Consider the following 57671-nt stretch of genomic DNA (forward strand, 5'->3'; position numbering starts at 1 on the left):
GGCGTCATGATCCGGTTGACCCGGTCGGAGAGCCCCGCCCACACGCCGAGCGGGATGCCGATGAGCAGGGCCACCAGGACCGCCGACAGGGTCAGCGCCAGGGTGTCCATGCTCTCCTGCCACAGGCCCTGCAGCCCGAAGAAGGTGAAGCCGGCGACGGCCAGCAGGGCGACCCGCCAGTTGCCGACGGCCCAGGAGACGTAGCCGGTGACTCCGACGACGCCGAGCCAGCCGATCTGCGGAACCGGACGGCCGTCGGCCGGCTGGGAGATCAGCGACTGGACGAAGGTCACCAGGTTGTCGATGACCAGCCGGATCTCGTTGAAGAAGTACAGGAAGAGCGGGTTGGAGTTGCGGTTGGCGCCGATGCTGTCGTTGACGTCGTTCAGCCAGCGGTGCAGAGCGGTGAGGTCGGCGGCGGCCAGGGTCAGGGTCTGCCGGCCGCGCAGCGCGGCGAAGAGCACCAGCCAGACGACCAGGATCGCCGCCACCACCATCGGGCGGCTGACCTTCCTGCGTATCGTCGCGACCGGCACGGTCGCGTCGGCGACGGCTGCCATCACGCGCCGCCTTCCTGCCCGGCGACCACGGAGAGGATCTCCTCGTCGCCGACGATGCCCAGCAGCTTGCCGTTCTCGACGACCTTGACCGGCTTCTCGGCGGCGAGCACCGCCCGGGTCGCCTCGCGTACGACGACGTCCGGGCCCAGCTCCGGTCCGTCCAGGGCGTCGTCGGGCTCGGCGGGCCGCATGATCCAGCGCAGGGTGAGGACGTCGCCGCGCGGCACGTCCTTGACGAAGTCCCGTACGTAGTCGTCCGCCGGGGCGCCCACCAGTTCGTCACCGGTGCCGCACTGGACCATCTTGCCGTCCCGCATGATCAGGATGCGGTCGCCGAGCTTGAGGGCCTCGGAGAGGTCGTGGGTGATGAAGACCATGGTCTTGCCGACCTCGTGGTGCAGGCGGATGACCTCGCTCTGCATGTCGCGGCGGATCAGCGGGTCCAGCGCGGAGAACGGTTCGTCGAAGAAAAGGACGTCGGGGTCTCCGGCGAGGGCGCGGGCGAGGCCGACGCGCTGCTGCATACCGCCGGAGAGCTGGTCGGGGTAGGAGTTCTCGTAGCCGGCGAGGCCCACCAGTTCGACGGTCTCCATCGCGCGTTTCATGCGTTCGGCCTTGCTCATGCCCCGGATCTCCAGGCCGAACGCCACGTTGTCGACGACCTTGCGGTGCGGCAGCAGACCGAAGTGCTGGAAGACCATGGAGAACTTGCTGCGCCGCAGTTCCCGCAGCCGCCGGGCGTCGGCGTCCCGGATGTCCTCGCCCTCGAAGACGATCTCGCCGGCGGTGGGTTCGATCAGCCGGGTCAGACATCGCACCAGGGTGGACTTGCCGGACCCGGACAGGCCCATGACGACGAAGACCTCGCCGGGCGACACCTCGAAGTTGACGTCCCGGACGGCGGCGGTGCAGCCGGTGCGGTCCATCAGCTCGCGGCGGGTGAGCCCGCACAGCTCCTCGGAGCCCGGCACCTCGTCGGCCTTCGGCCCGAACACCTTCCACAGCCGGCGCACGGAGATGACCGGGGTGCCGTCCCGGGGGTCCTCGGACGTGTCGCGCGGCCGCGACACCTCGGTCTGGGCTGGGGTCATGGTGGGGACCTCTCTTCGGCGTCAGCCGCGGAACCAGTGCTGCGGCCGGGGTTGGATGTTCTGCCAGACGTGCTTGGGCTCTCGGTACTCGTCCAGGCCGGTCGGTCCCAGCTCGCGGCCCACGCCCGAGTGCCCGAAGCCACCCCATTCCGCCTGCGGCACATAGGGGTGGTAGTCGTTGATCCACACGGTGCCGTGGCGCAGCCTGCGGGCGACCCGCTGGGCCTTGCCCGCGTCCTGCGTCCAGACGGCCCCGGCGAGGCCGTACTCCGTGTCGTTGGCGATGCGGACGGCGTCGTCCTCGTCCCGGAAGCGCTCGACGGTGAGCACGGGTCCGAAGGACTCCTCGTGCACCACGCGCATGTCCTGCCGGCACTCGTCGAGGACGGTGGGCGGGTAGTAGAAGCCGTTCGCCAGCGCGGGGTCGTCGGGGCGGGTGCCGCCGCAGCGCAGTACGGCGCCCTCGGCGATCCCCGCCTCGACGTACGCCTCGACCTTCTCGCGGTGCTGTGCGGAGATCAGTGCCCCGGTGTCGGCGTCGGGGTCGAAGGGGCCGCCGAGGCGGATGAGCCGGGCGCGGTGGACGACCTCGTCGACGAAGGCGTCGTGGATCGAGTCCTCGACGATCAGCCGGGCGCCGGCCGAGCAGACCTGCCCGGAGTGCAGGAAGACGGCGGTGAGCGCGAAGTCGACCGCGGTGTCGAAGTCCGCGTCGGCGAAGACCACGTTGGGGTTCTTGCCGCCCAGCTCCAGCGCGACCTTCTTCACGGTCGCCGCGGCGGTGGCCATGATCCGCTTGCCGGTCTCCAGGCCGCCGGTGAAGGACACCATGTCGACGGCGGGGTCCTCGGAGAGCGCGGCACCGGCCTCGGGTCCGGCGCCGAGGACGAGGTTGCCGGCACCCGGCGGGAGTCCGGCCTCCTCCAGCGCCTTCAGCAGCAGGATCGAGGTGGAGGGGGTGAGCTCGCTGGGCTTCAGGACGAACGTGTTGCCCGCGACCAGGGCGGGCGCGACCTTCCAGCTGGCCTGCAGCAGCGGGTAGTTCCACGGGGTGATCAGGCCGCACACGCCGACCGGCTCGTAGACGACACGGCTGACGGCGTCCTCACGTCCGGTGTCGATCACCCGGCCGGCGTCGGTGCCGGCGATGCCGCCGTAGTGGCGGAGGCAGGAGACGACGTCGGCGATGTCGTACTCGCTCTCCACCAGGCGCTTGCCGGTGTCCAGGGACTCGGCCCGGGCGAACTCCTTGGCGTCGCGCTCGATGATGTCGGCGGTGCGCAGCAGCAGCGCGCCGCGCTCACGCTCGGGGGTGTGCGGCCAGGGGCCCTCGTCGAACGCGCGCCGGGCCGCGCCGATCGCCGCCTCGGTGTCGGGGCGGGTCGCCTCCGATACCGTCGCGACGAGTGTGCCGTCCGCCGGACAGCGGATCTCGCGGTGGCCGCCGGCCACCGCGGCGCGCCATTTCCCATCCACATACAGATCTGCCACGGCCGCGCCCTTCGAGCCCGAATTCGTTGCGCATTGTGCATTGGATTGCTTTTGGTGGAACACCCTGACCGAATGTACTGACAGCCGTCAAGGGCTCCGCGTATCCCGATTCGGCCGCGAAAGCGGCGCCCCCTCGGGCGGGTCAGCCGCCCAGCCGGTCCAGCAGCGCACGGCGCCACCGCTCCGTCTCGGCAACCTGGTTGAAGGTGAACAGATGGAGGCCCGCCACGCCCGCCGAAGGCGCGGTGAACGCCTCTGCGCCGCGGGCGAGCAGCCGCTCCGGGTCGTATCCGCCGGGTGTGGCGAAGCGCAGGAACCAGGAGGCGTGCCTGGTGAGGAAGCGGGTCGACTCCCCCACTCCGATCTTCGTCGCCATGGACAGCAGCTTGGCCCGCTGGACGGGCCCGGCGACACCTATGTATACGGGCAGGGTGACGTCACGGCGCCGGATGCGGGTGAGCCAGTCGCCGAGCACGCGTGTGTCGAAGCAGAGGTTGCTGACGATGTAGGTGGCGTGCGCCCGCTTGTCCCACATCGCCTGGATGGTGAGGTCGTCGTGGATGAGGGGATGACTCTCCGGGTAGCCGGTGATCCCTGTCTCCGCGAAGGGTCTGCCCAGTTCGGTCAGCCGGCGCAGCACCGGCAGCGCTCCCTCGTAGGTCCCGGCGGGCGGATCGGCGTCGCCCGCCGGGACGAAGAGGTCGTCGACGCCCGTCGCGCGCAGCCGCTCCGTGACGTCCTTCAGGTGGGTGTCGTCGCGGAGCAGGCGTGCGGGCACGTGCGGGACGACGCGGTAGCCGTGCGCCGTGAGCCGCTCGGTGAGGGCGAGGGTCGGTTCCAGGCCCTTGACCGGCGACGCCGTGACCGTGACCACGACGTCGCGGGGCACATGGGCGAGGACCTTCTCCTCGGTCGCCCGCGCCGGCAGCACCTCGTAGCGGACGCGGGCGAGCAGCGCCCGCAGCGCCTCTGCGGCCATGGTCTACCCGGCCTGCTTCTGGGCGTCGCGGTGCCGGTAGTACACGGCCTCCGACGGCGGCAGCGGCTCTTTCCCGAGGATGAGGTCGGCCGCCTTCTCGGCGATCATCATCACCGGGGCATAGATGTTGCCGTTGGTGACGTACGGCATCACCGAGGCGTCCACCACCCGCAGGCCCTCCACGCCGTGCACCCGCATGCTCGTCGGGTCGACGACGGACATCTCGTCCGTGCCCATCTTGCAGGTGCAGGACGGGTGGAGGGCGGTCTCGCCGTCCTTGGCCACCCAGGCGAGGATCTCCTCGTCCGTCGCCACGGACGGGCCGGGTGAGATCTCCCCGTCGTTGTAGGGGGCGAGCCCGGGCTGGTTGAGGAGGTTGCGGGCGACTCTGATCGCCTCGACCCACTCGCGCCGGTCCTGCTCGGTGGAGAGGTAGTTGAAGCGCAGGGCCGGGTGTTCGCGGGGGTCCTTGCTCCTGATCTTCACCGAGCCCAGGGCGTCGGAGTACATGGGGCCGACGTGGACCTGGTAGCCGTGGCCGCCGGCGGGTACCGAGCCGTCGTAGCGGACCGCGATGGGCAGGAAGTGGAACATCAGGTTGGGGTAGTCGACGTCGTCGTTGCTGCGGGCGAAGCCGCCGGCCTCGAAGTGGTTGGTCGCCGCCGGGCCCTTGCGGAAGAGCCACTGCAGGCCGATGAAGGGGGCCCGCCACTTCGCCAGGTACGGCTGCATGGAGACGGGCTGCTTGCAGGCGTACTGGATGTACACCTCCAGGTGGTCCTGGAGGTTCTCGCCGACGCCCGGCAGGTCGTGGACGACGTCGATGCCGAGGGCGGCCAGCTCCTCGGCGTTGCCGACGCCGGAGAGCTGGAGCAGCTGCGGGGAGTTGATCGCGCCGCCGCAGAGGATGACCTCCTTGGCGCGGACCTCCTGGAGGGCGCCCTTGCCGCGCCGGTACTCGACGCCGACGGCCTTCTTGCCCTCGAAGAGGACGCGGGTGACGAGGGCGCGGGTCTTCACGGTGAGGTTGGGGCGCTTCCGGGCGGGCTTGAGGTACGCCTTGGACGCCGACAGGCGCCGGCCGCGGTGGACGTTGCGGTCGAACTTGGCGAAGCCCTCCTGCCGGTAGCCGTTGACGTCGTCGGTGGGCGCGTAGCCCGCCTCCTCGGTGGCCTGGAGGAAGGCGGAGAAGAGCGGGTTGGCGGCCGGGCCGCGCTCCAGTACGAGGGGGCCGTCGTGGCCGCGGAACTCGTCGTCCGGGTCGGCGGCCAGGCAGTTCTCCATCCGGCGGAAGTACGGCAGGCAGTGCGCGTAGTCCCAGGTGGCCATGCCCGGATCGGCGGCCCAGCGCTCGTAGTCGAGGGGGTTGCCGCGCTGGAAGATCATGCCGTTGATGCTGCTGGAGCCGCCGAGCACCTTGCCGCGGGCGTGGTAGATGCGGCGGCCGCCCATGTGGGGCTCGGGCTCGGACTCGTACTTCCAGTCGTAGAAGCGGCTGCCTATGGGGTAGGTCAGCGCCGCCGGCATGTGGATGAACACGTCCCAGGGATAGTCGGGGCGGCCTGCCTCCAGGACGAGCACCCGGTTGCCGGGGTCGGCCGAGAGCCGGTTCGCCAGTGCGCTGCCGGCCGAGCCGCCGCCGACGATGACGAAGTCGTACTGCAAGGGAGCCATGGTGCCTCGTCTCGCTCGCGCCGTCGATTGCGCGGAATGCTAGTACGGGTATCGCTATACGCACTAGGTTGCGAACCACGCAACTTGTAAGATCTTTGTTCACATCGCGTTACTTGGAGGGTGTTGTTTACTGCGCGTATAGTTTCGCTATGAGCAACTTCAGTCCGGATACCGAAACGAACGGCTCATCTTCTGGTGGCGTGCAGTCCGTCGACCGCGCCATCAGCGTCCTGGAGATCCTGGCCCAGCGCGGCGAGGCGGGGGTGAGCGAGGTGGCCGCCGAGATCGATGTTCACAAGTCGACCGCGTTCCGGCTGCTCGGCGCCCTGGAGGCGCGCGGTCTCGTGGAGCAGTCGGGCGAGCGGGGCAAGTACTCGCTCGGCTTCGGCATCGTACGCCTGGCCGGGGCCGTTACGGGACGCATCGACGTCACCCAGCAGGGCCGGGCGGTGTGCGAGCGGCTGGCCGACGAGATCGGCGAGACGGTCAACATCGCGGTGATGCAGGAGCACTACGCGATCAACCTCTACCAGGTGCGCGGCACCGCCGCGGTCACCGCGCACAACTGGGTCGGCCAGCTGACCCCGCTGCACGCCACCTCCAGCGGCAAGATCATGCTGGCCCACGTGCCCGCCCAGGAGCGCGCCGCGCTGATCGCGGAGGGCGGCCTGAAGAAGCTGACCCCGCACACCATCTCCGCGAAGGCGAAGCTGGAGAAGAACCTCGCCGAGGCCCGGGAGCGCGGTTACGCCTGGACGCTGGAGGAGCTGGAGATCGGGCTGCACGCCATGGCCGCGCCGATCCGGGACCGGGACGGCGTGGTCATCGCCGCGATCAGCGCCTCCGGGCCCTCCTACCGGTTCACCGAGGAGCGCATGCACGAGCTGGCCCCGGTGCTGGTCAAGGGCGCGGAGGAGATCAGCCACCGCATGGGGTACCTGGGCTGAGCGCTGTCCAGGACGACCGCCGCTGAGCGCTCCGCGGGAGGTGCCGTGATGCGCTGTCGATCGTCTGCGGCGCCGTCGTGGCTGGTCGCGCCCACGCGGCGGAGCCGCAGATTGATACAGCCCCGCGCCCCTTCAGGGCGCGGCCGAACCGCACCGGACTTCACCGAAGCCGCACCGCGGGCGGTCACTCCGGCTGCCGGGTCCCGAGCCGCTCGTGGACCCAGTCGTGGAAGGCGCCGATGTGGTGCTCGCTGGGCACCAGCACGCCGCCCTTGGCGTACAGCCGTGAGCTCATGCCGGGCTGCGTGCGCTCGCAGGCCTCGAAGTCCTGGCGGTTGACCCGGTCGAAGAGCTCCACGGACCGGCTGACGTCCTTGCCGCTCTCCACGACGTGCGGGAGGTAGAGCCAGTCGCACTCGACGATCGTGCGGTCGACGGCCACCGGGTACATCCGGTGGAATATCACATGGTCCGGCACCAGGTTGATGAACACCTGCGGCTTGACGGTGATCGCGTAGTACCGCCGGTCCTGGTCCGCCGAGACCCCGGGAATCCGGTCGAGCCCCTCGGAGCCGTCGACGGTGAAGCCCTGGACGTCCGCGCCGAACTCGGCGCCGTGGCCCACGTAGTACTGCGCCGCGTAGCCGTCGGCGAACTCGGGCAGCACCTCGGTGAGTTCGGGGTGGATGGTGGCGCAGTGGTAGCACTCCATGAAGTTCTCGATGATGAGCTTCCAGTTCGCCTTGACGTCGTAGACGATCCGCCTGCCGACGGTGAGGTCCTCGACGCCGTAGCGCTCGATCGACTCGACGTCGCCCAGCCGCTCGACCGCCGCCCCGATCACGTCCTCCTCGAAGGACGGCGGGTTCTCCGCGAGGCACACCCACACGTAGCCGAGCCATTCCCGGACGGCCACGTTCACCAGGCCGTACTCGGTGCGGCCGACGTCGGGCATCTTGGTGAGGTTGGGCGCGGCGACCAGCTTGCCGTCGAGGCCGTAGGTCCAGGCGTGGTACGGGCACTGGAAGGCGCGTGCGACCTCGCCGGTCTCCTCGGTGCAGAGCTTGGCGCCGCGGTGCCGGCAGACGTTGAAGTAGGCGCGGATCGAACCGTCCCGGGCCCGGGTGACGAGGATGCTCTCGCGGCCCACGTCGACGGTGCGGAACGCGCCGGGCTTCGGCAGGTCCGCGGCGCGGGCCACGCAGAACCACATCGTCTCGAAGATGCGCTCCTGCTCCTGGGCGAAGATCCCGGGATCGGTGTAGGCGGAGCCGGGGAGAGTGGCGATCAGGCTGTCCGGCAGGCTGGTCGAGGTCACGGTGCACTCCTCGGAGAACGTCGTGGATCGGTGGGGTGGTGCGTGCGCCGGGTCAGGACGCGGCGGTGCCGAACTGCTTGCGGGCGCGGGTGAACAGCCGCGGCTGGTTCATCCCGAGCACGGCGACCTGCCGGCCCTCCCGCCGGTACACGGCGAGAAAACTGCGGTCGTCGGTCGAGCCCTCCTCGACCGTCACACTGTCGGCCCCGGCGGCATGGCCGACGAACTGGATCTTCACGCCGTACTGGTCGGACCAGAAGTACGGCGGCCGGGGCGCCCCCGGTTCCCGCGCGCCGTGCGCGAGCAGCGTGGCGACGGCGGTGTCCGGCCGTTCCAGCGCGCCGGTCCAGTGCTCGACCCTGCGGTGGCCGCCGGTGTGCGGGTCGTACCAGTTGGCGCAGTCGCCGACGGCCACCACCCCGGCCACGCTGGTGCGCCCGTCGGCGCCGCACTTCACGCCATTGTCGAGTACGACGCCGGAGCCCTCCAGCCACTCGACGCAGGGGCGCGCCCCCACGCCGACGACGACGGTGTCGGCGGGCACGCTGCGGCCGTCCTCCAGCAGCACGGCCTCCACCTGCCGCTCGCCGCTCAGCCCCTTGACGCCCACCCCGCACAGCAGCCGTACCCCGTGGTCGGCGTGGAGTGCGGAGACGACGGCGCCCATGGCCTCGCCGAGCGGTCCGGCCAGCGGGGTCGGGGCCGCCTCGATCACGGTGACGTCGAGGCCGAGGGCGTACGCGGTGGAGGCGACCTCGGCGCCGACGAACCCGCCGCCGATCACCACGAGGCGGCCGCCCCTTGCGAGGTCCTCCCGCAGCGCGCGGGCGTCGTCGAGGGTGCGCAGCGTGTGGACCCCGGCGAGGCCCTCGGCACCGGGCAGGGTGCGGGCGGCGGCGCCGGTCGCGATGACCACGCCGTCGGCGCGGACCTCGCGGCCGTCGGCCAGCCGGACGGCCCGCACGGTGCGGTCGAGCCCGGTGGCGCGGGTCCCGAGCAGCCATTCGGCGTGCAGTTCCTCGTCGTCGCGCTCCAGCGCCAGGTCGGCCTCGCCGAGGGTGCCGGCCAGGAACTCCTTGGACAACGGCGGCCTGTCGTAGGGGCGGTGGGGCTCGTCGCCGACGACGACCAGCCGGCCGTCGTACCCGCGCCGCCGCAGCGAGCGCGCGGCCGACAGCCCGGCCAGCGAGGCGCCCACCACGGCCACGGTCCTCACGCCGCGCCCCCGGCCAGGCGGGCGCTGACGCACGGCGGCAGGTTGGGGGTCTCGGCGGACAGCCGGACGTAGATGGTGCCGTCCTCCACGACGACCTCGTGGGTGCGGACCGGGCGCTTGGCCGGGGGTGCGTCCACGGCGCCGGTGCGCAGGTCGAACTTGGAGGCGTGCAGGGGGCATTCCACCTCGCAGCCCTCCAGCCAGCCGTCGGCGAGCGAGGCGTCCTGGTGGGTGCAGGTGTCGTCGATGGCGAAGAGCTCGCCGTCATCGGTGTGGAACACCGAGACGGGCGGTTCGATGTCGAGCCGGTGGGCCTCGCCTCGCGGCAGATCCGCGAGACGGCACGCGGGAATCATCATGACACCTCGGTGCGTATAGCGAAACGGATTGCGATGAGCGCAACGCAAGTCTGCGGGCCGCCGCGAAGCGTTGTCAAGGAGTTCACGCGCCGGTTTACCCGGGCCGCGAGGGCGGCCTGCCGGGCACGCCGAAGCACCCTCGAAAGCGTGCGTGAGCAGGGCGAACAGGCCCCGCGTGAAGTGCGGCCACGGCCCTGCCCCGGTGCCGTCACCGGGGCAGGGCCGCTTCGCCGTCAGTGCGGTCAGAGACCGCGGCCGTCCGTCACAGGAGCACCACCGAGCGCAGGACGTCACCGTGGTGCATGCGCTCGAAGGCCTTCTCGACCTCGTCCAGGGCGATCGTCTCGGTGACGAAGGCGTCCAGGTCGAGGCGGCCCTGCAGGTACAGGTCGATGAGCATCGGGAAGTCACGGGAGGGCAGACAGTCCCCGTACCAGGACGACTTGAGCGCCCCGCCGCGGCCGAAGACGTCCAGCAGCGGCAGTTCGAGCTTCATCTCGGGGGTGGGCACACCGACCAGGACGACCGTGCCGGCCAGGTCACGGGCATAGAAGGCCTGCCGGTACGTCTCCGGGCGGCCCACCGCCTCGATGACGACGTCGGCGCCGAAGCCGCCGGTCAGGTCGCGCACCGCGTCGACGACGTCGGACTCCTTGGAGTTGACCGTGTGGGTGGCGCCGAGCCTGCGTGCCGTGTCCAGCTTGCGGTCGTCGATGTCCACCGCGATGATCCGCGCCGCGCCGGCCAGCTTCGAGCCGAGGACGGCTGCCGCGCCGACGCCTCCGCAGCCGATCACGGCGACACTGTCGCCGCGGCCGACGCTGCCGGTGTTGAGGGCGGCGCCGATGCCCGCCATCACGCCGCAGCCCAGCAGTCCGGCGGCCGCCGCCGACGCACGCCGGTCGACCTTGGTGCACTGCCCGGCCGCCACCAGCGTCTTCTCGGCGAAGGCGCCGATCCCGAGGGCGGGCGAGAGCTCCGTCCCGTCGGTGAGGGTCATCCGCTGCCCGGCGTTGTGGGTGGCGAAGCAGTACCACGGCCGGCCGCGCAGACAGGCCCGGCACTGGCCGCACACGGCACGCCAGTTGAGGATCACGAAGTCACCGGGTGCCACGTCGGTGACCCCGTCGCCGACCGCCTCGACGACCCCCGCCGCCTCGTGCCCCAGCAGGAACGGGAAGTCGTCGCTGATCCCGCCCTCGCGGTAGTGCAGATCGGTGTGGCAGACCCCGCAGGCCTCGATCCTGACCACCGCCTCGCCCGGACCGGGGTCGGGCACCACGATGGTCTCCAGGCTGACAGGGGCGCCCTTGCTCCGCGCGACGACGGCACGGACCTGCTGAGACATGGCCACTCCTCGACTGACAGAGGCGGCGAGATGTTGCCCAATGCGGCACACATCTCGTGTTCCGCAACACAGCATCGCGGAGCCCGAAGCGGCGGTCAAGGATCCGGACGACGGGCCGACGACCCCCGGCCGGCGCTGTCCGACCGTCCGGCGTTCGGGCGAGCCGGGGGCGGGCATCGCATGCGCAGGTATCATCTATTGCGCAATCACCACAAACCACCACATCCCGAGTCCGGCACGGATGTGCCCGAGGTGAGGATGCGCGACATCACCTTCGACGACCGCGGCGAGCTCCCGGAGCCCGGGGGCGAGGCGGAGGTCCTGATCGACGCACAGGGCCGGGTCGTGGCCTGGGGCCCGGGCGCCGAGGAGCTGCTCGGCCGGCCGGCGCGGGAGGTGCTCGGCCGGCCCGCGGACGAGCTGCTCCACGACCCGGCCGACGCCGCGCACGTGGTCCGGCGCTGGGCGGAGGGTGTCCGCCGGGGACCGCTGGTGCTGCGGCGGCGTGACGGGGAACCGGTCGACGTCCAGGTCTGGGCGCGCCTCCTCACCTCCGCGGACGGCGAGCACCAGTGGCTCGTACAGGGGGCAGGCGCCGAGTCGTACCGTACGTACGAATTCGGTCGTGCCCTGCTGCAGGGGCTGTTCACCGACATCCCCTTCCACATCGACCTCTTCGACACCCGGATGCGGTTCGTCGCCCAGAACCTCGCGCAGCGGCGCGCCGGGGTGTTCCGGGAGACCGCGTACACCGGGCACACCATGCGTGAGATGGCCCCGCCCGGTCTGCTGGACTTCGACGCCCTGGAGGAGCGGCAGCGGCGGGTGCTGGAGACCGGCGAGGCGCTCCTCGACACCGAGGTCGTCGGCCATCCCGTACCCGGTTCGCCCGACGACTACGTGTGGTCGGAGTCCATCCTGCCGCTCAGGGACCCCTCCGGGACGGTGATCGCGCTGGCCCATGTGATCTCCGACGTGACCCAGCGGGTCCGCTCGCGTGAGCGGCTGGTCCTGGCCAACGAGGCCGGCACCCGGATCGGGACCACCTTGGATCTCTGGCAGACGGCCCGGGAGCTGGCCGAGGTCTCGGTGCCGTGGTTCGCCGACGCCTGCCATGTCGACCTGCTGGACTCCGTCTTCTCCGACCGGGAGCCCGCCGACGACGCACGGCCGCGCCACCCGGTGCTCCGCCGGGCCGCCCGCGGCGGAGCCGTCGACGACACGGACACCGACGCGGCCCCGGCGGTGCGGGTGGGCGAGCTCGACACGGCGGCGACGGCGCCCGGCTCGCCGTTCCTGAGCGCCCTGGCGAAGGGTGAGTCCGTCCTCCTCGCGGACGAGCAGTTGCGCCCCGGCCCCGGCAGCGCGGGCCCCCGCCTGCCACCGGGCGCCGGCCCCGGAGTCCACTCCTGGCTGCTCGTCCCCATGCTCGCCCGCGGTGTCGCCCTCGGCACCGCCGTCTTCATGCGCTCCCGCAGCCCCCGCCGGTTCGAACCCGAGGACGTGCTGCTCGCCGAGCAGATCGTGACCCGCACCGCGGTGTGCGTCGACAACGCGAGCCGCTACCACCGGGAGCGGACGACGGCCCGTACCCTCCGGCGCAGCCTGCTCCCCCAGCGGCTGCCGACGCCGTCGGCGGTACGGACGGCGACCCGCTATCTGCCGGCCAGCGAGCACACCGGCCTGGGCGGGGACTGGTTCGACGTGATCCCGCTGTCCGGGGCACGGGTGGCGCTCGTGGTGGGCGATGTGGTCGGGCACGGCCTGCAGTCGGCGGTGGCCATGGGCCGGCTGCGCGGTGCCGTACGCACCCTCGCGGATCTCGACCTGTCCCCGGTGGAGCTCCTCGCCCACCTGGACGAACAGATGAACCGGTTCCTCGACGAGCGCGGCGACGAGGTGTCCCTGGTGACGGGAGCGACCTGCCTGTACGCGGTGTACGACCCGGTGTCGCGGCTGTGCCAGCTGTCGCGCGCCGGTCATCCGCCGCCGGCGGTCGTCTCGGTCGACGGCGCCGTCGACTTCGTGGACCTGCCCGGCGGCCCGCCCCTGGGCCTCGGCGGTGTCGTGTTCGAGGAGCGCGAGATCGCCCTGGCCGACGGGGATCTCCTGGTCCTCTACACCGACGGGCTGCTGGAGTCCCGTGCCCAGGACTTCGGCACCGGGCTGCGCCGGATGCGTACCACCCTCTCCCGCACGCCCGCGTCGGCCGCACCGCAGGAGGTGTGCGACACGCTGGTCCGTGAACTGCTGCCGCCGGGCCACCAGGACGACGTGGCCGTCCTGGTGGCCCGGATGAACGGTCTGGCCCCGGACTCCCATGTCACCTGGGAGATCGAGGCGCAGGAGCGGATGGTCGGCCGGGCGCGGGAACTGACGGCGTGCCAGCTGGCGCGGTGGGGGCTGGCGGAGGAGTCGTTCACCACCGAGCTGATCGTCAGCGAGCTGGTGACGAACGCGCTGCGGTACGGCGGTGCGCCGATCACACTGCGCCTGATCCGGGACCGGAGCCTGATCTGCGAGGTGTCGGACGGCAGCAGCACCTCGCCCCATGTGCGGCGCGCCCAGGACACGGACGAGGGCGGTCGCGGTCTCTATCTCATCACCCAGCTCACGCAGAACTGGGGGACGCGGTACGGAGAGCGGGGCAAGACCATCTGGGCCGAGCAGTCACTTCCCGGCTGACTCGCCCGCCGCCGCGGACGGCCGGCCGTCGTCCGGGCCGTCCACCACGACCAGGAAGGCGTCCGTGCCGAGGTCCATCACCACGGTCGCCCGCCCGCCCTCGGCCCGGCACTTCGCCGCGTACTCCTCCGCCGGCCACGAGCCCCGGGGAGCCCCGGCGGGAAATCGCTCCAGCACCCTCGCGTCCATGGCGACCCTGCACCTCCCGCATCGTTCCGCCTCTTCGTGCGGCTGCCCCGGATCGACGCGGACATGCCGGAAACGCCGGAAGGACACCGGCAGCCGGTTCGCCGCCGGGGCCTGGGGAAGTGGGAGCGTGGGGCCTTCGCAGCCTGCCGCCGTACCGCCCCGGAGCCACCCCGTGAACGTCTCGGTCGTCCTGTTCACCGCCGACCTGCGCCTGCACGACCATCCGCCGCTGCGGGCCGCCGTGGACGGCTCGGGCGAGGTCGTGCCGCTGTTCGTGCGGGACCGTGCGGTGGACCGGGCCGGCTTCGCCGTGCCCAACCGGCTGGCGTTCCTCGCCGACTGCCTGCGCGAGCTGGACGCGGGGCTGCGCGAGCGCGGCGGCCGGCTGGTGGTCCGTTCGGGTGGCCTCGTCGAGGAGGTGTGCAAAGCGGCGGCCGAGGCGGACGCCGGTGCTGTGCACCTGGCCGCCGACGTGAGCGGGCATGCGCAGCGCCGGGAGGAGCGGCTGCGCCGTGCGCTGGCGGCGGCCGGCCGGCGGCTGCACGTGCACGACGCGGTGACCGCGGCGGTCCCGGCCGGCGCGGTGACCCCGGCCGGCTCCGACCACTACGCGGTGTTCACGCCGTACTTCCGGCAGTGGTCGCGGCAGCCGCTGCGGCACGCGGTGGCCGCGCCACGCCGGGTCCGGGTGCCGGACGGGGTCGGTTCCGGGCCGCTGCCGGGCCGTGACGGGCTGTCCGGCGTGTCGGCGGGCCTGGCCGCCGGTGGCGAGACGGAGGGCCGCAGGCGGCTCACGGCTTGGCTGCGCGCGGGCATCGGGTCGTACGAGGACCGCCACGACGACCTGGCCGGCGACGCGACGTCCCGGCTCTCCCCGCACCTCCACTTCGGGACGCTCTCCCCCGTCGAGCTGGTCCACCGGTCGCGCAAGGCGGGCGGCCCGGGTGCCGAGGCGTTCGTGCGGCAGCTGGCGTGGCGGGACTTCCACCGGCAGGTGCTGGCCGCGCGGCCGTCGGCGGCCACGGCCGACTACCGCACGAAACAGGACCGTTGGCGCACCGGACCCGCCGCCGACGAGGATGCCGGGGCGTGGCGTGCGGGGCGTACCGGCTACCCGATCGTCGACGCGGCGATGCGCCAACTGCGCCACGAGGGCTGGATGCACAACCGGGGCCGGCTGCTGACGGCGAGTTTCCTGGCCAAGACGCTGTACGTCGACTGGCGGGTGGGCGCCCGGCACTTCCTGGAACTGCTGGTCGACGGGGACGTGGCGAACAACCAGCTCAACTGGCAGTGGGTGGCCGGCACCGGCACGGACACCCGCCCCAACCGGGTTCTCAATCCGGTGGCCCAGGCGAGGCGTTACGACCCCGACGGCGCGTACGTCCGGCGCTGGGTGCCGGAGCTGGCGGGGCTGCCGGGGGCGAAGGTGCACGAGCCGTGGAAGCTGGACGGCCCGGAGCGGGCCGCGCTCGACTACCCGGAGCCGATCGTCGACCTGGCGGACGGCCTCGCCCGGTTCCGGCGGGCCAGGGAGCGCGACTGAACTACACATAAAGAAGAAATAAGAGCAGAATGTCGTCTAGCGGCGTATACCGCACGCACCAGACGCGGTCAGGCCTGCAAGTCAAAGGAGACGAGTCATGGCCAACGTCTCGCACGGCAGAAGTGACATAACCAGCCACCCCGATGTCTCCGAGATGCGGGAGCGCTACGCCCGCATGCTCGGCGGCCGTGACGTGGCGCTCGTGGACGGACCGGTGTTCCTGCTCGGTCTGTACTGCGCGGCGTCCCCGTGGATCATCCACTACACGGCGAGCCAGCCCGCGCTCGTGGCCCACAACCTGATCATGGGCATAGCGATAGGCCTGCTGGCACTGGGCTTCACCAGGGCACCGGAGCGCATGTACGGCCTCAGCTGGGCCATGTGCGCCATCGGCATCTGGATGATCATCGCCCCCTGGGTGGTCGGCACCAGCCCTGACAAGGGCGTCATCATCAACAACGTCATCATCGGCGCGCTGGCCCTCTGCCTCGGGCTGGTGTGCGCCGCTTCGGCGGCCAAGCGGACGCCTATGACCTAGGCCCAACGGCATCCCCTGGGACGGCATCCCCTGGAAGGGAGGAAGCGGGGCCGGTCCGATGACGACGGACCGGCCCCGCCGCACGTCCGCTCAGTGGCCGGGGACCAGCCAGGGCTCCTGCGGGAGCGGGCTGCCGGTCTCGATGAGGGACTTCAGGTTGGACAGCACGGCCGGCCAGCCGGACGAGACGGCGCGCAGCTCGTCCGCGTCGTCCAGGTCCTCGTGGGTGACGGTGAGCTTGACGATGTCGGCGTGCGGCCGGATGTCGAAGGTGACCCGGGAGTGCCGGCCCGGCTCTCCCTCGTGTTCGGGCGCGGCCCAGGTGGCGACCAGTCGGGTCGGGCGCTCGCTCTCGACGACGGTGCCGACCACGTCGGCGATGCCCGAGCCGTCGGTGCGGACGTGCTCCCAGCGGGACCCGGGCCGCCAGTCGGAGACGTTGGAGTGCCCCCAGTAGACGGCGGTCAGGTCGGCGTCCGTGAGGGCGTCCCAGACCTTCTCGGGGGTGCCGGCGATGTAGGTGACGTAGACGTAGCCGGGCTGGTCGCTCATGGCTTCCTCGGCTCTGCGCTTCAGGTCGCCGAGCGCCCGCAGGCGCGGGCGCTCGAACTTGTCGATCCACCGCTCCTGGATCTCGTGGAGCGGCACCGGGTTGAGGTAGTGCAGCTTCTCCCGCCCCCGCCGCGCGGTGCTGATCAGATGGGCGGCCTCCAGGACGGCCAGGTGCTGGGTCACCGACTGCCGGGTCATCGCGATGCGTTCGCACAGCTCGCCGAGCGTCTGGCCGTTCTGCTCGTGCAGCCGGTCGAGCAGCCGCCTGCGGGTGTCGTCCGCGAGCGCCTTGAAGACCTGGTCCATCCCGCTGTCGTCCGCAGATCGCACACTCAACGTTATGCAGGCAATTCCTTGCATGTCAATGCCGGCTGCCGGTACCGGCGGTCGGCACCGTGCGCTCAGGGAGCCGTGTCGAACGAGATCCACACGTCCGGCGGCAGCTCCGGCCGGCCCGGCACCGGTCGGGGCTCCTCCGTCCAGGCCTCGCCCGCGGCCTCGGCCGCGACCCGCCGCCAGAAGGCGACGGCGCCCGGGTTCTCGTACTGGAACGCGATCTCCCAGCGGCCCGGATGACGGGTCAGGACCTCGCGGACGGCACCCAGCCCGATGTCCGTGCGCCGTGCGCCGCGCACCACGAAGAAGCTGTTGAGCACCCGCACGGGGGCGTCCAGCGCCCGGACGAACGCGAAGCCGAGCGGGTGCTCGCCGCGCACGAAGAGGTAGGGCGCCCAGCCGGGCGAGGAGAAGGCGTCCACGACGCGCTCGTCACGGAACGAGCCGTCGGGCCTCGGCAGGAGCCCGCTGAACTCGGACAGGTCGTGGCGGAACATCAGCCACAGGCGGTCGACGACGGGGCGGTCCCCGGGGACGGCAGGGCGGACGACGACGCCCGCTTCACTGAGATCGGTCATGAAAAAAGCCTCACCCGGCGGGAGTTGACCGCCGGGTGAGGCTTACGCGTGCTGACGAGGCTACACCACGACCGCCTCGTCGGGCGCCAGATACTCCTCGCTGATCTCCCTCGCCCCGAACGGCCACACCTTCTCCAGCCGGGCCCAGACCAGGAAGGCCACGCACCCGAGGGCGAGCCAGGCCAGGGACCACTCGATGGGATGGCGGCCCGGGGAGTTCCGGTCGGCGTAGCCGTAGATCACGCACCAGCCGGCGAAGGCGACGATGCTCGGCAGCGGGTAGAGCCACATGCGGTACGGCCGCTTCAGGGCCGGCTGCCGGCGGCGCAGCACCGTGAGCGCCACGATCTGGGCCAGTGCCTGGACGATCACCATCACGGTGGTGAGCAGCTGGATCAGGGTGGCCAGGTCGGTGTGGCGGCCGATGAGGAAGCCGATCGCGGTGATCACGCCCATGGTCGCGAGTCCCAGCATCGGGAAGCGGTGCTTCGGGTGCAGCTTCTCGTAGGGGCGGAAGAAGACCCGGTCGCGGGCGGCGTCGTAGGGCACCCGGGAGCCGCCGAGCAGGCCGGTGAAGACCGAGGCGAAGGCCGTGATCAGGATCAGCACGGTCACCGTGTCGGCGGCGCCCTTGCCCCAGGTCTTCTCCAGGACCGCCGAGGCGACCGAGGTCGAGGCGATGTCGTCCGGGTTCGTCATGCGGTGCCAGTCGATGACACCGAGCGTGCCGATCTGGAGCAGCAGGTAGATCGCCATGATGCCGAGGATCGAGAAGAGGATGGAACGCGGCAGGACGCGGCCGGGGTCCTTGATCTCGGCGCCCATGTAGGCGGTCGTGTTGTAGCCGAGGTAGTCGTAGATGCCGATGGTCAGGCCCGCGGCGAAGCCGAGCCAGAAGTGGTCGCTCGTCAGGTCGAAGGCGTGGGCGGGGTAGGTGAAGGCCAGGTGCGGGCTGAAGTCGCTGGCCGCGGCCACGATCACCAGCAGCACCGAGGCGATCATCACCGTCCACATGACGGCGGTGATCTTGGCGATGTGCTCGATGCCGCGCCAGAGCAGGAGCACCACCAGGGCGATGACGCCGAGCCCGATCAGGTCGCCGGAGGTCTGGCCGAGGCCCGGGGCGAGGTAGCCCAGGTACTGGACGAAGCCGACCACGCCCGTGGACATGATCAGCGGGATGAAGAGCATCGCCGTCCACACGAACAGGAACGGCATCAGGCGTCCGGTGCGGTACTGGAAGGCCTGGCGCAGATAGACGTAACTGCCTCCGGACCCGGGCATCGCGGCACCGAGTTCGGCCCAGACGAGGCCGTCGCAGAGCGCGAGCACCGCGCCCGCGACGAAGCCGATCACGGCCTGCGGGCCGCCGAACGCGGCGACCATCAGCGGGATGGTCACGAACGGACCGATGCCGCACATCTGGCTCATGTTGATGGCGGTGGCCTGGAACAGGCCGACGCGGCGGACGAAACCGCCGGTCGGCGGGGCACTGCCCGAGACGACGGGACTACCGGGACCAGCAGACATGGGGGCTCCTGAGCAAGACACGGGGAAGCGGGCTTGGCGCGTACGACGGGCGGGGGCCGACTCGGCGGGATGGCCGATAAAGTTAAGGAGCCTTACTAGATGCGTCAAGTATGCGTCGGGAATCGGTGAGAATGGTGTGATGGCCGCCAGCGACGTCGAAGAGCAGCAGGAGCAGCCCTGGAGCCGGCAGCGCCTGCGCAGCACCAACGAACGGCTGCTGCTTGACCGGCTGCGCACGCTCGGTTCCGCCTCGCGCGCCCAACTCGCCCGCGAGACAGGGCTGTCGAAGCCGACCGTGTCCAGCGCGCTGGCCGCGCTGGAGTCCGCGGGGCTGGTCCACGAGGTGGGCACCCACGCCCCGGAGCGCGGCCGCACGGCCGTCCTGTACGCCCCCGATCCGGCGGCCGGGTACGCGCTCGGCGTCGACATCGGCCGGAGCTGGCTGCGGGTGGCGGTCGCCGATCTCGACGGCACCCTGGTCGCCCGCTCCGACGTGCGCAACCGGGCCCGGGGGTCGGGCGCGATGGCCGACCTGCTGGTCACGACCGCCCGACAGGTCGTCGCCAACTCGGGGGTGGACCCCGCCGAGGTGGTGCACGGGGTGGTGGGCACGCCCGGCGTGTACGACGAGCGGCAGCGGCGGGTGCGGTACGCGATGCATCTGCCGGGCTGGGGGCGCGCGGGCCTCTTCGACCGGATGCGCGAGGAACTGGGCGTCCCGCTGGAGGTGCACAACGACGCCAATCTCGCGGCCCTCGGCGAGTACACGTACGGCGTCGGGGCGGGCAGCCGGCTGTTCGCCTACATCATGATCGGCACCGGACTCGGCATGGGTGTCGTCAGCGAGGGGCGCCTTTTCACCGGGGCGCACGGGCTGGCCGGGGAGATCGGCTTCCTGCCCTGGCCGGGGCAGCAGCGGGGGGCCGAGCGCCTTGAGGACGCGGTGTCGGGGGTGGCCGTGGTGGAGACGGCGCGGCGGCTGGGGATGACCGGGCAGCTCACCGCGAAGTCCGTGTTCGACGCGGCCCGCCAGGGCGATCCGGCCGCGGTGGAAGCCGTGCGCCTGGAGGGCGAGCGGATCGCGCACACGGTGGCGGCGGCCGCGGCCGTCCTCGACCCCGACCTGGTGGTGCTCGGCGGCGGTGTCGGCCACAGCGTCGACCTGCTGCTGCGCCCCGTGCGGGAGCATCTGCGCACCCTCACCCCGCTGCGCCCGAAGCTGGCGCCCAGCCGACTCGGCGAGGACGCGGTGCTGCTCGGCGCGGTGGCCACGGCCCTCGGGACCGCCCGTGACCTGGTCTTCGAGCGCAGGTCGGGCACGTCCTGACCGCGGCGGCGCCAACTCGCGCGGGCCCCACGGTGATTGACACGGCCTCCACGGCACCCTAGCTTGAGCCGGGTTAGTAAAGTTTCCTAACTTTACGAGCCTGGAGACCATCGTGTTCCCTCGCCGTGCCCCCGGACACCGCCTCGCCACGGCCGCCGTGGCCCTGGGACTGCTCTGCTCACTCAACACCAGCGCCTGGGCCGGGGCCCGCGACCCGGCCCACGGGCCCGCCCGGATCACCCGTGTGCCGTCCGCCGCGGGGTCCGCGACCCCGCTGTCGGGCTACGCCATCCGGTCGACGGCCGACGTGGGCGACTCCGCGGCGGCGGTCTCCTCCCCCGGCTACCCGACGCAGGGCTGGTATCCGGCGGGCCCCCGCTCCACGGTTCTGGCTGCGCTCCTCGCCGACGGCGTCTACGACGACCCCTTCGTCTCCACCAACCTCCAGAAGATTCCCAAGTCGCCCTTCCAGGTCCCCTGGTGGTACCGCAGCGACTTCACGGTCACGGACCCCTCGCACCGCACCTACCTGGACTTCAGCGGGGTGATCTCGGCGGCCGACGTGTACGTCAACGGCCACCGGGTCGCCACGGCCGACGAGGTCACCGGCGCCTACACCCGCCATGAACTGGACGTCACCTCCCTGGTGACGGCCGGCACGAACACGGTCGCCTTCCGCATCCGGCCCAACAACCCGAACAAGAACCTCACCATGGGCTGGCTCGACTGGCTCCAGCCCCCGCCCGACCAGAACATGGGCATCGTCCGTGATGTCCTGGTCCGGCGCGGCGGCCCGGTCGCGCTGCGCGACGCGCACGTGGTGACGAAGCTCGCGGTGCCGTCCCTCGCGACAGCAGACCTGACGGTGAAGGCACAGGCCCGCAACGACACGGACACGCCGGTCACCACCGAGGTCTCCGGCACCGTCGCCGGGGTGACCCTCACCAGGTCGGTCGAGCTCGCGGCCCACCAGACCAGGACCGTCACCTTCACCCCCGCCGACACCCCGGGGCTGCACCTGACCTCTCCGAAGGTGTGGTGGCCCGCGGGGATGGGCGGCCGGCCGCTCCACGACCTCGACCTCACCGCGTCCGTCGCCGGCACGGCTTCGGACACCGCCCACGAGACCTTCGGCATCCGGGACGTCCGGGCCCCGCTGAACTCCGACGGCGCCCGCCAGTACTCGATCAACGGCCGCCGGCTGCTGATCAAGGGCGGCGGCTGGTCACCGGACGAGTTCCTGCGCTGGGACCGCACCTATGCCGAGGACCGCCTCAAGTACGCCGTGGACCTGGGCCTCAACGCCATCCGGCTGGAAGGCCACATCGAGCCCGACGAGTTCTTCGACCTCGCCGACCGCCTCGGCGTCCTCACCCTGCCCGGCTGGGAGTGCTGCGACAAGTGGGAGGGGCAGACCAGCAGCGGCGAGAGCGGCGAGAAGTGGACCGCCGCCGACTACCCGGTCGCCCAGGCCTCGATGGCCGCCGAGGCCGCCCGGCTGCGTGACCACCCGAGCGTGATCTCCTTCCTGATCGGCAGCGACGCCGCGCCCGACGCGAAGATCGAGAAGGGCTATCTGGACGCCCTGGACGCCGCCGACTGGGGAGTCCCGGTGGTTCCCGCCGCCTCGGACAAGTCGGCTCCCCAGCTGGGCAGTTCGGGCATGAAGATGACCGGCCCCTACGACTGGTTCCCGCCGGGCTACTGGTACGCCAAGCGCGAGGGCGGCGCCACCGGCTTCAACTCGGAGACCAGCGCAGGACCGGACATCCCCACCCTCGACACCCTGCGCCGGATGATGACCCCGGCCGAACTCGACACCCTCTGGAAGAACCCGGACGCCAAGCAGTACCACCGCTCGCCGTCCGCGACCTTCGGCACCCTGAAGATCTACGACGCCGCCCTCACCGGCCGCTACGGCGCCCCGAAGAGCCTCACCGACTACGTCAGGAAGGCGCAACTCGCCCAGTACGAGAACGTCCGCGCCCAGTACGAGGCGTACGGGCGCAACCAGACCGATGCCTCGAAGCCGTCCACCGGGGTCGTGTACTGGATGTTCAACAGCGGCTGGACGTCCCTGCACTGGCAGCTGATGGACCGTTATCTCGACCAGGGCGGCGCCTACTTCGGCGCGAAGAAGGCCAACGAGCCGCTGCACGTCCAGTACTCCTACGACGACCGCTCGGTGGTCGTGGTGAACAACCGGCACACGCCGGCCTCCGGGCTCACCGCGCGGGCCACCCTCTTCAACCCCGACGGCACCCAGAAGTACGACAAGACCGTCACCGGCGTCTCGGTCCGGGGCGACGGCGCGCACAGCACCGCGGTCACGCTGCCGGCCTCGGTGAGCGGGCTGGCCTCCACCTACCTGGCGCGGCTGGTCCTGACCGACGCCGACGGCAAGGAGGTGAGCCGCAACGTCTACTGGCTCTCCACCAAGGCCGACACCCTCGACTGGGCGAAGACCGACTGGTGGCACACCCCGACGACCGGCTCCGCGAACCTGACGGGGCTGTCCTCGATGGCCCAGGTCCCGGTCACGGCGACGGCGTCGACGACGGAGGCCGACGGCACGTCGACCACCACGGTCACCGTCCGCAACACGGGCACCGGAAAGACCCCGGCCCTGCTGACGGACGTCCATCTGGTCGACGCGAACGGCAGGCCGGTGCTGCCGGTGCGCTGGTCGGACAACGAGGTCAGCCTGTGGCCGGGCGAGTCGGCGACCCTGACGGCCGCCTACCGGACCGCCGACCTGCACGGCTCCACGCCCCAGGTGCGGGTCTCCGGCTGGAACGCGGTGGAGCGGACGGTTCCGGCGGGCCCGCCGGAACCGTCCGTCCCGCTCAGCTCACATTGAGCGCGGTGTCGTCGATGACGAAGGACGTCTGGAGGGTCGAACCCTCGACACCGGAGAACTTGATGGTGGCCGTGGTGCCGGCCAGGGAGGAGACGTCGAAGCTCTTGAGGACGTATCCGGAGGCCGCGTTGAGGTTGGAGTACGTGGCCAGGGTGGTGGATCCGGCGGTGACCGTCAGCTTGTCGTAGGCGGTGCTGGTGGTGGTCTCCGCGGTGTCCACGTGCAGATAGAAGCTGAGCGTCGCGGAGCAGCCGGACGGAATGGTCACCGACTGGGACAGCGTGTCGGTGTGGGCGGACCCGTAGCCGTCGAGCCAGGCCTTGTAGGAGCCGGTGCGGGCCGCCTCGCTGCTGGAGTTGGTGATGACCCCGCTGCTGGCGGTCCAGGTGGTGTTGCCGGACTCGAAGCCGGGGTTGCCGAGGAGCTGGGCGGAGGTGCAGGTGCCGCCGCCACCGCCCCCACCGCCGCCACCGCTGCTGCCGCTGGACGCACCGGTGAGCCAGGCGGTGGCGTTGAGGGCGAGGGCGGCGTTGGTGGCGCCGGTGTCGTTCCAGCCGTCGTACAGCGTGTTGCCGGACTGGCCGGTGCCGTCGTCGATGGGCGAGCTGTCGCCCCAGAACGCGACCCGCCCGCTGCCGAAGGTGCTGGTGGCGAAGAAGGCTCCGGTGTTGCCGGAGTAACCGCTGCGGTACACCAGGCCCTTGACGTTGGAGTTGTCGGAGGGCTTGAGGGTGGCGGTGGTGCCGTCGGCGATGAGGCTCTTGGTGACGGTGCCGTAGGAGCCGTTCAGCACGGGGTCGCTGCTGTCGCTGATGGCGGCCGGGTAGCCGGAGCTGATGTCGAGCGTGTCGATGGAGAAGCCGAACGGGTCGGTCGAGTCGACGCTGTTGTTGGTCATCAGGTCGTTGAGGATCTCGACCGCGTCGTAGCCGTCGCTGTTGCGGTCGGCGCCGGTGTGGTCGGAGATCATGAACAGGCCGCCGCCGTTGTTCACGAAGTTCATGATGGCCGTCTTCTCGGCGGTCGTGAACAGCGTGTTCGGCTCGGGCAGCACCAGCGCGTCGAAGTTCGACAGGTCGGTCGTCGACGAACCGCCGTAGGTGAGCGCGCTCGTCGCGGTCTTCATGCTGTAGCTGCCGGTCTTCTGGAGGGCGACGCCCCACGAGGACAGCGCGCCGGTCCAGTCCGTCTCCGAGGACGGGGAGGAGTCCTGGGCGAGCGGGTCCGGCTTGCTGGTGGAGATGATCCAGTCCGCGTTGCCGGCCTCCTCGGCATGGCCGTCGTCGAACAGGACGCGGTAGGTGGTGGCCGCGTGAGCGGGGGCGGCCGCCGTGCCGACCTGGAGGGCGGCTCCCGTGACGAGCAGTCCGAACCCGGCCAGGGCGGTGGTGAGTCTGTGGCGGGATCTGCTGGATCCAAGCATCCGGCGAACCTCCATGAGGGGGTGGGGTAGAGGCGGTGCGGGCGCCAACTCTGCGCGCGTAGAACGTGCTTGAGATTTCTACACGCGTCGATTCATTGAAAGGTACATGGCATGTCGGGTCGGTGAACAGAAAACCGCCGTAACAACCGGACGGGACTGCCTACGGACTGAGCGGGCAGATTGGACAGCAGCGGGGTACAGACGAAGAGGGGCGGAGATGGAGATCTCGGGCATCATCAGCGCCATCATCATCGGACTCATCATCGGTGTGCTGGGGCGCCTGGTCGTCCCCGGCCGCCAGCACATCGGTGTCCTGTGGACCATCGTCGTCGGCATCGTGGCGGCACTGCTGGGGTCGGCGATCGCGGCGGGCTTCGGCGTGGCCGACACGAAGGGACCCGACTGGATCGAGTGGTTCATCCAGATCGCACTGGCGGCGGTGGGGATCGCGGCACTGGACCGCACCAAGGCACGCCGGTGACCGGAGCGCGCCTCGCGCGCGGCGGGACCGCACCGAGTGGTGCGGTCCCGCCGCGCGGGCGCACCGCCCGGCCGCAGCCGGCCTGCTGACGGCTTGCCGATACCGCAGAGCGACACCGCTTGCCGGTCTCACTGCGGAGAGACGTACGGCGTGGTCGTGCTCAGGGCGTGGAAGCCCAGCCGCTCCAGGATGGGCCGGCTCGTGGGCAATGCGTCCACCTGGAGGTACCGGCAGCCGTGCGCGGCGGCGATTCGGGCCCGGTGGGCGACGAGGGCACGGTACACACCACGCCCGCGCCACCCTTCCACCGTGCCGCCGCCCCACAGTCCGGCGAACCTCGCCCCCGGTACCAGCTCGACCCGGGCGGCGCTGACCGGCTCGTCCCCGGCGAGCGCTACCAACGCGACCACACTGTCCGGATGCTCGGCAAGTCCCGTCAGCAACCGGTGGCGCAGCCGCGAACCGTCCGTGCCGAAGGCCTTCTCGTGTACGTCCACGACGAGTTCGACGCCCGCCCGGTCCGTGGCGGGCACCACGCGTACGCCGTCCGGCAGTCCGGCGTCGAGGCTCAGCCGGGCGACCTCCCCGACCATGAGCGTCTCCTCCGGCTCCGGCGTGAACCCGGCCGCGGTCAGCCGGTCACCGAGGTCCGACGGAAGGTCGTGGCCGTAGAGCTTCCACTCGAACTCCCGCCCGTGCGCGGCGAAGAAGTCGGCCTGCTCGGCGATCGCACGGTCCGCGGTCGCCTCGTCCAGGTCCGACCAGAGGACGCCGTTCCATCCGTCGGCGTCCGCCACCTGGCGCACCACCGCGCCCACCCGCTCGATCCGGGCGCCGGGCCCGTCGGGCCGGGCGCCTTCGCGCATGTCACGGTCGTACAGTGCGAGCACGGTTCGATGATCCATCCGGGCACTCCACCATCCGGGCGCGACGACGGCAACCGCATTACCGGGTGGCCGCCGACCGCCCGGGTGACGGTCAGCCCAGTTCGAGCGTCGTGACGCCGAAGACCCGCTCGCGGGCGTGGTCGCGGACCGGGCCCGTGTACATGCGGGCGGTCTCGAACGAGGGGGTGAAGCCGGCCGCCTCGGCGAGTGCGACGCCGGCCGTGCTGGTCTCGGGTACGTCGATGGCGACCTGGCTGCCCGCCGCCTCGGCGGTGAGGGCGGTGAACAGGGCGCGGGCGTCCTCGGCGGTGTCGGCGAAGAGGGGGCCGATGCGCAGGGTGTCGCGGCCGGGGCGGAGCACGCCGTAGCCGGTGAGGCGGTCGCCGTCGTGGCGGACGAGCGCCTTGTGCCCGGGGCCGGTCAGCCACGCGGCCACGAAGCGCGGCCGGTCGGCCGGGCAGCAGGCGCTGTCGTACGCCGTGACGGCGGCCAGGTCGGCGGCGCGGGCGGGCCGGACGCCGGCCGGGGTCTCGGCGGCGGGGGCCTCGCCCACGAACCGGGCGGTGCGGTGGGCGAGTTCGAAGCCGGACTGGCGGTAGTTGTCCTGCTGGGCCACCACGCCGTCCAGGCCGACGGTGCGGTTGCCGGCGTGGGCGAGCGCGGTCTTCCAGGTGGTGAGGCCGTGGCCCTGGCCGCGCAGGTCGGGGCGGACCAGATACCAGCCCAGGAAGGCGTAGTCGGCGCCGTAGTTGACGACGGAGACGGCCGACACCGGTTCGCCGTCGACCCGGCCGACGAAGAAACCGTCGGGGTCCTGGGCGAAGAAGGCGGTGGTGTCGGACAGCCCGGGATTCCAGCCCTCGTCCGCTGCCCAGCCGACGATCACCGGCCAGTCGTCGGGGGTGGCCCGGGTGACGACGAGGTCCTGGGGGGCCCGAGAGGCCATCGATGCGCTCCATTCCGTAGCGGGGTCCGACCGCGCGGCGACCGGCGCCACGCGCCCGCAGCATCCTTCCCGATCACCGGGCGCCGTGCCACGGCGGGATCAAGCCGTTGACGTGCGCCACGAGCGACTGGCACCGCAGGCGACGTGCACCACGAACGGCCGGCACCGCAGGCGACGTACGCCACGAACGGCCGGCACCGCAGGCGACGTACGCCACGAACGGCCGGCACCGCAGGCGACGTACGCCACGAACGGCCGGCACCGCAGGCGACGTGCACCACGAGCGAGGTGCACGCCGAGCGGTGCACCCGACCGGCGACCTGGTCGGCGGCGGCTCGCTCGGCAGGGCGTGCCGGTACCCGGGCCGGCCGCTCGGCGCGGGGGCCGCCGGGCACGCGCACGACGCAGGCCCCACCGGTCGGGTCCGGTGGGGCCTGCCGATGCGCGGCGCGTCAACCGGCGCTGGTATCACGTCGGCCGGTCAGCGCGTCCGGCCCCGGGCGGAAGCGCCGGTGCAGGGCGGTCCCGGCGAGGAGCAGCGCCGCGCTGCCCGCCACGGCGGCGCCGGTGAGGTCCGTGCCGGTGTGGGCGAGGGTGGCCTCGGCCGGCGGCGCGGCGGGGTGGTGCGCCTTGGGTACCTCGTGGGTCTTCGGCGGCGCCGGGGCCGGCGGCTCGGGAGCGGGCGGCTCGGCCGGCGGCTTGACGGTGGGCGGGGTGGGCGGCTCCGGGGTGGGGTGCTTCGGCGGGCTCGGGTGGTCGCCGGAGGTGTTCACGCAGGTGTTGCCGGCCGCCGGGTTCAAGAGCCCCACCACGTTCACGGTGTTCCCGCACCCGCTCACCGGGACGTCCACCGGCAACTGGACACCGTTGCCGGAGACCACCCCGGGCGAGTCCTTCTCGGCGCCCTGCGCGGACGCGCCACCGGACGTGGCCGAGCCGCCTGGAGCGCCGTGACCGGCGTCGCCGCCGCCCTCGTTCACGCAGGTGTTGCCGGCCGCCGGGTTCAAGAGCCCCACCACGTTCACGGTGTTCCCGCACACGCTCACCGGGACGTCCACCGGCAACTGGACACCGTTGCCGGAGACCACCCCGGGCGAACCGGCCGCGATTCCGTCCGCGCCCGCGTCGGCCCAGGCCGGCACCGCCACGGCCATCGCACCGGAGGCGGCAGCGACGGCGATCACACCGTTTCGGGTAACCCGTTTCATAGGTTCCCTGCCTTCCAGACATGATTGCGGGCGCTCGCCCGCGACCGTTAAACGCATACGAAACCATGTGAGTTATGGCTTATTTACCTTTCACCCCATCGAGTGACACTGCTCTCGAACCGACAGCAAAAGCATGCAAGGGCACTGAAACGGATGATCGCGCGGAGAATACGGCGCCCCGGCTCGCCCCGCTCGCCGGGAGGCAGGCTCCGCGGAGTCCGCTTATGGTGAGCGAAAGCCCTGTATCCGGTCCGCCACGGAGCGTCTCTGGAGGCCCTCGATGCCTGCCGTGCCCCGTACCCGGCCCGTCCTGCGGCGCTGCGCCGGCGCCGGCGCCGTGGCGCTGGCCCTGCTGGGCGCCGGGCTGCCCGCGACCGGGGCCGCGGCGACGGCTGCGGCTGCTGCGGCGGCGGGTGGCAAGCAGCCGGACCTGACCCGGTTCTACCGGCAGAAGGCCAGGTGGACGGCGTGCAAGGACGGCGAGCTGCCCAAGGACATGCAGTGCGCCAAGGTCACCGTCCCCCTCGACTACGCGCGGCCGGCCGAGGGCACCCTCGATCTGGCGCTGTCCCGCTACCGGGCGACCGGGGAGTCGCGGGGCTCGGTGCTGCTGAACTTCGGCGGTCCCGGCGGCTCGGGCGTCAGCCAGCTCGGACTGGACGGCAAGAACTTCATGAGCCTGACCAACGGCTACGACGTGGTCGGCTTCGATCCGCGCGGAGTCGGCCGCTCCTCCCCCGTGAGCTGCGGCGACGGCCCCGGCCAGTCCTCGGACGGCGCCAACGACGACGAGCCCCCCGACGTGGCGCATCCGCAGGCCCTGATGAAGGCGCTGAAGCAGCTGACGGTGCGCTGCACCAGGAACTCCGGGCCCGTGCTGTCCCACATAGGCACCGTGAACGCCTCCCGGGACCTGGACGTCATCCGCCAGGCGCTCGGCGACCGGAAGCTGAACTACCTGGGCTTCTCCTACGGCACCAGGCTCGGCGCGGTGTACGCGGCGCAGTTCCCGCACAACGTGGGCCGGATGGCGCTGGACGGTGTGGACACGCTGACCGAGTCGCTGGCCGAGCAGGGCGTGGCCGGTGCCCGTGGGCAGCAGACGGCGCTGGACGACTTCCTCGACTGGTGCGTCACCGACCTGGGGTGCCCGTTCGGTCAGGACCGGCGCAAGGCCGGCGAGGCGGTCCTGAAGCTGGTGCGCTCCCTGGACGAGGACCCGGTGCCCTCCGACTTCGGCGGTCCGTTCACCGGCCAGGACCTGGTGGACGCCATCGGGCAGGGGCTGTACGGCAAGGAGCTGTGGCCGAAGCTGGAGCGGGCGCTGTCCTCACTGGTCGACGACGGGGACACCCGGGGGGTGCAGAACCTCGCGGCCGGCGGCCACGCGCCGCCGCCCGGGCGCGGGCCCGACGGCGGGCTGGTGAACAGCTCGGACATCCCCGTGGACAACCTGTCGGCCGCGCTGATGGCGATCAACTGCGCCGACGACCCGGACCGGCCGAGCGCCCGGCAGCTCACCTCGGACATCGCCCGGCTGCGCAAGGCCTACGAGCAGGCGTCCCCGGTGTTCGGCCGGTTCCGGCTGACGCAGGTGCTGCTCTGCTACGGCCGGCCGCGCGGCACGGACTTCATCCGCGACGAGGTGAAGGACGTGCCCTCGGCACGGATGCTCCTTGTGGGCACTCGCGGTGACCCGGCGACGCCGTACAGCTGGACGGTCGAGACGGCGAAACGGCTCGGTCCGTCGGCCGTGGTGCTGGACAACAGGGGCGACGGCCACACCGGGTACACGTCGTCCCCGTGCGTGCACGGCAAGGTGGACGACTTCCTGCTGTACGGCACGCTGCCGGCCGACGGCAGCTCCTGCCCGGCGGACGGTGACGGCGGCGCCGTCACCGGCTCGTCGGGCTGAGGCTCAGGCGAGGGTGAGCTCCGGGTCGTAGAGGTCGAGCCACTGGGCCAGGTCGAGGGTGCGTTCCAGGCCGCGCCGGTCGGCCTGGGTGCTCAGTTCGGTCCGGCGGGCCGCCCGGTCCGCCTTCTCGCGGTCGACGAGGTCGAAGACCCGGTGGCCGGGCCGGGCCAGCAGATCCTTGACCTGGTCCTGGAGGGCACGGCCGTACTCCGGGTCCTGGGTGGACGGGTAGGGGCTCTTGACCCGGTCGTACACGGACTGCGGGAGGACGTCCCGGGTGGCCTCGCGCAGCAGGGTCTTCTCGCGGCCGTCGAAGGACTTGAGGGACCAGGGCGCGTTGTAGACGTACTCGACGAGCCGGTGGTCGCAGAACGGCACCCGGACCTCCAGGCCGACGGCCATGCTCATCCGGTCCTTGCGGTCGAGCAGGGCGCGCACGAAGCGGGTGAGGTGCAGGTGGCTCATGCGGCGCATGCGGTACTCGAAGTCGCTCTCGCCGTCGAGGCGCTGGATGCCGGCGACGGCGGAGTGGTAGGCGTCGGCGACGTAGTGCTCCAGGTCCAGGGACTTGGCGAGGTCCGCGCGCAGGACGTCGGAGTCGTCGCCGAAGTGCCGGGCGAACTGGAAGAGCCAGGGGAAGGTGTCGGCGGTGCGGGCCCCCTCGTCGAAGAACTGCAGGTAGCCGCCGAACACCTCGTCGGCGGACTCCCCGGACAGGGCGACGGTGGACTGGTCGCGGACGGCCCGGAACAGCAGCAGGAGCGAGGTGTCCATGTCGCCGAACCCGGCCGGCAGGTCGCGGGCCCGGATCACCCGTTCGCGGACCGCGGGGTCGGCGAGGCTCGCCACGTCGAGGACGATGTCCTGGTGGTCGGTGCGGGCGAGCCGGGCCACGTCGTGCACGAAGGGCGTGTCGGGGGTGGAGCGCAGTTCGTCGGCGACGAAGTTGTCGGTCCGGCCGACGAAGTCGACGGCGAAGCTGCGGACCTTCTCGCCGTGCACGGCGAGCTGCCGGGCGGCGAGGGCGGTCATGGCGGAGGAGTCCAGACCGCCGGAGAGCAGGGTGCAGCGGGGCACGTCGGCGACCAGCTGGCGGCGCACGATGTCGTCGAGGAGTTCGCGGACGGTGGCGACGGTGGTGTCGCGGTCGTCGGGGTGCGGGCGGGTCTCCAGGCGCCAGTAGGCCCGGGCGCGCAGGCCGTCGCGGTCGACGGTGACGACGGTGCCGGGCTCCACCTCGCGCATGCCCTCCCAGACGGCGTGGCCGGGGGTCTTGACCATGGTGAAGAGCTCGCGCAGCCCGTCCAGGCCGACCCGGGGGCGGACCAGCGGGTTGGCCAGGATCGCCTTGGGCTCGGAGCCGAACAGCACGCCGTCCGGGGTCGGGTACAGGTAGAAGGGCTTGATGCCCATGCGGTCGCGGATCATCACGAGTTTGTCGTGCCGGCCGTCCCAGACGGCGAAGGCGTACATGCCGTTGAGCCGCTCGGCGACGGTGTCGCCCCACTCCACATAGCCGCGGAGCACGACCTCGGTGTCCGAGTCGGTGGTGAACTCGTGGCCCCGGGCGGCGAGTTCGCGGCGCAGCTCGGTGAAGTTGTAGGCCTCCCCGGAGTAGACCATCGCGACGGTGCCGTCCGGGGTGCGGACGGTCATCGGCTGGCGGCCGCCGGGCAGGTCGATGATCGCGAGCCGGCGGTGCCCCAGGGCGGCGGGACCCTCGCTCCAGGTGCCCCGGTCGTCGGGACCGCGGCAGGCCATGGTCTCCGTCATTGCATCCAATGCGCGCGTCTCGGTGGTGAGGTCACGGTCGAAGGAGACCCAGCCGGTGATGCCACACATGCGCTACCTCCTGCTGCCGGTCTGCCGGACAACACGCGCCACCTGCGGTTCCATGGCGGAGGCAATTGCCCGAGCGAACCACTTGTATTCAGCACCTATATAGCGAGCGTGCGCCCGGGATGCCGCCCGGTCAACCTGGACGTAACACGAACGGAGTACCCCAGCCTCGATTTCGGACGCGCTTTGCCCGCGCGAGGGCCGCGGACCCGCCGCACTTCGGGCTCCGTCCGCCCGGAACCGGCCAAGCGCAAAAAGTTCCTCAAACGGGTCGGCGCCGCGGCTTTCGCCGGGCGCCGGTCACCTGGTGCTGTCGGGGGCTCGCGCTACGCGGCCGGTGTCAGGAACCGGTCCAGCGCCGCCGTCAGCTCGGCCGGCCGCTCCACCGGGAGCTCGTGGCCCGCGTCGATGATCCGGACCTCCGCGTCCGGGTAGGCCTTGGCCATCCGCAGCATCTGCCCCACCGGCAGCTGGATGTCGTGGTAGCCGTGCACCATCAGGGTGGACGCGGTGATCTCGCCGACCCGGTCCAGGACGTCGAAGGCCCGCATGGCGCCGTACAGCGTCATGACGACCTCGCGCGGGGTGTCCGCGGACGCGCGGACGTACTCCCGGATCTGCTCGCGCGGGTAGCCGGGGGCGAAGGCGCGCTGGATGTTGGCGGCGACGAACAGCTTGAACGGCACCAGGGTCGAGGCCGCCATCAGCAGTCCGCGGCCGCGGCTGTACGTCATCCGGCCGATGGAGTCGACCAGGACCATCCGCTCGACCCGTGCGGGGTGGGCCAGCGCCAGGGTCTGGGAGATCATGCCGCCCATGGAGTGACCGACGGGGACGAAGCGGTCCACCTCCAGGTGGTCGAGGAGAGCGGTGACGTCCTGTGCCAGCTCGGCGATCGTCCGCACCCCGGCCCCGGTGCTCTCGCCGTGGCCGCGCAGGTCGAGCCGGATCACCCGGCGGTGCCCGGCGAAGTGCGCCATCTGGTGGTCCCAGCGGTGCCGGTTCGCGGTCCAGCCGTGGATGAACACCAGGGGTGCGGCGCCGCCGTCACGGGGACCCTCGTCGTCGTACGTCAGCACCGCTCCGTCGACTTCGAGCTGCGGCATGGGGGCCTCCTGGGGCGTGATCCGGTTACTGCCGGGTACGGTAACCGGCCGTCCCGCCCCCCGTCACCGGCCCGCGGGCCTCAACCCGGTCACGGCGCGCCCCGGTCCCGGCGGCTCCGGGGAATTACCCCAAATGCCGCAATGGCGAATCGGTCCTATGGTGCTGATATGGAGCACGCACTCAGTCCTTCGACCCTTGCCGAGCTGCGCCGCCCGCGCCCCTATCCCGCCGTCTCGGTACTGACGCCGACACACCGTCGTGAGCCCGACAACGCCCAGGATCCCGTCCGGCTGCGCAATGTCGTGGCCGAGGCGAAGAAGCAGCTGGAGTCCGATCCCGCGGTCACCCGGGACCGCCGCTCCGATGTCGTCAGGCACCTCGAACAGGCTCTCGCCGAGGTCGACCTGACCTACACCGAGGACGGTCTGGTGATCTTCGCCGCGCCGGGTGAGCACCAGGTGTGGTCGCTGGCCCGCAGCGTGCCCGAGCGCGTGGTGCTCTCGGACACCTTCCTGACCCGCAACCTGGTCTCGGCGCACGCCGCCGAGCGGCCGTTCTGGGTGCTGTCGATCTCGGCCGACCGCATCACGCTCTGGAACGGCGGAATCGACCGGGTCACCGAGAGCCGGTCCGGCGGCTTCCCGCTGACCCGCCCCCCGGTGAACTTCGACGCCGAGCGCCAGGAACAGATCGGCGACACGCCCAGCACCTTCCGCGACGAGGGCACCAAGCACTTCCTGCGGGACGCGGACACCGCGATGGCCGCGCTGCTGCGCAACGAGCCGAGGCCGCTCTACGTCACCGGCGAACAGGCCGCCCTCTCCCTGTGGGACGAACTCGGCAACGTGGCCAGACACAGCACCTCCGTACAGCACGGCGGACTCGCGCACGCCGGCCCGGAGGCCGTGTGGCAGGCGATCACCCCGCTTCTCCAGGCGGAGAACCGCCGGAGCACCGCATCGGTGACCCGCGAACTCGAATCGGCACGCGGCCACAAGACGTTCGCGGCCGGTGTCGACGAGGTCTGGCAGAACGCCCGCGAAGGCCGCGTGCGGCTGCTCGCCGTCGAGGAGAACTACCGCACCACGGTCCGCGACGACGGCGACCACCTGGTCCCGGCCGCGAGCGGTGACCTCGACGCCCGCGACGACATCGTGGACGAGATCGTCGAGCAGTGCCTGGAGACCGGCGCCGACGTCCGCTTCGTCCCGGACGGCACCCTGGACGACGAGAACGGCATCGCCGGCGTGCTGCGCTACTGACGGGCCCCTCGACCGGCCGACGTAGGCTCTGGAAAGTGATCGTCGGCCGAGAGGGAGTGTGTGGGCGTGGCTGAGTTGCTGGGCGTCGCGGTACTGGGTGCCGGACACATGGGGGCCGACCACATACGCCGACTCGACCAGGTGGTGAGCGGTGCGCGGGTGGCGGCGGTCGCCGACCCCGACCTCGACCGCGCCAAGGATGCGGTGGCCGGGCTGGACGGCGTCACCGTCCACGCGGATCCACTGGCCGCCCTGGACGCGCCGGGTGTGGAGGCGGTGCTGATCGCCTCCCCCGGCCCGGCGCACGAGGAGCCGCTGCTCGCGGCCTTCGAGCGCGGGCTCCCGGTGCTGTGCGAGAAGCCCATGGTGCCGGACTCCACCGGTGCGCTGCGGGTGGTGGAGGCCGAAGCGGGGCTCGGGCGCAGGCTGGCGCAGATCGGGTTCATGCGCCGCTACGACGCCGAGTACCGGCGTCTGAAGTCGCTGCTGGACGGCGGCGGTCTGGGCCGGCCGCTGATGCTGCACTGCACCCACCGCAACGTGTCCTCGCCGCCCGGCTTCACCAGCGCCATGCTGATCAACAGCTCGGTGTCGCACGAGATCGACGCGGCCCGCTGGCTGCTCGGCCAGGAGCTGACCGCGGTGACCGTGCTGCGGCCGCGGCCCTCCTCGGACGCCCCCGACGGGCTGCTCGACCCGCAGCTGGTCCTCTTCGAGACCGACGGGGGCGCCCTCGTCGACGTCGAGGTCTTCGTCAACTGCGGCTTCGGCTACCAGGTGCGCTGCGAGGCCGTCTGCGAGAGGGGCAGCGCCCGGATCGGCGAGGACCACACCATGCTGGTCACCTCGGCCGGCGGCGCCCGCGCGGAGGTGGCCCAGGACTACCTGGTGCGGTTCGCCGACGCCTACGACCGCGAGGTGCAGGCCTGGGTGGACGCCACCCGGCAGGGCCTGGTCACCGGACCGAGCTCCTGGGACGGCTACGCCTCCTCCGTGGTCGCCGAGGCCGGGGTCCGGGCGCTGGAGAGCGGCGGCCGTACGGCAGTCGAACTCGCCCCGCGCCCGGACCTGTACGCGGACCTCAGCCGCTGACGCTCGCGGCGCCCGTCTCCAGGTGGCCGGTGAACCGGCGCGACCAGGTCGCGTCGGAGTCCACCGTGACCGTGAAGTCGTACCAGCCGCCCTGGTACGCGACGGCGTTGAAGTAGTCCTCGGTGGCGGATCCGGCGGCGACCGGGTACGTCCAGGGGCCGTCGGTGCGGTAGTTGTTCGAGGTGATGGTGAACTTCACCGACGACGAACCCGAGTTGGCCATCTTGAACCAGACGGCGAGCTTGCCGGTGCCGGGCTCCACGGCGTAACGGGTGCTCACCTCGGCGGACTTGCCGGCCCGGGTGGCGTCGCCCTGGAAGCGGCGCAGGAAGCGGTTGGGGCCGGTCATGGTCACGTCGTACTTGCCGGCGCCGTATCCGGTGCCGATGTTGAAGTAGTCGGAGGCGGTGCCTCCGGCGGCGACCGTGTACTGCCAGGGCGTGGTGTCCCGGTAGGCGTTCGGGTGGATGGAGAAGTGGGCCGCCCGGGTCGCCGGGGTGCCCTGGTTGGCCATGGTGAACCAGGCGCGGATCGTGCCGCCCGTCCCGAACTCCAGGTGGTCCAGGTAGCCGTTGGCCTGGTAGGGCAGCGCGCGGGCCGGGCGGGTGCCGGACTCCTGGGCGGGCAGGGCGTTGGTGGTGGGCACCGGGTTGGGCAGCGGGCCGCAGGTGGAGTAGCCGATGACACTGGTCGCGGGCAGGTCCACGGCGCCGTGGACCGGGTTGGCGAAGTCGAAGACGCCGGTCAGGTCGCCGCTCACACTGCGTCGCCAGGCGCTGATGTTGGGGCAGTTCGCGGGCTTGCCGAGGGCGGCGGTCCACGTTTCCAGGAAGCGCAGTACCGAGGTGTGCTCGAAGACCTCCGAGGAGACCCAGCCGCCGCGGGTCCAGGGCGAGATGACGATCATCGGGACCCGGAAGCCGAAGCCGTACGGCACGCCGTTCAGGAACTCGCCGGCCGTGCCGGCGGGCGGGGCCGGGGGCGGGACGTGGTCGAAGTAGCCGTCGTTCTCGTCGTAGTTGAGGAACAGGACGGTCGAGTCGAAGACGTCCGCGTCGGCGGCGAGGGCCTGGTAGACCAGGTTGACGAAGTGGGCGCCGTCGCCGGGCGGGGCGTAGGGGTGCTCGGAGAAGGCCTGGTTGGCGACCACCCAGGAGACCTGTGGGAGGGTGCCGGCCACGACGTCGGCCCTGATCGCGGCGGCGATGTCGTCGGGGGTGGAGCCGGTCACCGCCGGGACGGAGGACATGCCCCGGTCGTAGAGCGGGTTGCCCGCCTTGGCGTTCGCGAAGTTCTTGAAGTACGCGCAGCCGTTGTCCCCGTAGTTGTCCTGGGCGTTCTGGTAGACCTTCCAGGTCACTCCGGCGTTCTGCAGGGCCTCGGCGTAGTTCTGCCAGGTCAGGCCGGACTCGTCGCCGCCGTCGTAGCTGGCGGAGTCGACCTTGCCGCTCCACAGGTAGGTGCGGTTGGGGCCGGTGGCGCTGAGGGTGGAGCAGAAGTAGGCGTCGCAGATCGTGTAGTTGTCGGCGAGCGCGTAGTGGAAGGGGATGTCGGAGCGGTCCAGGTAGCCGAGGGAGCGGACGTTGCCTACGCCCGCGACCCAGTTGTCGAGGCGGCCCTTGTTCCACGCGGAGTGCTGGGAGGACCAGGAGTGCGGGAGGTCGCCGTTGCACTGGGCGAGCGTCTCGCCGTCCTTGCCGCCCGCGTCGGGGGTGGCGCTGAGCTTCCACGGGTACTGACGGCCGGAGCCGTTCGGCTGGTCGAAGACCGGATAGCCGCCGCTCAGGGTGATGCCGCTGCGGTCCGCGAAGCCGCGGACGCCCTTGAGGCGTCCGAAGTAGTGGTCGAAGCTGCGGTTCTCCTGCATGAGGATCACCACGTGCTTGACGTCCGAGATCGTGCCGGTCGCCGTGCTCTGGGCCGCGGCCGCGGTCCGTGGGCCGGCGGCGCCCACCGCCATGCCCGCCGCCACGGAAGCGCCCAGCCCCACGAAGCCTCTTCGGCTGATCGGTGTCATTCGCCCCGTCCTCGTCACCGGTGCGCCCGGGCGGCACACCGCGCGCAAGGGTGCACGAGGCGGTCGGCAGGGTACGGACCGGATCGGTGAGGCGGGAATGAACAAAAGTCAAAGTACGGGTCGGTAGCGCCCCGTGCGCCTCACACGCCCCCGAAGAGCGTGCTCAGGCCCCGTTCCACGACCGCTTCGACGTCCTCGCGCCCTGGGGCCACCACCTCGTGGGTGCGCTGCAGGAAGCGGAACAGCGCCTGGGTGTCGAACTGGAGCAGGGCGAGGCCGTGCGGCGAGTGGAACTCCACGGCCGTCCGGCCCGGGCCGCAGGGCCAGATGTGGACGTCCCCGCGCCCGGCCGGGGCGGTGAGCCCCTGGTCGAGGAGCGAGCGGGCAAAGGTCCACGTGACCTCCTCACCGCCGAGGGTGACCTCGGCCGGGAAGTCGACGAAGACGGCCAGTGGATCACCGGAGGTGTACCGGAGCGTGGCGGGCACCGGGACCTCCTCGTCCTCGGCGGTGATCAGCCGGGCGCGGGCGGGTTGCTCGAAAGTGATGTCCATGCCTGTAGGACTCTGGGAGGGCCCTTCGCATGACACGAAATCCGGACAGAGTTGCCGCGGTTGGCCGAGACCGCGACACTGCGAACACAGAGGCGTCGAACAACCGCCCGAGCGCGACACGGAGACCCCGCGAAGTCCGCCAAGTCACGTAGCCCGACTACGACGTGCAGCAACCGGTCGCGTACGCCTTTCATGGGGGTCGACCAGCCCATGAAGACTCTGGCATATGTCAGAAGCACCACCGTATCGTGTGTTGCCAAATCCCTTACAGGGCGTCGCAGGCTGTGCAACAGTCGTAACCGGTCCCACCGTCCGCCTTGGCCGTACTGTCCCCGCATCGGAGTGCGTCATGCCGTCCCATGTCTCCGCGGACCGCCCCGCCGCCCAGCCGCCCGGGCGCGGCTCGGTCGAGGCGTTGATATCGCAGACGCGGCGGCTCAAGGGTGACGTGGACGCGGTACGACGGGACACCCAGAGCACCGGCTCGCACCCCGAGGAGCGCTGGCAGCGCGCCCTGTACGACCTGGCACTCCATCAGCTCAACGACCTGGACGAGCACTTGGCCCAGCTGCGGGACGGCCCGGCACCCCTGCCGGCCGGGGTGGAGGCGGCGCCCGTCCGCCGCTCCTCGCCCGCCCCAGGCTCGCTGCTCAGCCGGGTCGGCAGCGCGGAGTGGAACCTCCTGACGGACGAGGCCAGTTGGTCGGGCGAGCTGTACCGGATCCTCGGCCTCGACCCGGCCGCGCCCGCACTCACCCTCGACGAACTGCCCTCTCTGGTGCTGGACGAGGACCGGCCCCGGCTGACCTCGATGGTCACCGACTGCCTGGTCGACGCCCGGCCCATCGACGGCGAGTTCCGCGTCCTGCGACCCGACGGGAACGTCCGGACCGTCCACATGATGGGCGAGCCCGTGCTCGACGGCAGCGGCAGCACCGCCTCGATGTGGGCCGTGCTGCGGGACGTCAGCGAACTGCGGCGCAGTCAGCGGACGGTGCGCGAGACCCGGGACACGATGCAGCGGCACCGTCGGCAGGCCGAGACCGAACAGCGGCTCGCCGTCGAACTCCAGGAGGCCGTGCTGCCGTCGGGGCGCGATGCGCTGCGGCTCCCGCGCCGGGGGCCGGGCACGCTCGAAGTCGCCGCCCGCCACCTGCCGTCCGGGGCCAGTACTCTGCTGGGCGGCGACTGGTACGACGCGCTGGAACTCTCCGACGGCGACACTCTGCTGAGCGTCGGCGACCTCACCGGGCACGGCGTCGCCGTCGCCTCCGGCATGACGATGCTGCTGGGCGCCGTACGCGGGATGGCGATGGCCGGCACCCAGCCGGGGCAGCTCATGTCCCTGCTCAACCAGTTACTCGACGTCACCGTGCAACCCGCCCTGGGCAGCGCCGTCTGCTGCCGCTACCGGCCCGCCACCCGCACCCTGACCTGGGCACAGGCAGGACACCCCGCCCCGCTGCTGTTCCGCGGCGGGACGGGGTGTGCGCTCAGCGCGCCGGACGGCGTGCTGCTCGGTGTCACCTCGGGAGCCGGTTACGGGCAGGCCGAAGTGGCCCTGGAACCGGGCGATCTGCTCCTGCTGCACACCGACGGGGTGGTGCCCGGGCACAGCGGAACGGACTCTCTGGACGCGCTCCTCGGCCTGGCCCCCCGGTTCGGGGCGGCGTGCACCGCCCAGGACTGTGTCAGGGCCGTCGTCGAGGAGTTCGGCGAGAGCGAGCGCGAGGACGAGGCCTGCGTGCTCGTCGCCAAGGTGAGTGAGTAGAGGTGAGTGAGGAGGAGACCAGCCGGCTCGTGCAAGCAGAGATCAGCCGGCTCGTGTCGAGCGCACAGGCTCCCTACGCCTCTGCGCTGTTGCTGTTCCCCTTGCTCCTGGCCCTGGGCAGGACCAGCTTGATCTCCTCCCGCAGTTCCTGGATCTTCGGGTAGCTGGAGTACTCGGCGGTGAGCCGGTACATCTGGCGCAGCCGGTCCCAGGTGCGGTGGGAGGAGTTGGATCCCATCGACATCAGGGCCAGCCGGGCGTACCGGTCCGCCTGCTCGGGGTCGTCCGCGATGAAGCAGGCGGAGGCCATGGAGAGGAAGTCGAAGATCTTCGACCGCTGCCGGCCGTCGATCCGCAGGGCCAGGGCCTTCTCCGCGTAGTGCTGGGCGTGCACGGCCGCGGCCGGGTCGTGCTCGGCCAGCGTGCGGTAGGCGAGGGCCTGCATGCCGTACAGGTCCTCCTCCCTGAACATCTGCATCCAGCTCGGCGGCGGCACGTCGCCCCGGTCGGAGACGAAGAGGTCCTCCGCCTGGCCGAGGGTGCGGCGCATCGCCTGGCCCTTGCCCATCGACGCCTGTGCCCAGGCCTCGATGGTGTAGAGCATCGCCCGGGTGCGCGGCAGCACCTCGTCGCCCGAGCCGGACTTGGCGAGCTTCATCAGGTCGAGCGCGTCGTCGGGCCGGCCGAGGTGCACCATCTGGCGAGCCGCTCTGGAGAGCGCCTCCCCGGCACGCGGCCGGTCGCCGCCCTCACGGGCCGCGTGGGCGGCGATGACGAAGTACTTCTGGGCCGTGGGCTCCAGGCCGACGTCGTGCGACATCCAGCCCGCGAGGACAGCGAGGTTGGCGGCGACGCCCCACAGGCGCCGCTGGAGATGCTCGGGGTGGCGGTAGGCGAGCATGCCGCCCACCTCGTTGAGCTGTCCCACGACGGCCTTGCGCTGGAGCCCGCCGCCGCGGGCCGCGTCCCAGGCGCGGAACACCTCGACGGAGCGCTCCAGTTCCTCGATCTCCTCGGACCCGATGGGGGCGGCCTCGTAGCGGTCGAACCCAGCGGGGTCGGCGTGCAGAGGGTCGTCGAGGACGGGGGCGTCGGCCTTGAGTGTGGGGTCGGTGTGCAGCCACTCGTACATGGCGCTGCTGAGTACGGATCCCGCGGTGAGCGCGGCACCCGCGCCCACCAAGCCGCGTCGGTTGAGCATGAGGTCCATTCCCGTGAATTCGGTGAGGACCGCGGCGGTTCGTTCGGGCGCCCACGGCATGCCGTCGGGATGTTCCACGTTCCCGTCGTCCGGCCGTTTTCCCGTACGCCCGTGCCGTACCAGACCGAGGTCCTCGATGGTCACGACACGGCCGAGACGCTCGGTGAACAGAGCCGCCAGCACCCGCGGCACGGGATCGCGCGGGATCTCTCCCGTGTCGATCCACCGCCGCACCCGGGAGGTGTCGGTCGCCAGCTGGGGGTGGCCCATGGCCGCCGCCTGCCGGTTGACCAGCCTCGCGAGTTCGCCCTTGGACCAGCCGGCCAGGCCGAACAGGTCCGAGAGACGGGTGTTGGGTTCTCCGGTCACGTCAAGCCCCCAGGTTCTCGGCTGAGTTGACAGTAGCCCCGTGCCGGTTGCCGGGCGACTATTCGCCAGGGTTCGCCAGGGTGCGCCAGATGGTGTGCCACTGGCGATCGGGTGTCAGGTAGGAACGCGCCACCCCGACCCGGCCGCCACTCGACGGGCCCACTCCCCAGGGTGTGCCCGGGCGGCCGGGACGGGTTGGGCGCGAGAACCCCTCACAGGACTTCTCAGGCAGGCACCGCAGGTACACGAAGGGATCTGTATCGCCCATGTACGCAGCATCGTCCTCCGTGTCCGCTCCGCCCCGGTCGCTGCGCCCCCGCCCGGCGGGCGGCGGACCGTATCTCGACCCCGCGCGTCCAGGGGCCGCAGTACCGGTCGTGGGCCGGCAACGGCGCGCCCCGGGTCTCGGCACCCAGCCCCTCAGCGGGAGACTCGACCTCTCCGGCCCCCAGGGCGCGCAACTGCGCACCGCGATCGCGTCGGTGCACCGGATCTGCCCGGAGTTCGCTCCGGTGCAGGTGCTGCGCCGCTCCGGGCGGTCCGTGATCCTCGTCGGGACGACGGGGCGCAGCACCGCCGTGGCGAAGTGTCTACTGGACCACTCCCCCGCCTGGTCGGAGCGGAGCCGCCACGAAATAGCCGCATACCGCTCGTTCGTCCGGCACCGGCCGCCGATCCGGGTGCCGAGGCTGATCGCGGCGGACCCGGACAACTGCACGCTGGTGATCGAGCGGATGCCCGGCCGGGTGGCGGCGGTCCAGCGCCACCCGGCGGAGGCTCCGCCCCGGGCGGACATCCGGGCCGCGCTGGGCGCGATCTGCCGGCTGAACGCGTGGCGGCCCCCGGCGGGCACCTTCGACGCCCCGGTGGACTACCCGGCCCGGATCGCCCGGTACCACGAGCTGGGTCTGCTCACCGACCGGGACATGGGTGACCTGCAGAAGCTGCTGCACGGCATCGCGGTCGCGGCGGGCCGTCAGGGGATGGGCCAGTTCTGTCACGGCGACGCCCTGCTCTCGAACATCCTGCTGTCCCCGGCCGGTCCAGTGCTGGTGGACTGGGAGCACGCGGGCTGGTATCTGCCGGGGTACGACCTGGCCACGCTCTGGTCGGTCCTCGGCGACGCCCCGGTGGCGCGCCGTCAGATCAGCCAGATCGCCCAGTCGGCGGGGCCCGCCTCCAGGGACGCCTTCCTGGTGAACCTGATGCTGGTCCTCACCAGGGAGATCCGGACCTACGAGACCGCCGTGCAGCGTTCGATGCACGACGCGACCCCGGCGGCACCGGGTACGGCCCATCCGGGCGCCGCGCCGACCGGCGAGGAACAGCGGCTGCTGCTCCGGCGGCTGCACGACGACTGCCAGCTGGCCCGCCGGGCCGTACGCGCGGCGGTCGGCACTCGCTGACGGGGACGAGGATCCGCGGTGCGCTCAGGGCAACTGCGCACCGCGGATCTTCGCATGTAACGCGAAACTCCCATAATCATCGTATGACATGGGAATTCCTGCCTCTCTGGGCATGATTGACGGATCGTCGGCAAGCCGGTAGCACTGAGCCAAGCTCAGCCCCGCACGCCCCGTCGCGCCCCATCGCCCCAGGAGGCAGCATTGCGAGGATCCGTCACCGAGCCCACACCCCCGAACAGCGGCAGACGTACGCGCAGGACGGCCGGAGCCGTCGCCGCCGCGGCCCTGTTGCTGCCGTTGCTGGGCGCGGCACCCCCACCGAACACCGGCGAGTCGTCCGCCGGACTGCTCCAGCGGGCGTTCGCGTCCGCCGCCGCCGAGTACCACGTGCCCCAGAGCGTGCTGCTTGCCGTCTCCTATCTCCAGTCCCGCTGGGACACGCACGCCGGCGCGCCCAGCGTGACCGGCGGCTACGGCCCGATGCACCTCACCGATGCGCACACCGCGCTGGCGACGGCCACCGAGCACTTCGCCGACGGCACCGAGGACGCCCGCGGCGACAGCGCCCGCCCCGCCCTGCACCCCAGCGTGCAGGTCCCGCAGAACTCCGCGCTCCCGGCCCGGCTCAAGACCCTGACGAAGGCCGCCGCGCTGACCGGGATCCCGGCCGCCGAACTGCGCACCGACGCGGCGGCCAACGTGGCCGGCGGCGCCGGCCTGCTCGCCGCCGCCCAGAAGGACCTCCACCAGCCGCTCAGCGCCGATCCGGCGGACTGGTACGGCGCGATCGCCCGCTTCTCCGGCGCCGATGACACGGCGACCGCGGCGGCGTACGCCAACGACGTGTTCGACGTCCTCCACACGGGCGAGGAGCGCACCACCGACGCGGGACAGCTCGTCGCCCTCGCCGCCCAGCCCGGCCTGGCGCCCGACACCGCGCAGCTGAAGCTGACCGGGCTGCGCACGGAGGCGGCGGACGGCGAGACGGAGTGCCCGGCAACGGTGTCGTGCCAGTGGATCCCGGCGCCCTACGCACAGTTCGGGGACAACGACTACGGCAATCACGACCTCGCCGACCGGCCGGCCTCGCAGAGCATCAAGTACATCGTCATCCATGACACCGAGGGCTCCTGGGACACCACCATCAAGCTGGTCCAGGACCCGACCTATGTGTCCTGGAACTACACCATCCGCTCCACCGATGGTCTGATCGCCCAGCACGTCAAGGCGAAGGACGTGGCCTGGCACGCGGGCAACTGGTACATCAACGCCAAGTCGATCGGCATCGAGCACGAGGGCTTCCTCGCCTCCCCGGACGCCTGGTACACGGAGGCGATGTACCGCTCCTCGGCCCGGCTGGTGAAGTACCTCTCCGAGCAGTACGGCATCCCGCTGGACCGGCAGCACATCCTCGGCCACGACACCGTGCCGGGCCCGACCACGTCCACGATCCCCGGGATGCACACCGACCCGGGCCCCTACTGGGACTGGCGGCACTACTTCGAGCTCCTTGACCACCCCTTCAAGCAGAAGGCGGGCAAGAAGCACCGTGTGGTGACGGGTGGTGTGGTGACGATCCTGCCGGACTACGCCACGAACCAGCCGACGTACACCGGCTGCGTCACCAAGGGCCAGCCCTGCGCCGCGCACGGTTCCAGCGCGGTACGGCTGTACTCCGACCACGACGAGAGCTCGGCCCTGATCAAGGACATCGGCCTCGGTACGACACCGACGACCGACGTCAACGACCTCTCCTCGCGGGCCGCCACCGGCCAGCAGTACGCGGTGGCGGACACCTGGGGCGACTGGACGGCGATCTGGTACCTCGGGCAGAAGGCGTGGTTCGACAACCCGCCGGGCGCGCCGGCGGCGGTCGGCACGACCGGGCTGGTGATCACGCCGAAGGCGGGCCGGACCAGCATCCCGGTGTACGGCCGCGCCTATCCGGAGGCGTCGGCGTACCCCTCAGGGGTACCCGCCCAGTCGGTCTCCCCGCTGCCCTACACGATCCCTGCGGGCCAGAAGTACGTGGCCGGTGACGAGGTGCCGGGCGAGTACTACTACGCCGTCACCTTCAGCACCGACTCGCACAAGGTCGTGGTGGGCAAGGACCTGTACTACGAGATCCAGTACGGCCACCGGGTCGAGTTCGTCCACGCGGCCGACGTGGACGTGGTGCCGGCCGCGAAGACCGGGCGGCACCACGGCCACGGCCACGGCCACGGGAAGTAGCCGACGGAAGGCGGTCTGCCTCAGCCCTGCTGGAAAAGCTCCGCCGGGAGCGGCTTCAGCAGGGCGTACAGGTCGTCGGTGATCGGGCGGTCCCAGGCGGCGATGGTCACGAGGACGCCGTCGCTGCGGTCGAACTGGACACAGGAGATCCGGCTCTCGGAGAGCTTGAGGCGGCGCACGATCAGCAGGTTGTCTCCCTGCAGGACCGGCATGTCCTCGGTGCCGACGACGGTGACGTCCTCGTCGTTCTCCAGGGCGAGGAGGAGCTGGCCGACCTCGAAGGGGATCTCGTCCTCCTCCACCTCGCGGGCCGGGGAGCCCTCGGGGAGGTTGCCGATGATCATCGCGGGGCCGCGGCCGCCGAAGAGGTCGTAGCGCAGGAAGACGCCCTGGCAGGAGCCGTCGGGGGCGGGCAGCAGCCCGGCACCGAGGTTGCCGGGCCAGTCGCCCGGGTCCATGGCCAGTACGTCGAAGTCGGGGCCGGCGGGAGTGGCGCTGCGGCGACGGAGGAACGACATGCGCTCCATGGTACGGGGCCGGGGTTGTGGGGTGGGGATCAGTGCGGGGTGCGGGTCGGCCGACGTCTCGCCGGCGCTCCTGCTCCGCCGACACCCCTGGTCCGCCGGCACGCCTGCTCCGCCGCGCTCGTGTTCCGCCGGCCCTCTGTTCCGCCCCCGCTGCTGCTCCGCCGCCCACTCTTGATTCACCGGCACCCTCACTTCCGCCGCGACGGTGATCAGCCACGACGGTGGTGTTCGGCGGTGCCGGGCCGGGCGGCGGTGTTCGTCGTGGTGGGTGGCGGTCGTTCGGCGGGTGCGGCGCCGTCGTGGCTTGTCGCGCAGTTCCCCGCGCCCCTGGGGTGTCGTCGTTGACGCCCGCTACAAGGGCGCCCTTTCCGTCGCCGCCAGCTCGGCTCGTGCCGCGGACGCCAAGCCGTCGGCCCCGCACTGCCGGGCGGTTTCGAGCCCCCGGCGCAGGTGGGCGGCGTCTTGGAGTTCCGTGCCCAGGGCCACCAGTGCGCAGGCGAGCTCGTAGGCCGCCGGAGAGCGGTCCAGGTAGGCCACGGACTCGCGCAGGTATGCCAGGCGGGTCTCGCCCGAAGAGACCTCCGCCGCTGTGCGCAGGGCCTGGCCGATCGCGGACGGGGCGCCGAAGCGGCGGGCCCGGGTGACCGCGTCCAGGGCCGTGGTGCGGGCGCGTTCCGGGGCGTCGTGGGCTTCGGCGCGGGCCAGGTGGAGCTGCCAGGGGCACCACGAGGGGTTGCGGATGCCGCGGGGTTCGAGGCGGCGGCCGGCCGCGGAGAGCTCGGCCGCGGCGTCCTTGGTGAGGCCGCGCGCCAGGAGCAGTTCGCCGTGGACCGTCTGGGCGTCGGGGAAGACCACGGCCGCCGGGAAGGGCTCCCGGAAGGCGTGGTCCTCGGCGAGGCGGGCGGCCTCGGCGGTGCGGCCGCGGGCCAGCAGGGTCTGGATCAGGATGCCGAGGGCGTACCAGTGGGCCGGGGTGCCGGGGCCGACGCGTTCGGCGAGGCGCAGGCCGGAGCGGACCAGGTCCTCCGCCTCGGCGAGCCGGCCGCGCCGGTAGCGGACGTAGCCGAGGAGCGTGTAGGCGAAGGAGAGGTGGGCGCCGCGCCAGCCCTGGCGTTCGAAGTCGGCGATCCCGGCGGCGAAGAGCTCCTCCGTGCGGTCCGGCCGGTCGGCGTACATGAAGGCGAGGGCGACGAGGACGGGGACCTCGAACCCGCGGTCGGCCTCCGCCCAGCCGAGGCCGCCGGCCAGGGCGCGCTCGGCGTGGTGGAGGGCGATGTCGGCGGGTTCGCCGCGCTGGATGGCGTCCCAGGTGCGCAGCCCGATGACGTACCGCTCGGTGAGGTCGCGGCCCTGGAGCCGGTCGGCGAGCCGGGTCAGGCGGCGGGAGCGCGAGGGGTGGTCGGGTTCGTCGGCGCGGAAGGCGTCCCACATGAACTGTTCGGAGAGCATGCGGAGCCGGACACGGGCGTCGCCGGTCACGCGGATCTCACCGGCGAGGGTCTCGGAGGCCTCGGCGAGGCGGTCGCTGTGGGCGAGGACCTGGGAGAGGCGGTAGACGATGTGGTGGCGCAGGGCGGGCTCGGCGATGGGTTCCTGGAGGGCCGCGCGCAGGTGGTTGACGGTGGTGGCGGGTTCGGTGAGGAGGGAGGCGCTGCCCAGTTCGTGGAGGACGGCGGCGCGCTCCTTGGCGGGCGGGGGTTCGCGCAGGGCGCGGGCGAGGTAGGTGCGGGCCGTGTCGGGGGCGCCGGCCCGGAGGGTCTCGCCGGCGGCGGCGCGCAGTTGCCGCACGACCCAGGTGTCGCCTTCGGGGTGGGTCTCCAGGAGGTGGCGGGCGGCGGCGGTGGCGCCCTGGCCGTCGTCGGTCACGCACCAGGCGGCCTGGCCGTGCAGGGCGACCCGGGTGGCGGGCGGGATGGCCCGGTAGACGGCGGTGGCGATCAGCGGGTGGACGAACTCCAGGGTCTCGGCGCCGGTGAGGACCCGGGCGCCGCGCAGGGCGTCGGCGGCGTCGGCGGCCTCCTCGTGGCCGAGGCCGGCGACGGCGGCGGCGAGCGTCGGATGGATCTCGGTGCCGAGCACGGCGCAGGCCCAGGCGAACCGGACCGCGGAGGGGCCCAGGCGTTCGAGGCGGGCGATCAGCCCGCTGCCCTTGACGGCGGCGGCGAGGTCGCGCAGCAGGGGTGCGCCGGCCTCGGTGGGGTCGAGGCCCCGGTCGGAGACCTTGGCGGTCAGTTCGACGGCCTCGAAGGGGTTGCCCGCGGTGACGGCCCAGCACTCGTGGCAGAAGGCGTCGTCGGCGTGGTCGCCGAGGCTGTCGCGGACCAGGCCGGCGACGGCGTCGGCGCTGAGCGGTTCGAGGCCGTGCGGGCGGCCGCCGGCCCGTCCGGGCAGGCCGCGGAACGCGTCGGCGTGCTCGGGGAGTTCGTCGGGCCGGTAGGCGACGACGACGAGCAGCGGGAGTTGCTCGGCGCGCGGTGCGAACGCGGCGAGCCAGCCGAGGGATTCGGGGTCGGCCCAGTGCGCGTCGTCGAGGACGAGGACCATCGGGGCCCGGCGCACGGCGAGGTGGGTGAGCACCCAGTCGAGGCCGTCGCGCAGGCCCTGCTGGTCGGGCGGGGCGCCCTCGGTCGGGGCGCACAGGCCGAGCGCGGGGCCGACGATGTCGTACCAACTGCCCAGCGAGGCGCGGAGTTCGGCCTCCGGTGCGCCGGCGAGCCGGGGTTGCAGGAGCTGGCGGGCGACGTGGAAGGCGACGCGCTGTTCCTGGTCGCCGCCGCGCGCGGAGAGCACGGTGCAGCCCTGGGCGGCGGCGCGGCGGCGGACCTCGGCGAGCAGGGTGGTCTTGCCGATACCGGCCCGGCCCGCGAAGGCGAGGAGCGCGCCGAGCGGCCGGTCGCCCGGTGCCGTGCCGTCCATGCCCAGGCCGGTGAGTTCGGCCAACGCCTCGTCGACGGCGGCGAGTTCGCTGTCGCGCTCGTAGAGCGTCCGCCGGTTGCGCAGGACCCGCTGTCCCATGACCACCCCCCGCCACGGTGATACGCGAGCGCGGGGAGCGGGCGCGCACCGTGGCTTGCAGGCAGCTCAGCGTACGCCCGACGACGGTGATCCGCTCCCTACTGACGGTAACTGAGCGAAGGGACTTGACATCACTCCTGCGGTGGTGAGGGCGGGACCACCGCGATCGGGGCGGCCGCGTGCAGCAGCACGGCCTGGGTGACCGAGCCGATCATGCGGGCCGGGGCGAGCAGCCGCCGGCGGTGGCGGCCGACGACGACCAGGGCGGCGTCCTTCGAGGCGGACACCAGCAGGCCGGCCGCGGCGCCGGGCAGCGCGAGGACGTCGGCGCGCAGGCCGGGGCGGTCCTTGAGGTGCGGGGCGAGGAAGCCCTCGGCGAGGGTGCGGGTCTCCTGTTCGACCTCGTCCTGGTCGACGGTCGGCGGGACGATCTCCCCGGCCGCGACCCAGCTCTGCAGCGGCCACGGGTAGGCGGCGATCACCTGGAGCCGGGCACCGCGCCAGGCGGCCTCGGCGAAGGCGAAGGCGAGGGTGGCGTCGTCGGGGCTGTCCACGTCCAGGCCGACGACGACCCGGGGCCCGGGCTCGACGGGAAGTTCCTCCTGCACGTCGCGCCCCGGCCGGGGTACGACGACCACCGGGCACTCGGCGTCACGGGCGGCGGCCATGCCGTTGGAGCCGAGCAGCAGGCTGGCGAAGCCGCCACGGCCGCGCGAGCCGAGCACCAACAGCTGTGCGTCGGACCCCAGTTCGGGCAGCAGCGCGCTCGGGGCGCCCTCCAGGGCGACGTACTCGACGGCGAGTCCCGGGGCACCGGTGCGCAGCCGGTCGCGGACCTCGTCGAGCACGGGGTCGCCGGCCGCGTCCGGTTCCCCGGCGACCAGCACGTCGGGCTGCCCCCAGGCGGCGTACTGGCGGACGTGCACCACCCGCAGCGGTGCGCCCCGTTGCCGGGCCGCCTGCACGGCCCAGTCCAGGGCGCGCAGGCTGTCGTCCGAACCGTCCGCCGCGGCGATGACCGGCGCAGTGCTCATCGTTCCTCACCTCCGGAATACGACCTTCCCCGTCCGGGGCCAGCCTGTCTCAGGCGGTGGCCCCGGAAGGGCGCTGCTGGTCACGTGTCCGGAAATCCTTGCGGAACACCCCCCGGTTCACCTCTCTGCCGCGGCAGCGGAACCGGGGGAGGCGCTCAGGTGAGGTCGAACTCGCCCTCCCGGGCCCCCGACACGAAGGCGCCCCATTCGGCGGGGGTGAAGATCAGGGAAGGGCTCTGCGGGCTGCCGCTGTTGCGCATCGCGATGAATCCCTCGACAAAGGCGATCTGGACATCCCCCAGGCCCCGGCTGCTGGACTGCCAATCGGCCCCGCTGAGGTCCAGCTCCGGCTTGTCCCAGCCCAGTACCGGCTGCTGCTGGATGGTGCTCTCGGCCACGTCCGTGCTCCTCCCGAATTCGTCGTCCGCGGCCAGCCTAGCTTTCGGTTCCGGCACTCGACAGGCCACGCGAACGGGTCCTTTCAGCTGTCGGGGGCCGCGGCGCCGACGAGCCACATGGAGAAGAACTGGGAACCGCCGCCGTAGGCGTGCCCGAGCACCTTCCGGGCGCCGTCCACCTGGTGTTCTCCGGCCTGGCCGCGCACCTGGAGGGCGGCTTCGGCGAACCGGATCATCCCCGAGGCGCCGATCGGATTGGTGGAGAGGACGCCACCCGACATGTTGACGGGAAGGTCACCGTCGAGTTCGGTGACCCCCGATTCGGTGAGTTTCCAGCCCTCGCCCTCCTCGGCGAAACCGAGGTTCTCCAGCCACATGGGCTCGTACCAGGAGAACGGCACGTACATCTCGACGGCGTCGATGTCCCGGCGTGGGTCGGCGATCCCCGCCTGCCGGTAGACGTCGGCGGCGCAGTCCTTGCCGGCCTGCGGCGACACCGCGTCCTTGCCGGCGAACAGGGTGGGCTCGCTGCGCATGGCCCCGCCGAGCATCCAGGCCGGCGGCTTCGCGGAACGGGCGGCTCCGGCGCGGTCGGTGAGGACCATGGCGCAGGCGCCGTCGGAGGAGGGGCAGGTCTCCGAGTAGCGGATGGGGTCCCACAACATGGGGGACGCCTGGACCTTCTCCAGGGTGATGTCGTGCTCGTGGAGGTGGGCGTAGGGGTTCTTGAGCGCGTTGCGCCGGTCCTTGTAGGCGACCAGCGAGCCGACGGTGTCCGGGGCGCCGCTGCGTCGCATGTACGCCCGCACATGGGGCGCGAAGAAACCGCCCGCGCCCGCCAGCAGCGGCTGCTGGAAGGGGATCGGCAGGGACAGCCCCCACATGGCGTTGGACTCGGACTGCTTTTCGAAGGCGAGGGTCAGCACGGTGGAGTGGACACGGGCGGCGACGAGGTTGGCCGCGACGAGCGCGGTCGAGCCGCCCACCGAACCCGCCGTGTGGACCCGCAACATGGGTTTGCCCACCGCCCCCAGCGCGTCCGCCAGGTACAGCTCGGGCATCATCACGCCCTCGAAGAAGTCGGGCGCCTTGCCGATGACGACGGCGTCGATGTCGGCCCAGTCCAACCCGGCGTCGTCGAGGGCGCGTCGCGCGGCCTCGCGGACGAGCCCGGCGATCGACACGTCCCGCCGGGCCGCCACGTGCTTGGTCTGGCCGATCCCTACGACGGCCACCGGCTCCTTGCTCATCGCGGATCCCCTTCGAGTACGGCGACCAGGTTCTGCTGCAGGCAGGGCCCGGAGGTGGCATGGGCGAGGGCGCGGTCGGACTCGCCGCGGTGGATGCGGGCGGCGGCCTCGCCGATGCGGATCAGTCCGGCGGCCATGATCGGGTTGGCTGCAAGGGCCCCGCCGGACGGGTTCACGCGTACGTCGTCGCCGAGCCGCAGCGCCTTGCGCAGCACGACCTCCTGGGAGCTGAACGGCGCGTGCAGCTCGGCGGTGTCCACGGGCCGTTCGAAGGCACCGGCCCGCTCGGCGGCGAGCCGCGCGGACGGCGAGTCGGTCAGGTCGCGGACGCCCAGGCCGTGCGCCTCGATGCGGTGGTCGATGCCCCGGATCCAGGCGGGCCGGGCGCACAGCTCCCGGGCCCGCTCACCCGCCGCGAGGATCACGGCGGCGGCACCGTCTCCGATGGGCGGGCAGTCGCCGGTCCGCAGGGGCCGTACGACGTACTCCCCTTGCGGAACCGAACCCCTCACCTGTGCATGGGGGTTGGCTGCCGCGTCCGCCCTGCTGCGGGCGCCGACGGCGGCCAGTGCGCGCTCGTCGGTGTCCCCCGCGTCGATGAGGGCCCGGGCCTGGAGGGCGGCGAGGGCCACGGAGTCCGGCCAGAGGGGGGCCACGTAGTAGGGGTCGAGCTGCCGGGTCAGCACGTCGCGTACGGAGCCGGGTGAGGACTTGCCGTAGGAGTAGACGAGCGCGGTGTCCGCGTCCCCGGTGAGCAGTTTGGTCCAGGCCTCGTACAGGGCCCAGGCGCCGTCCATCTCGACGTGCGACTCGGAGATCGGCGGCCAGGCGCCGACGCCGTCGAGGGCGAGGGTGAAGGAGAAGGCGCGGCCGGCCAGGTAGTCGCTGGAGCCGGAGCAGGTGAAGCCGATGTCGGCGGTCTTCAGGCCGGTCTGTCCGAGCACATCGTGCAGCACCGGCATGAGCATCTCGACCTCGGAGAGCTCCTCGCTGGTGCGGCGGTGGTCGGTCTGCGCGAAGGCGACCAGTGCTATGTCACGCATCACAGCAGCTCCTTGTACGTCTCGTAGTCCGCGTCGGGTTCGCCGTTGGGCCGGTAGTGGTCGGGGAAGCGGGCCCCCTCGGTCCACGCCGGCTCTACCCTGAGCCCCATCCGCACCTGGTCGTAGGGGATCCCGCCGATCCGGCCGTGCAGGGCGAGGCCGGCGCCGTCGAGGGCGATGTGGGCGTAGACGTACGGCACCTCTATGTCGAGGTTCTTCGCCTTGATGTTGACGATGCAGAAGGTGGTGACTGTGCCGCCGGGACCCACTTCGACCTGTTCCGATGTGGCCACCCCACATGTGGGGCACGCACCCCTCGGCGGGACGTACACCTTCCGGCAGGAGGGACAGCGCTCGCCGAAGGTCCGCCGGGACGCCAGTGCGTCGATGTAGGCGGACTGGGCGCGGCCGGGCGAGTAGGTGTAGTCGAGGCGGGCGTGCGCCACGATGCCGTGGATCGCGTCCTCGAATTCGCCGCTGTGCCCGAAGAGTTCCGCCGTCCTGCCCTCGTACGGCTCGAAGCAGGCGATGTCGGTGATGGCACCCGACCGTTCCTCGGCCCAGCGGACCCGGACTCGCATGCCGGTGTGCACGGCGTCGGGCCCTGGTGCGTCGAGCGCGTGCAGCAGGGCGGTGTCGGCGCCGTCGAGCCGGACCAGGACCCAGGCGAAGGGGGTGCCGAGGGGCTGGCCGCGCCGGGGCTCGTGGTTCCAGGCCCAGGTGGTGACGGTACCGGTGGGGGCGACCTCGACCAGGTCGCGGATCTCCTCGGCGGTGACGGGGTCGTACTCGACGGGCGGCACGAGGACGCGGCCGTCGCCGGTTTTCACACCGAGGACGATGCGTTCCCGCAGGCCGGTGAGGAAGGCGCTCTGGACGGGCCCGAGGGACCGGGTGAAGGGGAACTCGACGACGAGGGGAGCTTTGAGGACTTCGGGCATAGGGGGCTTGCCTCCTTAAGGTCGGTGCGGGTGACGCCCCGTCTTTTAGGGGCGCGGGGCGCGCACATATGCGGCTCCGCCGCGCGGGCGCGACCAGCCACATACGGCCCGCAGCGTCCGACGCACCCCAGGCATCACTCGCGCTTGTAGACGGCCGGTCGCTTCTCCGCGAAGGCGCGAGCGCCCTCCTTCGCATCGGCCGTGTCGAAGATCGGCCACCCCCGCTTCAGCTCCGCAGCCAGCCCGTCGGCTTCGGTCAGCTCAGCGGTCTCGTACACCGACGCCTTGACCGCCTCGACCGCCAACGGCCCGCACGCGTTGATCTGTTCGGCGATCTCCAGGGCCTTGTCGAGCGCGGCGCCGTCCGGGACGACATGGCCGACGAGCCCGATGCCGGCCGCCTCCCTGGCCGTGTACGGCCGCCCCGTGAGCAGCATCTCCAGGGCGTGCGTGCGCGGAATCTGCCGCTGCAGCCGCACGGTGGACCCGCCGATCGGAAAGAGTCCCCGCCGGACCTCGAAGAGACCGAACGTCGCGGACTCGCCCGCGACCCGGATGTCGGTGCCCTGGAGGATCTCGGTGCCGCCCGCGACGCAGTAGCCCTCGACGGCGGCGATCACCGGTTTGCGCGGGCGATGATGGCGGAGCATCGCCTTCCAGTGCAGGTCGGGGTCGGCCTTCAGCCGGTCGCGCAGATGCTCCCCCGCCATGCCCTGTCCGGCCAGCGCCTTGAGGTCCATCCCGGCGCAGAAGGCGCCCCCGGCCCCGGTGAGCACGATCGAGCGGACGCCGTCGTCCTCGTCGGCCTCGATCCAGCCGTCGTACAGGCCGACGAGCATGGAGATCGAGAGCGCGTTCTTCGCTTCGGGCCGGTTGAGCGTGAGCACGAGTGTGGCGCCCTCGCGCCGCACGGTGAGGTGTTCCGTCCCACCCATGGACCGTCTCCCCTCCGAGAGGGATCGTCTCCCCTCCAGCAGAACGAGAACAGGTTGCAGTAGCCGGGGAGGCACTTCAAGGGTTTTCTGACAGACAGTCAGATTTCTTCGCGCGAACCCTTCACAGTTGCCGCGCCCTTTGCTCTGATGACCGGCGAACGGACAGGTGCGCCTTTCTTCGTCACGGTCGCCGGGGTCAGGAGGAGCGGTGGAGTACAACCTTGCCGATCTGTTCGAGTCGGTCGTCGACGTGGCCGCGGACCGCGAGGCGCTCGTGTACCTCGACCACCCCGGAACGGGCGCGGAACGCCGGCTGACCTACGCCGAGCTGGACGCCGCCGCCAACCGCATCGGCCACCATCTGATCGACAGCGGCATCCGCCCGGGCGAGCATCTCGGCCTGCACCTCTACAACGGGGTCGAGTACCTGCAGACGGTGCTCGGCTGCCTGAAGGCACGGGTCGTACCGGTCAACGTGAACTACCGGTACGTCGAAGAGGAGTTGGTGTACCTCTACCGGGACGCGGATCTCGTCGCGCTGGTCTTCGACGCGGAGTTCGACGACCGGGTGGCGGCGGCGCTGCCCCGGACGCCGAGGCTGCGGCACCTGGTGCGGGTGGGTGAGCCGGTGGACGCGGGGCTCAAGGCCGTCGCGTTCACGGAGGCCGAGGCCGCCGGGTCGCCCGGGCGGGGGTTCCCGGCGCGCTCGGCGGACGACCAGTTCATCATCTACACCGGCGGCACGACCGGGATGCCCAAGGGTGTGATGTGGCGCCAGGAGGACCTGTTCTTCGCGGGGCTGGGCGGCGGAGCGCCGACCGGTGAGCCGGTGAAGCGCCCGGAGGAGCTGGCCGAACGCGTCGCGGCGGGCGGGGCGGGCATCACCTTCTTCCCCACTCCCCCGCTGATGCACGGCACGTCCACGCTCACCACCTTCATCGGCTTCAACTTCGGACAACGAGTCGTGATCCACCGCAAGTTCGTGCCCGAGGAGGTGCTGCGGACCGTCGAGAAGGAGAAGGTCACCAGCATGTCGCTGGTCGGCGACGCGATGCTGCGCCCGCTCATCGACGCCCTCAACGGGCCGATGAAGGGCACCGACTGCTCCGCCATGTTCAGCGTCTCCTCCTCCGGCGCGATCCTCTCCGAGACCGTGCGCCGGCAGTTCAGCGCACTCGTCCCGAACGCCATGCTGCTGAACAACTTCGGCTCCTCCGAGTCCGGCTTCAACGGCACCGCGACCGAGGACTCCGGGGCCGGCAGCGGCTTCCGGGTCCGTGTCAACTCCCGTACGCAGGTGGTCGATCCGGCCAGCCACGAGCCGGTGGCGGTCGGCGAGATCGGCCGGGTCGCGCAGAGCGGGCACGTGCCGCTCGGCTACTACAACGACCCGGCGAAGACCGCCGAGACGTTCTTCGAGAAGGACGGCCGGAGGTGGGTGCTCCTCGGCGACATGGCGACGGTCGACGCGGACGGTGTCGTCACCGTGCTCGGCCGGGGCTCCCAGTGCATCAACACCGGGGGCGAGAAGGTGTACCCGGAGGAGGTCGAACAGGCGCTCAAATCGCATCCGGACGTGTACGACGCGCTCGTCGCCGGGGTGCCGGACACTACCTGGGGCAACCATGTGGCGGCCGTGGTGCAGCTGCGCGAGGGTGCCGAGCCGCCTTCCCTCACGGACATCCAGACCCACTGCCGTAGCCGGCTGGCCGGGTACAAGGTCCCCCGTCAGCTGGTGATCGCCGAGGCCATCCAGCGGTCGCCGAGCGGCAAGGCGGACTACCGGTGGGCGCGGGAGGTGGCAGTGGCCGCCGACCGGTAGGCCGTGCGAGCAGCGGGTCATGACCCGCCGGGCGTGCTCTTTGCACGCGGTTGACCCGGATGTTTGAACACCGGGTTACGTCAGGCCGTACGCGAGGTTGGCGGTTCCTGACCTGCGGGCCCGGTCCGCCGTGCCATCACCGGGCTTCGCACGGAAGGACTTACGGGTGTCGCACCTCACGCCCCCTCGCCAACTGCTGGACGCGGACGCGTCGGCACCGGACCCGGCGGCGGGGACACCGGCCGCGCCGGCGGAGACCGGGACCGAGCCGGACGCCCCGTCGGGCGCACACCCGACGGATGACGGGGCCGAGACCGGCGCGCGGGCTGTCGAGGCGAGCGAGCCGGGCAGGGGTCCCGAGGCAGTCGAAGACGCCGACGCGGACACTAGTCCCGGAGCGGAGGAGCAGGAGGAGCAGGAGGACGAGGCGACCGGCGACGAGGAGCACGGCGAGGCGGCCGGGAAAACCAGCGGCGAGGCGGCCGAGGAGACCAATACCTCACTCCCTGCCGCCGCCGACGACGAACGCGCTCCCGAGGGCACCGAGCCGCACACCGGCCCCGCCACGGCCGCGGACGGGACCGAACCCGATTCCCGGGCCGCCGGCTCCGGCCGCCCCGGCTGGTTCGGCCGGTTCCGCCGCAACCCCCGCATCACAACCGGCGTGCGGGTGGGGACGAGTGTCCTGGCGGGTGCGTTCGTGCTCGGCGCGATCCTCGTGCCGGACCGCCTCGACCGGTTCTCCTTCCAGACCTTCCTCCGCCTCCCCGTCGAAGCGGTGTACCTCTCGGTCATCCTGCTCGCACTGCCGTCGAAGGCACGGCGGATCGCGGCCGTCGTCACAGGGACGCTCCTCGGCCTGTCCACCGTCCTGAAGTGCCTCGACATGGGCTTCTACCAGACCCTGGCCCGACCGTTCGACCTGGTCTTCGACTGGGTTCTGCTGACCGACGCGGCGGACTGGGTGAAGGACTCCTTCGGTCACACGGGCGAGGTGCTCGCGGTGATCGGGGTGATCGTCCTGCTCGTCGCCGTGCTCGTGCTGAGCGCGCTCGCGATGGTGCGGCTGGCGAACGTCCTGGACCGGCACCGCCCCGCGGCCGTGAGCACCACGCTCGTGCTCGGCACCGTGTGGATCACCTGTTTCTCGCTGGGCGTGCAGTTCGCCGGCATCCCGTTCGCCACCAAGGGCTACAGCCAGTTCCTCGCCAACCGTGTGCAGTACGTCCGCGACGGACTGGGGGACGCCGACGTCTTCAAGAAGCAGCTCGCCGTCGACGCCTACGCCAACACCCCGTCCGACCAGCTGCTGACCGGACTGCGCGGCAAGGACGTGCTGTTCACCTTCATCGAGAGCTACGGCCGGGTGGCGATCGACGATCCGGCGATGGCTCCGGAGATCGACGCGACGCTGAACGAGGGGAACGCCCGGCTCAAGTCGGCCGGTTTCGCGGCGCAGAGCGGCTGGCTCAGGTCACCCGTGACGGGCGCCGGCAGCTGGCTCGCCCACTCGACGTTCCTGTCCGGCCTGTGGATCAACAACCAGCAGCGGTACCGGACCCTGACCACCGGCGACCACGCGACCCTCACCAGCTACTTCCAGAAGACCGGGGCCTGGCGCACGGTCGGCATCGTGCCGGGCGTGCGCAAGGCCTGGCCCGAGGGCAAGTACTTCGGCCTCGACCACATCTACGACTCCACGCACCTCGGTTACTACGGTCCGTACTTCAGCTGGACGCCGGTGCCGGACCAGTTCAGCCTGGAGGCCTTCCAGAAGCTGGAGCACGGCAAGAAGAACCGCGACCCGATCATGGCGGAGATCATCCTGGCCTCCAGCCACAACCCCTGGTCCCCCATCGCTCACATCATCGA

General features: G+C 71.7%; 45 protein-coding genes (2 of these 45 only partly in view). 15 read left to right on the forward strand and 30 right to left on the reverse strand.

The window, feature by feature from the left end:
- The 5 genes from SSP29_RS23575 to betA all read right to left on the reverse strand — a co-directional run.
- A protein-coding gene (locus tag SSP29_RS23575; RefSeq protein WP_089102738.1) for an ABC transporter permease crosses the window boundary here: on the reverse strand, positions 1 to 560 show its 5' portion. It extends 1414 nt beyond the left edge of the window; the window shows 560 of its 1974 coding nt (coding positions 1-560); the start codon lies at positions 558 to 560; its stop codon lies off the left edge, out of view.
- Positions 560 to 1651 (reverse strand): quaternary amine ABC transporter ATP-binding protein, encoded by a 1092-nt coding sequence (locus SSP29_RS23580; RefSeq protein WP_089102739.1) that lies wholly within the window; start codon positions 1649 to 1651, stop codon positions 560 to 562. The genes SSP29_RS23575 and SSP29_RS23580 overlap by 1 nt, the downstream gene beginning before the upstream one ends.
- 21 nt (positions 1652 to 1672) lie before the next feature.
- Positions 1673 to 3142 (reverse strand): aldehyde dehydrogenase family protein, encoded by a 1470-nt coding sequence (locus SSP29_RS23585; protein WP_089102740.1) that lies wholly within the window; start codon positions 3140 to 3142, stop codon positions 1673 to 1675.
- A gap of 142 nt (positions 3143 to 3284) precedes the next feature.
- A complete protein-coding gene (locus SSP29_RS23590) occupies positions 3285 to 4121 on the reverse strand; it encodes a methylenetetrahydrofolate reductase (RefSeq protein ID WP_089102741.1) in 837 nt (278 codons plus the stop codon).
- 3 nt (positions 4122 to 4124) lie between these two features.
- Positions 4125 to 5795 (reverse strand): choline dehydrogenase, encoded by a 1671-nt coding sequence (gene betA, locus SSP29_RS23595; protein WP_089102742.1) that lies wholly within the window; start codon positions 5793 to 5795, stop codon positions 4125 to 4127.
- Between the two features lie 149 nt (positions 5796 to 5944).
- Between betA and SSP29_RS23600 the strand changes: the two genes are divergently transcribed.
- Positions 5945 to 6742, forward strand: a complete 798-nt coding sequence (locus SSP29_RS23600; protein WP_089102743.1) for an IclR family transcriptional regulator — start codon at positions 5945 to 5947, stop codon at positions 6740 to 6742.
- Between the two features lie 184 nt (positions 6743 to 6926).
- Here SSP29_RS23600 and SSP29_RS23605 read toward each other — a convergent pair whose 3' ends face one another.
- The 4 genes from SSP29_RS23605 to SSP29_RS23620 form a co-directional block, all read right to left on the reverse strand.
- On the reverse strand, positions 6927 to 8060 hold the full coding sequence (locus tag SSP29_RS23605; protein WP_089102744.1) for an aromatic ring-hydroxylating oxygenase subunit alpha: 1134 nt from the start codon (positions 8058 to 8060) through the stop codon (positions 6927 to 6929).
- Between the two features lie 52 nt (positions 8061 to 8112).
- Entirely contained in the window at positions 8113 to 9276 is a 1164-nt protein-coding gene (locus tag SSP29_RS23610; protein ID WP_089102745.1) for an NAD(P)/FAD-dependent oxidoreductase, read from the reverse strand.
- Positions 9273 to 9635 (reverse strand): bifunctional 3-phenylpropionate/cinnamic acid dioxygenase ferredoxin subunit, encoded by a 363-nt coding sequence (locus tag SSP29_RS23615; protein ID WP_089102746.1) that lies wholly within the window; start codon positions 9633 to 9635, stop codon positions 9273 to 9275. Before SSP29_RS23615 ends, SSP29_RS23610 begins: the two co-directional genes overlap by 4 nt.
- Positions 9636 to 9897: 262 nt before the next feature.
- Complete coding sequence (locus tag SSP29_RS23620) at positions 9898 to 10983, reverse strand: S-(hydroxymethyl)mycothiol dehydrogenase (RefSeq protein WP_089102747.1); 1086 nt, start codon at positions 10981 to 10983, stop codon at positions 9898 to 9900.
- Between the two features lie 258 nt (positions 10984 to 11241).
- Here SSP29_RS23620 and SSP29_RS23625 point away from each other — a divergent pair, with 258 nt between their 5' ends.
- Positions 11242 to 13668, forward strand: coding sequence for a SpoIIE family protein phosphatase (locus SSP29_RS23625; RefSeq protein ID WP_089102748.1), 2427 nt, complete (start codon positions 11242 to 11244; stop codon positions 13666 to 13668).
- On the opposite strand, the gene SSP29_RS56155 is transcribed toward SSP29_RS23625, so the two are convergent.
- Positions 13654 to 13857 (reverse strand): DUF8839 family protein, encoded by a 204-nt coding sequence (locus SSP29_RS56155; protein ID WP_089102749.1) that lies wholly within the window; start codon positions 13855 to 13857, stop codon positions 13654 to 13656. The genes SSP29_RS23625 and SSP29_RS56155 overlap by 15 nt on opposite strands.
- 172 nt (positions 13858 to 14029) lie before the next feature.
- Between SSP29_RS56155 and SSP29_RS23635 the strand changes: the two genes are divergently transcribed.
- Both SSP29_RS23635 and SSP29_RS23640 read left to right on the forward strand, forming a co-directional pair.
- A complete protein-coding gene (locus SSP29_RS23635; RefSeq protein WP_089102750.1) occupies positions 14030 to 15403 on the forward strand; it encodes a cryptochrome/photolyase family protein in 1374 nt (457 codons plus the stop codon).
- A gap of 97 nt (positions 15404 to 15500) precedes the next feature.
- Positions 15501 to 15941 carry an SPW repeat protein gene (locus SSP29_RS23640; RefSeq protein ID WP_089102751.1) on the forward strand — a complete coding sequence of 147 codons (441 nt, stop codon included), beginning with the start codon at positions 15501 to 15503 and terminating at the stop codon, positions 15939 to 15941.
- 90 nt (positions 15942 to 16031) lie between these two features.
- Here the strand turns inward: SSP29_RS23640 and SSP29_RS23645 are convergent, their stop codons facing one another.
- From SSP29_RS23645 to SSP29_RS23655, 3 genes are all read right to left on the reverse strand, one after another.
- The gene (locus SSP29_RS23645; protein WP_089102752.1) at positions 16032 to 16799 is read right to left on the reverse strand and encodes an ArsR/SmtB family transcription factor; all 768 of its coding nucleotides are present in this window, start codon (positions 16797 to 16799) and stop codon (positions 16032 to 16034) included.
- A 95-nt stretch (positions 16800 to 16894) separates the two neighbouring features.
- Positions 16895 to 17407, reverse strand: a complete 513-nt coding sequence (locus SSP29_RS23650) for a GNAT family N-acetyltransferase (protein ID WP_089102753.1) — start codon at positions 17405 to 17407, stop codon at positions 16895 to 16897.
- 60 nt (positions 17408 to 17467) lie between these two features.
- Entirely contained in the window at positions 17468 to 18937 is a 1470-nt protein-coding gene (locus SSP29_RS23655; protein ID WP_089102754.1) for an APC family permease, read from the reverse strand.
- A 139-nt stretch (positions 18938 to 19076) separates the two neighbouring features.
- Here SSP29_RS23655 and SSP29_RS23660 point away from each other — a divergent pair, with 139 nt between their 5' ends.
- Positions 19077 to 20264 (forward strand): ROK family transcriptional regulator, encoded by a 1188-nt coding sequence (locus SSP29_RS23660; RefSeq protein WP_089102755.1) that lies wholly within the window; start codon positions 19077 to 19079, stop codon positions 20262 to 20264.
- A 112-nt stretch (positions 20265 to 20376) separates the two neighbouring features.
- Positions 20377 to 23124 (forward strand): glycoside hydrolase family 2 protein, encoded by a 2748-nt coding sequence (locus SSP29_RS23665; protein ID WP_089102756.1) that lies wholly within the window; start codon positions 20377 to 20379, stop codon positions 23122 to 23124.
- On the opposite strand, the gene SSP29_RS23670 is transcribed toward SSP29_RS23665, so the two are convergent.
- Entirely contained in the window at positions 23111 to 24547 is a 1437-nt protein-coding gene (locus tag SSP29_RS23670) for a hydrolase (protein ID WP_089102757.1), read from the reverse strand. The two genes, SSP29_RS23665 and SSP29_RS23670, sit on opposite strands and share 14 nt — an antisense overlap.
- Before the next feature lie 217 nt (positions 24548 to 24764).
- Between SSP29_RS23670 and SSP29_RS23675 the strand changes: the two genes are divergently transcribed.
- Entirely contained in the window at positions 24765 to 25028 is a 264-nt protein-coding gene (locus SSP29_RS23675) for a GlsB/YeaQ/YmgE family stress response membrane protein (RefSeq protein ID WP_089102758.1), read from the forward strand.
- 128 nt (positions 25029 to 25156) lie between these two features.
- On the opposite strand, the gene SSP29_RS23680 is transcribed toward SSP29_RS23675, so the two are convergent.
- The 3 genes from SSP29_RS23680 to SSP29_RS23690 form a co-directional block, all read right to left on the reverse strand.
- Complete coding sequence (locus tag SSP29_RS23680; RefSeq protein WP_089102759.1) at positions 25157 to 25933, reverse strand: GNAT family N-acetyltransferase; 777 nt, start codon at positions 25931 to 25933, stop codon at positions 25157 to 25159.
- Positions 25934 to 26006: 73 nt separating this feature from the next.
- Positions 26007 to 26861, reverse strand: coding sequence for a GNAT family N-acetyltransferase (locus SSP29_RS23685; RefSeq protein WP_089102760.1), 855 nt, complete (start codon positions 26859 to 26861; stop codon positions 26007 to 26009).
- A 452-nt stretch (positions 26862 to 27313) separates the two neighbouring features.
- A complete protein-coding gene (locus SSP29_RS23690; protein WP_089102761.1) occupies positions 27314 to 28069 on the reverse strand; it encodes a chaplin in 756 nt (251 codons plus the stop codon).
- 280 nt (positions 28070 to 28349) lie between these two features.
- Here SSP29_RS23690 and SSP29_RS23695 point away from each other — a divergent pair, with 280 nt between their 5' ends.
- Positions 28350 to 29984, forward strand: coding sequence for an alpha/beta hydrolase (locus SSP29_RS23695; protein ID WP_089102762.1), 1635 nt, complete (start codon positions 28350 to 28352; stop codon positions 29982 to 29984).
- Between the two features lie 3 nt (positions 29985 to 29987).
- Here the strand turns inward: SSP29_RS23695 and asnB are convergent, their stop codons facing one another.
- Together asnB and SSP29_RS23705 are read right to left on the reverse strand one after the other, a co-directional pair.
- Positions 29988 to 31826 carry an asparagine synthase (glutamine-hydrolyzing) gene (gene asnB / locus SSP29_RS23700; protein ID WP_089102763.1) on the reverse strand — a complete coding sequence of 613 codons (1839 nt, stop codon included), beginning with the start codon at positions 31824 to 31826 and terminating at the stop codon, positions 29988 to 29990.
- A 323-nt stretch (positions 31827 to 32149) separates the two neighbouring features.
- Positions 32150 to 32929, reverse strand: a complete 780-nt coding sequence (locus tag SSP29_RS23705; protein ID WP_089102764.1) for an alpha/beta fold hydrolase — start codon at positions 32927 to 32929, stop codon at positions 32150 to 32152.
- A gap of 168 nt (positions 32930 to 33097) precedes the next feature.
- Between SSP29_RS23705 and SSP29_RS23710 the strand changes: the two genes are divergently transcribed.
- Both SSP29_RS23710 and SSP29_RS23715 read left to right on the forward strand, forming a co-directional pair.
- Entirely contained in the window at positions 33098 to 34192 is a 1095-nt protein-coding gene (locus tag SSP29_RS23710; protein ID WP_089102765.1) for a baeRF3 domain-containing protein, read from the forward strand.
- Between the two features lie 66 nt (positions 34193 to 34258).
- On the forward strand, positions 34259 to 35284 hold the full coding sequence (locus SSP29_RS23715) for a Gfo/Idh/MocA family protein (protein WP_089102766.1): 1026 nt from the start codon (positions 34259 to 34261) through the stop codon (positions 35282 to 35284).
- Here the strand turns inward: SSP29_RS23715 and SSP29_RS23720 are convergent.
- Positions 35274 to 37301, reverse strand: a complete 2028-nt coding sequence (locus SSP29_RS23720) for a phosphocholine-specific phospholipase C (RefSeq protein ID WP_089102767.1) — start codon at positions 37299 to 37301, stop codon at positions 35274 to 35276. The genes SSP29_RS23715 and SSP29_RS23720 overlap by 11 nt on opposite strands.
- A 140-nt stretch (positions 37302 to 37441) precedes the next feature.
- Positions 37442 to 37855, reverse strand: a complete 414-nt coding sequence (locus SSP29_RS23725; protein WP_089102768.1) for an SsgA family sporulation/cell division regulator — start codon at positions 37853 to 37855, stop codon at positions 37442 to 37444.
- A 349-nt stretch (positions 37856 to 38204) separates the two neighbouring features.
- On the opposite strand from SSP29_RS23725, the gene SSP29_RS23730 reads away from it, so the two are divergent.
- A complete protein-coding gene (locus SSP29_RS23730; RefSeq protein ID WP_089102769.1) occupies positions 38205 to 39626 on the forward strand; it encodes a PP2C family protein-serine/threonine phosphatase in 1422 nt (473 codons plus the stop codon).
- Between the two features lie 73 nt (positions 39627 to 39699).
- Here SSP29_RS23730 and SSP29_RS23735 read toward each other — a convergent pair whose 3' ends face one another.
- Complete coding sequence (locus SSP29_RS23735) at positions 39700 to 41196, reverse strand: DNA-binding protein NsdB (RefSeq protein WP_089102770.1); 1497 nt, start codon at positions 41194 to 41196, stop codon at positions 39700 to 39702.
- A 266-nt stretch (positions 41197 to 41462) separates the two neighbouring features.
- Here SSP29_RS23735 and SSP29_RS23740 point away from each other — a divergent pair, with 266 nt between their 5' ends.
- Together SSP29_RS23740 and SSP29_RS23745 are read left to right on the forward strand one after the other, a co-directional pair.
- Positions 41463 to 42602 carry an aminoglycoside phosphotransferase family protein gene (locus SSP29_RS23740; protein WP_089102771.1) on the forward strand — a complete coding sequence of 380 codons (1140 nt, stop codon included), beginning with the start codon at positions 41463 to 41465 and terminating at the stop codon, positions 42600 to 42602.
- A 201-nt stretch (positions 42603 to 42803) separates the two neighbouring features.
- Positions 42804 to 44834, forward strand: coding sequence for an N-acetylmuramoyl-L-alanine amidase (locus tag SSP29_RS23745; protein WP_089102772.1), 2031 nt, complete (start codon positions 42804 to 42806; stop codon positions 44832 to 44834).
- 20 nt (positions 44835 to 44854) lie between these two features.
- On the opposite strand, the gene SSP29_RS23750 is transcribed toward SSP29_RS23745, so the two are convergent.
- The 8 genes from SSP29_RS23750 to SSP29_RS23785 form a co-directional block, all read right to left on the reverse strand.
- Positions 44855 to 45352, reverse strand: a complete 498-nt coding sequence (locus SSP29_RS23750; protein WP_089102773.1) for a hypothetical protein — start codon at positions 45350 to 45352, stop codon at positions 44855 to 44857.
- A gap of 360 nt (positions 45353 to 45712) precedes the next feature.
- Positions 45713 to 48376, reverse strand: a complete 2664-nt coding sequence (locus SSP29_RS23755; protein ID WP_089102919.1) for an ATP-binding protein — start codon at positions 48374 to 48376, stop codon at positions 45713 to 45715.
- Positions 48377 to 48507: 131 nt separating this feature from the next.
- Positions 48508 to 49410 carry a universal stress protein gene (locus SSP29_RS23760; protein ID WP_089102774.1) on the reverse strand — a complete coding sequence of 301 codons (903 nt, stop codon included), beginning with the start codon at positions 49408 to 49410 and terminating at the stop codon, positions 48508 to 48510.
- 155 nt (positions 49411 to 49565) lie between these two features.
- Positions 49566 to 49808, reverse strand: coding sequence for a DUF397 domain-containing protein (locus SSP29_RS23765; protein ID WP_089102920.1), 243 nt, complete (start codon positions 49806 to 49808; stop codon positions 49566 to 49568).
- A gap of 83 nt (positions 49809 to 49891) precedes the next feature.
- Positions 49892 to 51058, reverse strand: coding sequence for a thiolase family protein (locus SSP29_RS23770; RefSeq protein ID WP_089102775.1), 1167 nt, complete (start codon positions 51056 to 51058; stop codon positions 49892 to 49894).
- Complete coding sequence (locus SSP29_RS23775; protein ID WP_150134777.1) at positions 51055 to 52101, reverse strand: thiolase family protein; 1047 nt, start codon at positions 52099 to 52101, stop codon at positions 51055 to 51057. The genes SSP29_RS23770 and SSP29_RS23775 overlap by 4 nt, the downstream gene beginning before the upstream one ends.
- Entirely contained in the window at positions 52101 to 53042 is a 942-nt protein-coding gene (locus SSP29_RS23780; protein ID WP_089102777.1) for a Zn-ribbon domain-containing OB-fold protein, read from the reverse strand. Before SSP29_RS23780 ends, SSP29_RS23775 begins: the two co-directional genes overlap by 1 nt.
- A 134-nt stretch (positions 53043 to 53176) precedes the next feature.
- Positions 53177 to 53977 carry a crotonase/enoyl-CoA hydratase family protein gene (locus SSP29_RS23785; RefSeq protein WP_089102778.1) on the reverse strand — a complete coding sequence of 267 codons (801 nt, stop codon included), beginning with the start codon at positions 53975 to 53977 and terminating at the stop codon, positions 53177 to 53179.
- A gap of 208 nt (positions 53978 to 54185) precedes the next feature.
- On the opposite strand from SSP29_RS23785, the gene SSP29_RS23790 reads away from it, so the two are divergent.
- Together SSP29_RS23790 and SSP29_RS23795 are read left to right on the forward strand one after the other, a co-directional pair.
- The gene (locus SSP29_RS23790; protein WP_089102779.1) at positions 54186 to 55799 is read left to right on the forward strand and encodes an acyl-CoA synthetase; all 1614 of its coding nucleotides are present in this window, start codon (positions 54186 to 54188) and stop codon (positions 55797 to 55799) included.
- Positions 55800 to 55965: 166 nt separating this feature from the next.
- A protein-coding gene (locus tag SSP29_RS23795; RefSeq protein WP_150134779.1) for a sulfatase crosses the window boundary here: on the forward strand, positions 55966 to 57671 show its 5' portion. 394 nt of this gene lie beyond the right edge of the window; the window shows 1706 of its 2100 coding nt (coding positions 1-1706); it begins with the start codon at positions 55966 to 55968; its stop codon lies beyond the right edge, outside the window.

Origin of the sequence: Streptomyces hyaluromycini (assembly GCF_002217755.1) — a bacterium.
Taxonomy (GTDB): domain Bacteria; phylum Actinomycetota; class Actinomycetes; order Streptomycetales; family Streptomycetaceae; genus Streptomyces; species Streptomyces hyaluromycini.

Excerpts from the sequence above, each read along its gene's own strand:
- SSP29_RS23590 (WP_089102741.1), bottom strand. The coding sequence starts at position 4,121 with ATGGCCGCAGAGGCGCTGCGGGCGCTGCTCGCCCGCGTCCGCTACGAG.
- SSP29_RS23710 (WP_089102765.1), top strand. The coding sequence starts at position 33,098 with ATGGAGCACGCACTCAGTCCTTCGACCCTTGCCGAGCTGCGCCGCCCG.
- SSP29_RS23690 (WP_089102761.1), bottom strand. The coding sequence starts at position 28,069 with ATGAAACGGGTTACCCGAAACGGTGTGATCGCCGTCGCTGCCGCCTCC.
- SSP29_RS23620 (WP_089102747.1), bottom strand. The coding sequence starts at position 10,983 with ATGTCTCAGCAGGTCCGTGCCGTCGTCGCGCGGAGCAAGGGCGCCCCT.
- SSP29_RS23580 (WP_089102739.1), bottom strand. The coding sequence starts at position 1,651 with ATGACCCCAGCCCAGACCGAGGTGTCGCGGCCGCGCGACACGTCCGAG.
- SSP29_RS23780 (WP_089102777.1), bottom strand. The coding sequence starts at position 53,042 with ATGCCCGAAGTCCTCAAAGCTCCCCTCGTCGTCGAGTTCCCCTTCACC.
- SSP29_RS23675 (WP_089102758.1), top strand. The coding sequence starts at position 24,765 with ATGGAGATCTCGGGCATCATCAGCGCCATCATCATCGGACTCATCATC.
- SSP29_RS23670 (WP_089102757.1), bottom strand. The coding sequence starts at position 24,547 with ATGCTTGGATCCAGCAGATCCCGCCACAGACTCACCACCGCCCTGGCC.
- SSP29_RS23615 (WP_089102746.1), bottom strand. The coding sequence starts at position 9,635 with ATGATGATTCCCGCGTGCCGTCTCGCGGATCTGCCGCGAGGCGAGGCC.
- SSP29_RS23640 (WP_089102751.1), top strand. The coding sequence starts at position 15,501 with ATGGCCAACGTCTCGCACGGCAGAAGTGACATAACCAGCCACCCCGAT.
- SSP29_RS23770 (WP_089102775.1), bottom strand. The coding sequence starts at position 51,058 with ATGAGCAAGGAGCCGGTGGCCGTCGTAGGGATCGGCCAGACCAAGCAC.
- SSP29_RS23655 (WP_089102754.1), bottom strand. The coding sequence starts at position 18,937 with ATGTCTGCTGGTCCCGGTAGTCCCGTCGTCTCGGGCAGTGCCCCGCCG.
- SSP29_RS56155 (WP_089102749.1), bottom strand. The coding sequence starts at position 13,857 with ATGGACGCGAGGGTGCTGGAGCGATTTCCCGCCGGGGCTCCCCGGGGC.
- asnB (WP_089102763.1), bottom strand. The coding sequence starts at position 31,826 with ATGTGTGGCATCACCGGCTGGGTCTCCTTCGACCGTGACCTCACCACC.
- SSP29_RS23625 (WP_089102748.1), top strand. The coding sequence starts at position 11,242 with ATGCGCGACATCACCTTCGACGACCGCGGCGAGCTCCCGGAGCCCGGG.
- SSP29_RS23650 (WP_089102753.1), bottom strand. The coding sequence starts at position 17,407 with ATGACCGATCTCAGTGAAGCGGGCGTCGTCGTCCGCCCTGCCGTCCCC.
- SSP29_RS23755 (WP_089102919.1), bottom strand. The coding sequence starts at position 48,376 with ATGGGACAGCGGGTCCTGCGCAACCGGCGGACGCTCTACGAGCGCGAC.
- SSP29_RS23680 (WP_089102759.1), bottom strand. The coding sequence starts at position 25,933 with ATGGATCATCGAACCGTGCTCGCACTGTACGACCGTGACATGCGCGAA.
- SSP29_RS23725 (WP_089102768.1), bottom strand. The coding sequence starts at position 37,855 with ATGGACATCACTTTCGAGCAACCCGCCCGCGCCCGGCTGATCACCGCC.
- SSP29_RS23785 (WP_089102778.1), bottom strand. The coding sequence starts at position 53,977 with ATGGGTGGGACGGAACACCTCACCGTGCGGCGCGAGGGCGCCACACTC.
- SSP29_RS23600 (WP_089102743.1), top strand. The coding sequence starts at position 5,945 with ATGAGCAACTTCAGTCCGGATACCGAAACGAACGGCTCATCTTCTGGT.
- SSP29_RS23760 (WP_089102774.1), bottom strand. The coding sequence starts at position 49,410 with ATGAGCACTGCGCCGGTCATCGCCGCGGCGGACGGTTCGGACGACAGC.
- SSP29_RS23705 (WP_089102764.1), bottom strand. The coding sequence starts at position 32,929 with ATGCCGCAGCTCGAAGTCGACGGAGCGGTGCTGACGTACGACGACGAG.
- SSP29_RS23730 (WP_089102769.1), top strand. The coding sequence starts at position 38,205 with ATGCCGTCCCATGTCTCCGCGGACCGCCCCGCCGCCCAGCCGCCCGGG.
- SSP29_RS23720 (WP_089102767.1), bottom strand. The coding sequence starts at position 37,301 with ATGACACCGATCAGCCGAAGAGGCTTCGTGGGGCTGGGCGCTTCCGTG.
- SSP29_RS23740 (WP_089102771.1), top strand. The coding sequence starts at position 41,463 with ATGTACGCAGCATCGTCCTCCGTGTCCGCTCCGCCCCGGTCGCTGCGC.
- betA (WP_089102742.1), bottom strand. The coding sequence starts at position 5,795 with ATGGCTCCCTTGCAGTACGACTTCGTCATCGTCGGCGGCGGCTCGGCC.
- SSP29_RS23750 (WP_089102773.1), bottom strand. The coding sequence starts at position 45,352 with ATGTCGTTCCTCCGTCGCCGCAGCGCCACTCCCGCCGGCCCCGACTTC.
- SSP29_RS23685 (WP_089102760.1), bottom strand. The coding sequence starts at position 26,861 with ATGGCCTCTCGGGCCCCCCAGGACCTCGTCGTCACCCGGGCCACCCCC.
- SSP29_RS23645 (WP_089102752.1), bottom strand. The coding sequence starts at position 16,799 with ATGGACCAGGTCTTCAAGGCGCTCGCGGACGACACCCGCAGGCGGCTG.
- SSP29_RS23695 (WP_089102762.1), top strand. The coding sequence starts at position 28,350 with ATGCCTGCCGTGCCCCGTACCCGGCCCGTCCTGCGGCGCTGCGCCGGC.
- SSP29_RS23775 (WP_150134777.1), bottom strand. The coding sequence starts at position 52,101 with ATGCGTGACATAGCACTGGTCGCCTTCGCGCAGACCGACCACCGCCGC.
- SSP29_RS23660 (WP_089102755.1), top strand. The coding sequence starts at position 19,077 with ATGGCCGCCAGCGACGTCGAAGAGCAGCAGGAGCAGCCCTGGAGCCGG.